The organism is Nonomuraea gerenzanensis, from assembly GCF_020215645.1.
Taxonomy (GTDB): Bacteria; Actinomycetota; Actinomycetes; order Streptosporangiales; family Streptosporangiaceae; genus Nonomuraea; species Nonomuraea gerenzanensis.
Window position 1 is genome coordinate 110089 of the sequence record NZ_CP084058.1, and the last position, 54857, is coordinate 164945.

A 54857-nucleotide genomic window follows, 5' to 3' on the forward strand; every position below is an offset into this window, starting at 1 on the left:
ACCTTGGCCCTGATGGCCGCCACGGGCCCGAGCGCCCGGCCCACCGAGAGCCAGGTCATCCCGGCCACCACGGCCAGCAGGGCGGGCACGCCGGGCAGCAGCGCCTGGTACAGCGTCCGCAGCGCCTGCTGCACGCTGTCCAGCGAGACCCGGGCCAGCACCGTGGCGGGCCCGGTCGCGGTCCTCACCTCGACGCCGGCGACCGCGTACTCGCCGGGGGAGGCCCACTCCGTGGCCGCTGCGGCCTTCTTCTTGGTGATCATGAGGTCGGGGTCGGCGAGCCGGGCCACCCTGCCGTCGCTCAGGTGCACCTCGCCCTCCTTGCCCGCGACGGTCGGGAGGGGCTGGGCGGGCGTCCCCGCCGCCAGCTCCGCGTCGTCGGCCCGCTTGACCTCCAGCGTCTCCGCGTACGGGACCGCCGCCATGGCCTTCTTGGCCGCCTCGGCGTCGGCGAGGCTCACCAGGGAGCCGCGCAGCGACAGCACCAGGATCAGCGTCGCCAGCCCCAGGGCCAGGGCTACCACGAGGGTGGCGGCTGCGGTGGCCCGCAGGCGCACGGAGGACAGCCCGGCCACGGCTCGCTCCCAACCCCTCACACCGCCTCCAGCCACGGCCCGCTCCCCACCGCCTACGGCCCCAGCCCGCTCCTCGCCGCTCGCGCCACCTTCAGCCGCGGCTCGCTCTCCGCCACCCATGGTCATGGCCCGCTCTCCGCCACCTACGGCCACGGCCCGCTCTTCGCCGGTCACGCCGCCTCCAGGCGGTACCCGGCGCCGCGCACGGTCATCAGCGTCGTCCGGCCGAAGGGCACGTCGATCTTGCGGCGCAGCGCGCTGATGTAGACCTCCACGATGTTCGGGTCACCGTCGTAGGAGAAGTCCCACGCCTGAGCCAGCAGCTCGCTCTTGGACACCACCTCCCCGGCCCGCCGCGCCAGCGCGTGCAGCACCGCGAACTCCTTCGGCGTGAGCTGGATCGCCGCCTCCCCCCGGCGGCACCGCAGCCCCGCCGGGTCGATCACCAGGTCGCCCACGGTGATCGACACCGGCCGCTCCCGCCCACCCCGCCGCACCAGCGCGCGCAGCCTGGCCAGCAGCACCACGTACGAGAAGGGCTTGGCCAGGTAGTCGTCGGCCCCGTTGTCCAGCGCCTCGGCCTCGTCGTAGATGCCGTCCTTGGCCGTGAGCATCATGATCGGCGTCCAGTCGCCGGCCTCGCGCAGCCTGGCGCAGACCGCGTACCCGTTGAGCCTGGGCAGCATCACGTCCAGGACGATCACGTCGTAGGCGTTCTCGGTGGCCATCCAGAGCCCGTCGCGCCCGTCGTGGGCCACGTCCACCGCGAAGCCCTCGCCCGCCAGCCCACCCTTGACCAGGTCGGCCAGCCGCTCCTCGTCCTCCACCAGTAACACTCGCACGTCGTCCAGGGTGCCTCAGCGCACCTAAAGCGAACCTGAAGATCATTTAGGTGCTCTTCAGGATCACTTCAGGTACGGGCGGCCATCCTCGGGGCGTCAGGTTGTCCCCGAGTGAGGAGAATCCATGTTCAAGCGTCGTCTCGCGGTCCTCGGCACAGTCGCCGTGCTCGCCGTCACCGGCCTAGCCGGCTCCGCCCTGGCCGACGATCCCTCCCCCACCGCCGGTGCGAAGGTGACCTGCACGACGCCCGACGGCAAGGTCGTCGAGGTGACCCCCGCGCTGCCGGCCGAGCCGGGCAAGAAGGGCGTCGTGGTGGGGCCCGACGGCAAGGTGACGCGCGTCAAGCCGGGCGAGGCGGTGAAGGTCGAGAAGCTGCCCGACGGGAGTGTGGCGGTGAAGGCCGAGCCGCTCTCGCCCGAGGAGCTCGAGAAGTTCGCCAAGGTGAAGGAGTTCGCGGCCGAGGGGAGCGGGAAGCCGGCGGAGGCCGAGGAGCTCTCGCCCGAGGAGGCCGGGAAGCTGGCCAAGGTGAAGGTGCTCTCGCCCGAGGAGGCCGAGAAGCTGGCGAAGGCCGGGGAGCTCACGCCGGCCGACGCCGCGACGGCGGTGCCCGCCGTGCCCGCCCTGCCCGCCGAGGGAGCGGAGGGCGTGACCGCGCCCGAGGGCGACCCGGGCAAGGCCGTCAAGATCATCTGCAAGAAGCCCGAGGAGTAGGCGGGCTCACCCGGGGAACGACGGGTGCGGCCCGAGCGCCCAGTACTCGAAGAGCCCGTGGCCCACGAGCCCGTCGTACTCGAACCGCCCGACGGCGTCCACCAGTCCCCACATCCTGGCGGCGTCGTCGGGCAGCCGGTACGTCACGCCCTGCACGACGGGCCCCGGGCCCTGGTACATCCCGTGCCGCCACTCCTGCTCCAGCCCGTAGCCGGTGCCGACCATGAGATGGACGGGCAGCAGCGGAGTGCAGCGCACCTCGAACGGCTTGCCGCCGGGCGGCGCGAACACGATCACGGCCTCGACCACGTCGCGGGTGCCGGGGGCGTAGACCGGGCGGTACTCCGGTCTGCCGAGGTACTCCTCCTCGCGGCCGTCGGGCCACACCCGCACCGCCTCCTCCAGCAGCCGGCGGCCCCGTTCGTCCTCCTGGACGATGCACAGGATGGCGTGGTCGTCGAAGCGCATCGGCGCGTAGAGCCAGTAGAACGTCCCGGCGTTGTTGGCCATGATCCCGGGCGGCTCCGGCTCGCCGACGGGCCTGATGCCCCACGAGCGGTCCCTGGTGCCCATCCAGCGGTCGGGGGTGACGGGGATCTCCGTCTCCCCGATCGTGATGGTGCCGCTCCACTGGCCCGTCTGCGCCATCCGTACCGAGTCGAAGACCACCCGCTCCTGCCAGCGCAGGAAGTGCCGGGGCTCCAGCACGGCGGGGATCGTGCCCTCCCACAGCAGGTCGAAGGCGAGGCCGTGCTCGTTCGGCTCCAGCACCACCCTGAGCCGCTTGAGCCCTTCGACCACCTCGACCCGGAACGGCCCGACGCGGGTGTCCATCCGGTCGGTGCCCAGCTCGCGCGAGGCGCGCACGACACGGTGCAGGTCGGGGGTGCGCACGCAGGCGAAGGCGTCGGTGACGCCCAGGTTGGGGTACTGGCCGAGGCCGATGATCAGCATCAGCTCGTCGGAGGCGGCGTGGCAGTTGAAGTAGTAGCGGTCGTAGAAGTTGCGGTCTCCGGTGGTCACGTGCCGCATGACCTGGGCGGCCTGGTGCACGGGGTAGTCGTCGAGCGGTGACAGCGCCATGCCCGGTTTCTAACAAGCGCTTGGTCGTACGTCAACGACCATCCGACGCCGCGCGCACGAGCGCGCCCCCGTGACGACGAGCGTCACGGGGGCGCGCTACCGGCGTGCCGGGGCGGTCACGACATCTTGCGTGACGCCTCATCCGCCTTGTCCGACACATTGGCCGCCATGCGGTCCGCGGACTCGGATGCCCTGTCTGCCTTCTCATTGACCCAGCGTGAGGCATCGGAGGCGGAGTCCTTCATGTGCTCTGTCCACTGCTGCGCGTTGCGGCGGTAGAACATGTAACCGATCGTCCCCACCGCGAGGCCGGTCAGCAGTGCGAGCATCGGCCATCGCCGCGATCGCGATGGCGTGGGATCGATTCGCCTGGCCGCGTTGGTCAGCATGGTGCTGACCATGGGTGCGAACTGCTCCTCGAACCCGTGCGCCGCGGATTCCAGCCGCGGCGCCGCCCAGTAGCGGGCGTCTTCGATCCGGTGGGCGGCGGCCACCTTGGCCTGGTCCGCCATGGGTTGCATGCGCTGACCGGTTCGTACGGCCTGCTCCTTCACGCGACCCACCCACGTGGCGGGTACTTCCATGACCACGCGGCGTCTCTTCATTCTCAGGGACACGACAACCTCCCCTGTCGTTGGGGCCCCGCAGCCTGACCTGCCCCGGACAAGGCGGCTCAATCATCGCCGTCCATGGGAGGATGGCTCGGGAGGCCGTACGGCCATAAATCTCAAAACACCACAAAACCAACCCTGTGCATAGAGGGGGGCAGCTGTCTCGTGGCTGAGAAGCTGATCGCGAACCTGCAGACCAACCGCGGCAACATCAAGGTGGAGCTCTTTCCCACCAAGGCGCCGAAGACCGTGCGCAACTTCGTGGAGCTGGCCGAAGGCACCCGGGAGTGGACACACCCGGGCACCGGTGAGAAGAGCACCGCGCGTTACTACGACGGCACAATCTTCCACCGGGTGATCTCCGGTTTCATGATCCAGGGGGGTGACCCGCTCGGCCAGGGCATCGGCGGCCCGGGCTACGAGTTCGACGACGAGATCCACCCGGAGCTCTACTTCAACCGGCCCTACCTGCTCGCCATGGCCAACGCCGGCGTCCGGTTCGGCAAGGGCACCAACGGCTCGCAGTTCTTCATCACGGTCGTGCCGACGCCGCACCTGAACGGCAAGCACACGATCTTCGGTGAGGTCGTCGAGGGTCAGGAGGTCGTGGACGCCATCGCCAAGACCCGCACCGACCGCCGCGACCGCCCGGCGGAGGACGTCATCCTGGAGTCGGTCACCATCGACCGCGTCCAGGCCTGACAAGCCTGCCCGCCGCGCCCCCGCTCACCCGGGGGCGCCGGGCCGGCCCTTCCATCCCGCTCCGCCCTTCCATCCGGCGCTGCACCTCACGCGCCCACGCCTACGCGCTGCGCCCCAGCCCCCACGCGCCCGGCCGTGCGCCCACCCAGGCGCCATGCCTCCCGCCCGCCCCCAGGCGCCCCAACGCGGCATGGTCGCGCAAGCCTTAGGCTTCGGCTATGACCAGCCAGCCGCCGAGCCCGCCCCCGCAGCCCGAGCAGCCCGCTGAGGCGGTGCCCACGTGCTACCGGCACCCCGACAGGGAGACCTGGGTACGCTGCCAGCGTTGCGAGCGTCCGATCTGCCCCGACTGCATGCGTGACGCCGCCGTAGGCTTCCAGTGCCCCGAGTGCGTGGCGGAGGGCAACAGAGGCATCCGCCAGGCCAAGTCCACGTTCGGCGGCAGCGTCGTGCGCACTCCGTACGTCACCTACGCCCTGCTGGTCGCCAACGTGGTGATCTTCGGCGCGCAGTACCTCATCGGCGACCGGATCACCGGCGAGCTGGCCATGTGGCCGGCAGGGGTGGCCGTGTACGGCGAGTACTATCGCCTGATCACGGCGGCCTTCGTGCACGGCGGCATCTTCCACATCCTGTTCAACTGCTGGGCGCTCTACGTGGTGGGCCCGTACCTGGAGCGCGCCTTCGGCCACGTCCGCTTCAGCGCGATCTACCTGATCAGCGCGCTCGGCGGCTCGGTGCTCGGCCTCTGGCTCGACCCGCTCGGCCAGCCCACGGTGGGCGCGTCGGGGGCCATCTTCGGCCTGTTCGGCGCGGTGTTCGTGGTGGGCCGCAAGCTGAACATGGACGTGCGCGGCATCGCCGTGCTGATCGCGCTCAACCTGGCCATCACGTTCCTGGTGCCGGGCATCAGCTGGACAGGCCACATCGGCGGCCTGATCACCGGATCGCTGCTGGCGGGGGCGCTCGCCTACGCCCCCAAGAACAACAGGCCCCTCTGGCAGGTGCTGGCGATCGTGGCCGTGCTGGTGCTCCTGGCCGTGCTCGTGCTGGTCAGGACCTCAGCCATTCTCACCCTGCTCTGACTTCCCCAGGCTGTGGAAAAGGCTGTGGAAAGAACTAACGCCAGCGGGTGGAAAGAACCACACCGAAGATGATGAAAACAAACCCGATCAACAGGTTCCAGTTCTGGAGGTCGCTGAAGAACGGCGCCTGCGGTGCGACGTAGTAGATCGCGATCCACAGGATGCCGATGATCCACGCGGCGACCATCGTGGGGGCCAGCCAGCGCGGGCTGACCTTGACCTGCTGGGACCTCTGCGGCGGGGTGTAAACCGCCTTCTTGCGAGCCTTGGACTTGGGCACTGGATAACTCCTGCTGAGGGCCTGGGCTTCCGGATCGTCCACAGGCTCTTCGTTTAGCGTAGTTGAAGCGTGCCCCAGGATAGTCGCCACGCGCACGACATGGCGATCCCCGGTGTCCGGATCGTGGCCTAATACGCTGATCGCATGCGGGCCACGCTCCGGGCCGTGGGGGAGCTCAGCATCACCGCGGGCCTGATCCTCATGCTGTTCTGCGCGTACCTGCTCTGGGGCACCGGCGCCTACACCCAGAGCCAGCAGTCGCTGCTCAGGAGCGAGCTGGCGGCCAGGAAGCCGCGCCCGGCGCAGGTCAGGCCGGGTCAGGCCGTGGCGATGCTGCGCATCCCGAAGCTGGGCCGCGACTACGAGTACGCCGTCGTGGAGGGCGTCGGAGCCGAGCAGCTCAAGAGGGGCCCCGGCCACTACCCCGACAGCGCCATGCCCGGCCAGGTCGGCAACTTCGTGCTCTCGGGCCACCGCACCACGTACGCGGCCCCGTTCAACGAGCTCGACGAGCTCGAACGCGACGACGAGATCGTGGTCGAGACCCCCGACGCCCGCCACACCTACCGTGTGACCTCCCAGGACATCGTCGAGCCCGACGAGATCGACGTGCTCGCTCCCGTGCCCGGCAAGCCGGACATCCGTCCTATCCGCGCCTTCATCACGCTGTCCACCTGCCATCCCGAGTACTCGGCCGCCGAGCGCCTGATCGTCTACGGGGTGCTGAAGCAGAGCGAACCACGCGAGGAGTGACATGTACGCCTGGCTCTGGCGCAAGCTGCCCGGCCCGCCGCCCGTCCGCGTGCTGACGGCCGTGGCGCTGGTGGCCGTCGCGGGGGCCGTACTCTGGTATGCGGTGTTCCCGCTCCTGGAGCCCGTGGTGACGCTGGACGAGGTGACCGTAAGGAAATGACGCGCGTGCTGGTCGTGGACAACCACGACAGCTTCGTCCACACGATCGTGCAGTACCTGCGCGTGCTCGGTGCCGACTGCGACGTGCGGCCGCGCGACGAGGTCCGCGTGCACGACGCCGACGGCTTCGACGGCGTGCTCATCAGCCCGGGCCCCGGCACCCCCGAGGCGGCCGGCGTGAGCGTCCCCCTGGTCCACCACGCGGCCGAGAGCGACAAGCCGCTGCTCGGCGTCTGCCTCGGCCACCAGGCCATCGCCGTGGCCTACGGCGCCACCGTGACCCGCGCGCCCGACCTCTTCCACGGGCAGACCAGCGCCATCACGCACGACGGCAAGGGCGTGTTCGAGACCCTGCCCTCACCCGTCCGCATGACGCGCTACCACTCGCTGGCCGTGCTGCCCGAGACCGTGCCCGCCGTGCTCGACGTGACCGCCCGCACGCAGGACGGCGTCATCATGGGGCTGCGGCACCGCCGGGCGCCCATCGAGGGCATCCAGTTCCACCCCGAGTCCGTGCTGTCGGAGCATGGTCATCGGCTGCTCGAAAATTGGCTGCGCGAAATCGTGTAACAAACGTCTCGCGTAGAGCGACGTACAAGTGAGCGTCCCCGCCGTTGCCCCCGAGCGGCGGGGGCGTTCTTCGTTGTCCCCGGACATCGAACGGGCTGTCACCGGACATGCGGAAGGGCCGCCCCGGAGGGCGGCCCTTCGCCGTGCTCACCCGACCTCAGCCGCCGAAGCCGCCGCCGAGGCCGTCGTCGCCGATCGGGTTGTCCTCGGTCGGCTCGTCGGACGGGATGTCCTCGGTGGGCTCGTCGGACGGGAAGTCGTCGCTCGGCTGCTCCGTCGGCAACCCGTCGGTCGGCTGCTCCGCCGGGCCGGTGGACACCACGATCGTGATGGTCGTGCCCGCGGTGAACTTCTCGCCCTCGCCGGGGTTCTGCTGCACCACGGTGCCCTCGGGCGCCGGGTCGGCCTGCCGGACCACCTTGGCCTTGAAGCCGGCCCCGGTGAGCGCGGACTTGGCGTCATCCTCGGTGAGGCCGATCACGCTGGGCACCTCGCTGAGCGCCTTCGGCACGAAGAGCGTGACGGAGCCGCCCTCCTCGACCTCCGCGCCGGCCTTGGGATCGGTGGCGACGACCGTGCCCTGCGGCTTGCTGGAGTTACGCGTCTTGATGACGCCGTTGAGGCCCGCCTCGTCCAGCATCTTCTCGGCGTCCTCCTGGGACAGGCCGATGAGACCGTCGGGCACCTTGACCTTCTTGGGGCCGCTGGACACGAACAGCTTGACCGCCGAGTCCTTCTCGACCTTGGTGCCGGCCTTGGGGTCCGTGCGGATGACGGCGTCCTTCTCGACCTCGGTGCTCGCCTCCTGCACCACCTCGACCTTGAGCCCGAGCGTGGTGAGCTGCTCCTCGGCGTAGGAGCTCTCCTGCGAGGCCAGGTCGGGGATCGCCACCTGCGTGTCGGTCGGCGTGCCACCGCCGCCGCTGAACACCACGTAGCCGATGGTGATCATGCCGCCGATGATGAGCAGCGGGATGATGATCCACAGCGCCGTCTTGAGCGCGTTGCCGCCGCCGCCCGAGGCCCTGCGCCGCCCGCCGCGCCCGCCGCCCTCGTCGTACTCGTACGGCGGGACCGCGGTGGTGCGCTGCGTGGTCGGGCCCTGGGCCGCCTGGGTGGCGGTCATCATGCGCGTGCCCTGGTTGAAGCCGCCCGTCATGGCCATCGTCTGGGCGTCGACCGGCATGCCGGACATCGCGCGCTGGATGTCGGCCCGCATCTCGCCGGCGTTCTGGTAGCGGTGCGCCGGGTCCTTCGCCATGGCCTTGAGCACGATGGCGTCGGCCCACTGCGGGATCTCCGGGTCGATCTGGGACGGCGGGATGGGCTCCTCGCGCACGTGCTGGTAGGCGATCGCGACCGGGGAGTCGCCGGTGAACGGCGGCTGGCCGGTGAGCAGCTCGTACAGCACGCAGCCGGTGGAGTAGATGTCGCTGCGGGCGTCGACCCGCTCGCCGCGCGCCTGCTCCGGCGACAGGTACTGGGCCGTGCCGATCACCTGGGCCGTCTGCGTCATCGTGGCCGCGGAGTCGGCCATCGCGCGCGCGATGCCGAAGTCCATCACCTTGACGTCGCCGGCGCGCGTGATCATCACGTTGGCCGGCTTGATGTCGCGGTGCACGATGCCGCCGCGGTGGCTGTAGTCGAGCGCGCGCAGGATGCCGTCGACCAGCTCGGCCGCCCGCTCGGGCATCAGCCGCCGGTCCTGGCGCAGCAGGTCGCGCAGCGTCCGGCCGTCGACGTACTCCATCACGATGTACGGCACGGGGGTGCCGTCGGTGACGTCCTCGCCGGTGTCGTAGACCGCGACGACGGCCGGGTGGTTCAGGGAGGCCGCCGACTGCGCCTCACGGCGGAACCGGGCCTGGAAGGTGTGGTCGCGCGCCAGGTCGGAGCGGAGGGTCTTGATCGCGACTATGCGGTCCAGCCGGATGTCTCGGGCGCGATACACCTCGGCCATGCCGCCGCGCCCGACGACGCCGTCGAGCTCGTAGCGACCTCCGAGTAGCCGAGGCTGAGTCATTTCCTGCACTGTCCCTTACCGTTCATCTTGGGTACCGGCCTGCTCGGGGGGCCGCCGGTGTCCATCATCGACCCCATGGCGCATCACGTCTCCTCCTTGGGCGGGTTCGTATCACCCGGGTCCGGCGAGGCGGTGGGTGTCGGAGTTGTCGGGGTAGTGGTGGGCGTCGGGGTCGTCGGGGTGGGCGTCGGCGTCCGGGTGGCGGTGGTGCGGGTCGGTTTCGGCGTCGGCTTCTTGGTGGGAGTAGCCGACTTGCTTACGGTAGCCGACGGCGAGGGTATAGGGTTCGTCGACTTCACCGGAACCACCGGGGGCCGCCGAGTCTTCGTCTTCGTCTTCGTCGGCCTGGCCCGCGGCTGGGTGGGCGTCGCCGTGACGGGCGGCTGCGACGGCTCCGCCACCTCGGGCGCCGTGCGCGGCTGGTCCCGGCTGGCGAACGTCACCGCCGTGAGCCCCACCGCGGCCACGCAGCCCGCCGTGGCGACCAGCGCCAGCGCCCTGGCTCCCCGGCGCCCGCGCGACGGCCGCTCCTGCACCGTGGTGGTCGTGGCCAGGTCGTCGGTGGCCCGCTCGTCCTCGGGGGCCGGCTCGCGGACGCGGAAGCCGCCGGGGTCGGTGAGCATGCTGAGCTCGGGGACGTGCTCGACGCCCGACAGCGACTCGCGCAGCACGTACGCCCGGTCGGCCACCTCCATCGCCGAGCCGGGCCGCTGCCCGGGCTCCTTGGCCAGCAGCGCCGTGACCAGCTCCCGCACCGGCGCGGGCACGTCCACGCCGAGCGGCGGCGGCTGCTCGTTGAGATGCTGCAGCGCGATCGCCACCTGGCTGTCGCCGCGGAACGGCGTGCGCCCCGTCAGGCACTCGTAGGCCACCACGCCCAGGGAGTACAGGTCCGTCGCGGGCGTGAGCGGGAAGCCCTGCGCCTGCTCGGGGCTGACGTACTGGGCCGTGCCCAGCACCGTGCCGGTCTGCGTCACCGGCGCCGCCTCCAGGGCCCGCGCGATGCCGAAGTCCGTCACCTTGATGGTGCCCTCGGGGGTGACCAGCAGGTTGCCCGGCTTGATGTCGCGGTGGATGATGCCCGCCGAGTGGGCGGCGTGCAGCGCCCTGGCCGTCTGGTGCACCACGTCGAGCGCCACCTCGGGCCCGATGGCGCCGTTGCGCGCCAGGATGGCCGACAGCGGCTCGCCGTGCACCAGCTCCATGACGAGGTAGGCCAGGTCGCTCTGCTCGCCGTAGTCGAAGATCTGCGCCACCCCCGGGTCCGCCAGCGCGGCGGTCAGCCGCGCCTCGTTGCGGAACCGCTCGCGGAAGGTGGGATCGACGTAGATGTGGCTGCGCAGGATCTTCACCGCCACCTCGCGCCCGAGCAACTCATCACGGGCACGCCACACTTCTCCCATACCGCCCGTGGCGATGCGGGAGACCAGTAGGTAGCGGTTACGGAGCCGCATGACCCAGCAGGTTACCGTCACTCACTTGTTCAGCACCGCCTCCAGCACGGCCTTCGCGATCGGCGCGGCGGTGTGCCCACCGGTCGCCTCTGCCCCGACGTTGGCCGCGCCGGACTCGACGATGACCGCGAGGGCCACCTTCGGGTCCTCGGCGGGCGCGAAGGAGATGAACCAGGCGTGCGGCGGCGCGTTGGTGGCGGTCTCCGCGGTGCCTGTCTTACCCGCTACCTGGACGCCCGGGACCTGCGCCAGGTTGGCGGTGCCGTTGCTCACGACGCTCACCATCATCTCGCGCAGCTTGGCCGCCGTCTCGGAACTGACCGCATCCGTCTTCAGCGCTTCGGGGTCGGCTTCCTCGATCGTGTCGTTCTTGGCGTCCGTGATCTTGTTGACGAGGTACGGCTTCATCACCGTGCCGTCGTTGGCGATGCCCGCCGCGATCATGGCCATCTGCAGCGGCGTCATCCGGTTGCTGTTCTGCCCGATCGAGGCCATGGCCAGCGCGGCCTTGTCGTAGTCCTTGCCGAAGTCGCTCTGCGCCGCGGCCATCGGCACCGACACCGGCGTGCCCATGCCGAACTTCTCCGTCTGCTCCTTCATCGCGTCGAAGCCCAGCTCCATGCCCATCGAGGCGAAGGGCGTGTTGCAGGACTTCTCCAGCGCGTAAACCAGCGTCACCCGGCCGCTGCCGCAGGCCGCGCCGCCGTAGTTGGGCAGGCTGATGTTGGTCTGGGGCAGCGGCAGCCGCTGCGGCGCCTCCACGGTCGTCTGCGGGCCGCGCGAGGAGTCGGCCTCCAGGTAGGCCGCCATGGTCACGACCTTGAACGTCGAGCCCGGCGGGTAGGTCTGCGAGATCGTGCGGTTGAGCAGCGGCTGGCTCTTGTCCTGGTCGAGCTCGTCGTACCGCTTGAAGACCTCGCTCTTGCTGGTGCCCGACAGCTCCGCCGGGTCGAACGTGGGCAGCGAGACCATGGCCAGGATCCCCCCGGTCTTCGGGTCCAGCGCGATCACGGCGCCGCGCTTGCCGCTGTTGCGCAGCGCGTCGTAGGCCGCCTTCTGGGCCTTCGGGTTGATCGTGAGGTCGACGCTGGCGCCCCTGGTCGGCTCGCCGGTGAACAGGTCGATGCTGCGCCGCAGCAGCAGGTCGGCGCTGGAGCCGTCGAGCAGGGCGTTCTCGCTGCGCTCGATCGCGCTCTCGCTCTCGGGCGAGAAGTAGCCCGTGACGTGCGCGTACAGCTTGCCGTCGGTGTACTTCCTGACGAACTTGAAGTCGCTGTCCTTGGTCTCGACGGACTGCGCGAGCACCTTGCCGCCGGCCGTGATGCGGCCGCGCTCGATGGCGTAGCGGTCGTAGTAGTTGCGGGTGTTGCGCGCGTCCGTCCGGTACTCCTCCGCCCGTACGGCCTGGAGGAAGTTCACGTTGACCATCAGGAGCGCGAACATGGCCAGGCAGGCCACGGCCACGCGCTTCAGAGTGCCGTTCATCGCTGGAACACCTGCGTCAGTCCTTCGTTCTGGATCGCTTGAGGCGGGGGGCGTCTGGCGGCATCTGACGTTCGTACCAGCAGCGCGATAAGGATCCAGTTAGCCAGGAGGGCCGAGCCGCCCTGGGACATGAAGGGCGTCACCAGACCGGTCAGCGGGATGAGGTTGGTCACGCCTCCGACGATGATGAAGACCTGCCAGGCCAGGATGAACGACAGGCCGCCCGCCAGGAGCTTGGAGAAGGGGTCGCGGGCCGCCAGCGAGGTGCGCAGGCCGCGCTGGACGATCAGCGCGTAGATCATCAGGATCGCCATCAGCCCGGTCAGGCCGAGCTCCTCGCCCGCGGCGTTGAAGATGAAGTCGGAGAAGGCCAGCGGGATCAGCTCGGGGTGGCCCTGGCCGAGCCCGGTGCCCAGGATGCCGCCGGCGCTCAGGCCGAACAGGCCCTGCATGCTCTGGTAGCTCTTGCTGCACATCGGGTCGCCCGGCGGGTCCTGGAGGCAGATGTCCGCGTTGCCGAAGTAGACCTCGTTGGTCGGGTCGAGCCAGGCGTCGAAGCGGGCGCCGACGTGGTCGAACAGCTGCCCGGCCAGGAACGCGCCGCCGACGAACAGCAGGATGCCGATGAGCACCCACGACGTACGCTGGGTGGCGATGTAGAGCATCACCACGAAGCCGCCGAACAGCAGCAGCGACGAGCCCAGGTCCTTCTGCAGCACCAGCACGCCGATGGCGATCGCCCAGGTGATGAGCACCGGGCCGAGGTCGCGCACCCTGGGCAGGTCGATGAACAGCAGCCGGCGCCCGGCCAGCGCCAGCACGTCGCGCTTGGCGACCAGGTAGCCGGCGAAGAAGACGACCAGTGCGATCTTGGCGAACTCGGCCGGCTGGATGGTCGCCGAGCCGAACCCGATCCAGATCTGCGCGCCGTTGATCTCCTTGCCCAGCCCGGGCACCAGCGGCGAGACGAGCAGTACCACGCCGACCAGCCCGGCGGTGTACGTCAGCCGCTGCAACGCCCGGTGGTCACGCAGGACCAGCAGCGTCACGGCGAAGAGCACGACGCCGACCCCGGTCATGACGATCTGGTTGGTCGCGGACGCGCCCTTCATGGGCGCGCTCTCCAGCCGGTAGATCACGACCAGGCCGATGCCGTTGACCAGCGTCACCAGCGGCAGGATCAGCGGGTCGGCCCAGGGGGCGAACTTGGCCAGCACCAGGTAGGCGGCCAGCATCAGGCCGCCCAGGCTCAGGCCGTAGGTCAGCATGCCGGCGGGCACCTGGCCGTCGATCGCCAGACCCACGTTGGCGTACGCGCCCATGACGATCAGGACCGCGAGCGCGAGCATGATCAGCTGAGCCCCGCGCCGCTTGGCCGGCATCGGGACGGGGGAGACCGCGACTTCGCTCATCTACTGCTGTTTCGTCTTGGTGGCGGTGGCCGACGCGGACGGCGTGGGGGTGGGGCTCGCCTCCGCGGTGGTCTCTTGCTCTTCCTTCGGCTCTGAGTCGGCGAACTTCAAGCTGTTGATCCTCGTTATGCCCTCGGCTTCGGTGGTGACGGGGATGCCGCTCCTGATCAGCGCCTGGTCGGCCTCGGACAGCTTGGACAGCTGCTTGCCCGTGGGCTTGGAGACGTGGAAGAGCGGAAACGGCCCCAACTCCCTCTGGATCCCCTGGAACACGACCACTTCGTCGCCCCTAGCACCGACGAAGAACTGGTCCTGAGTCCACTGATATCCAAAGTAACCGCCGACGCCGACGGCGACGACACCGATGCCGAACACGGTGACCAGCACGGGCCACACGCGACGACGCCTGCCCGACCGGCGGGACGCCTGGGGGACGTCCTGCTCGTCGAACTCGTCATCGGTGATCACCGGCTGGGGTGCGGTCACCGCGTTGACTCGCCCCGGCGAGGTGTCCTGTGGACTACCGTGCAGCCGGCTCATGCCCGCGGCGCCGACGACGGCGGCCTCGACGGGCACCTGCTGCCCGTCGGTGATCTCGAGCACGTCGGCCAGCACGCAGGTGATGTTGTCGGGCCCGCCTCCTCTGTTCGCCAGGTCGATGAGCTGGCGGACGACCTCTTCCGGGTCGTCGATGTTGGTGAGCGTGGCGTGCAGCGTCTCGGCGCTCACCACGCCCGACAGGCCGTCGGAGCACAGGAGGTAGCGATCGCCCACCTGCGCCTCGCGCAGCGTGAGGTCGGGATCGACCTCACCGCTGCCGTCGAGTGCGCGCAGCAGGATCGAGCGCTGCGGATGCGTGGCCGCCTCTTCCGGCGTGATGCGCCCGTCGTCGACGAGCTGCTGCACCAGCGTGTGGTCATGCGTGATCTGGTAGAGCTCCCCGCGCCTGAGCAGGTAGGCGCGCGAGTCGCCCACGTGCACCAGGGCGACCTGGGTGCCGTTCCAGAGCATGGCCGTCAGAGTCGTGCCCATGCCCTTGAGGCTGGGATCCCGCCCCACCATTTCGTGCAGCTTGCGGTTGGCGTCGCGTACCGCTGCCTCGATGGCGTTGAGCAGGTCACCCCCCTGTTGGGCCTCTTCCAGAGAGGCCATGGCGGCGATGGCGACTGAGCTCGCCACCTCGCCGTGTGCGTGCCCGCCCATGCCGTCGGCGACAGCGAGCAGGCGGCCGCTAGCGTACGCCGAGTCCTCGTTCCCTTCGCGGAGGAGGCCGACGTCCGAGCGGGCGGCGTAGCGGAGTGCGATGGTCATTTGCGCAATTCAATGACTGTCTTGCCGACGCGGATCGGAACACCGAGCGGCACCGGGGTCGGGCGGGTGACTTTCGAGCGGTCGAGATACGTGCCGTTGGTGGACCCAAGATCTTCCACGATCCATTGACCGTCCTGAGGGAAGAGCCGGGCGTGCCGGCTGGAAGCGTAGTCGTCGGTGACTACCAGCGTGGCGTCATTGGCCCGGCCAATGGTGATGGGCGTCTCCGTGAGGTCGATGGTGGTGCCTTGGAGTGGGCCACCGGTGACGATGAGCTGGCGTGGCTCGCCCTTCTTGCTCTTGGGCTTGGCCACGGGTTTGGCCACTTTCGCGGTCTTACGTGCGCCCGCGGGAGCCGTGCGTGAGCCGAACAAGTCAGTCCGGATCACGCCGACTGCGGCAATGACGAAGAACCACAGCACCGCCAGGAAAGCGAGCCGGATCAGCAGCAGCGTGAGCTCGGACATGGACCGTCTGTCTACCCCTAATCGCGCCGGAACACCAGAGTCGTGCGCCCCAACGTCACTCGCGTGCCGTTCTGGAGCTCGATCCTGCGTACCGGCTGGCCATTGACGAAAGTGCCGTTCGTCGATCCGAGATCCACCAGAACCACGGTCTGGCCCTCGACGCGCAGCTCCGCATGGTGCCGCGAGACGCCTGGATCGACGAGACGAAGATCGCAGTCGGTGCCCCTGCCGAGCAAGGTCACCGGAGTGGTGAGCTCGTAGGAGCGGTCGCCCTGCGGATCATCCTGGGTGGAGACGAGCAGCCGCGGCCGCCCGTTGAACGCGTGCGGCCTCGACGGAGGCAGGTCGCTCGCCGGCTGACGGATCTCGTCCTGCTCGACCGTCGCGCCACGGATGACGCCCGATCGGATGCGGAACAGACCCACAGCCAGGTCGCCTGCGGTCTCGAAGCGGACCCGGACCGGTCCCACAAAGGAGTAGCCCTGTTCCTTGGCGTACTCCCTGGCGAGGTTGGCCAGCTCGTGGCTGATGCTGTCGGCGTAGACCTCAAGCCTCTCGCTGTCGGTCGTGGACAGCTCCACCACGAAGTCGTTGGGCACGAGCGTGCGACCTTGAGCGACGATCGCCGCACGCTCATCCATCTCCCGCTGAACCGCGCTGGCGACCTCGACCGGCTGAAGGTCAGATTTGAACGCCCGCGCAAAGGCTCCCTCCACCAGGCCTTCGAGCCTTCGCTCGAAGCGCTGAAGGACTCCCACCGGGTACCTCCCTTCCTCCGTGCATATGATCGCGGCCCCGAGACGCTATCGGCGCCCGGTCTCCGCTCGTTCCACGTCACGGCCGCCCAGGCGCTCGTCGGCCCTCGCGCCCAGCTCCTCCGCTCCCGTGTCTTATGCGATCGTATCCGGGTTCAGTACCAGTGGCTGTTCCGTGCTAATGTTCTTTCCGCACCCACAAGGGCGGGTGGCGGAACGGCAGACGCGCACGGTTCAGGTCCGTGTGTCCGAAAGGACGTGAGGGTTCAAATCCCTCCTCGCCCACTCGGGGTCACCGATGAAATCGGCAGACCCACATTGACGAAACAAGCCCCGGTTCGCAAGAGCCGGGGCTACTTCTTTGTCTCGACCTTGTCAGTAGGGCTGCACTCCGCATGGAGACCCTAGATGCCCTGACTTGCAGATCACTTTCGAATGGCTTGAGTGATTTAGCTCACACTCTCGCTCCGGGCCGGGCGGGGGGCGTGCCTTCCGCACGCCCCCCGCACACCTGTTCTACGCCGCTCTGGTGTCGAGCAGCTCGCCCACCAGGTCGGTGAGGCTGACCATGCCGATGACGTCCTGCGCCGCGTTCGTCACCAGGGCGAGGTGGGACCGCGCCTCCTGAAGGGCCGTGACGGCCTCGGGGACCTGCGTGGTGCACGCCAGCTTGGGCAGCGGCCTGACGAGGTCGGCGGCCTTGCTCTCCGGCTTCAGCAGGGCCTCGCGGACGTGCAGGGCGCCCTCGACGCCGTTCGGCCCCTCGACCAGGAGCCTGAGGTGGGCGCTGCCCGCCGCCGTGGTCCTGATCTCGGTGGCCGTCGCCGTCGCCCGTACCTTGACCACCCGGTCGATGGGCACCATGAGGCGCTCGATGCCCTCGTCGTCCAGCCGCAGCGCCCGGGTGAGCAGGTCGTGCTCCTCCCGGTCCAGCAGGCCCATCCGGCCGGACTCGCCGACCAGCATGGCGAGCTGGCGAGGGGTCCTGGTCGTGGCCAGCTCGTCGCGCGCCTGGACGCCGAACAGGTGCAGGATCAGGTTCGTCAGCGCGTTCAGCGTCGACAGCAGCGGGCGCATGACCGTGGTGAAGGCCCTGAACGGGAAGGTCAGCACGAGCGCCGCCCGCTCGGGGTGGGTCAGCGCCCAGGACTTCGGGGCCATCTCGCCGATGACCATGTGCAGGAACGTCACCAGCGCCAGCGCGATCACCAGCGCGATGGGCAGCCGCATGGCCTCCGGCACCCCGATGGCCGCGAAGACCGGCTCCAGATAGTGCTCCAGCGCCGGCTCGGTCACCTGACCGAGGCCCAGGGTGCACAGCGTGATGCCGAGCTGGGCGCCCGCCAGCATGAGCGAGAGCTGCCTGCTGCCACCCGCCGCTGACCTGGCGGCGAGCCTGACGAGCCGGTTGCCGCCTACGGCCATCTCCTCCAGGCGGTGGCGCCGGGAGGAGACGAAGGCGAACTCCGCGGCCACGAAGAGCGCGTTGAAGGCCAGCAGCGCCAGGCTCAGAATGATCATGGTCATCGGGACGTCGCCTCCGCGTGCCGCAGGGGCGTCAGGCGCACCCATTCGGGCACTCGCCTGTTGAGCGAGATCACCGTCAGCTCCGCCTGGTGGTCCTCCGCGTCTTCCGCGAAGGGGTCGGTGTTGGCGTCGATCGGTACGGTCACTGTGTCGCCGGGGTTCGGCATCCTGCCCAGCCTGGCCAGCACCAGACCGGCGAGGGTGTCGTAATCGTCGCTCTCCGGCAGCGACACCCCCGTGGCGCGCTCGACCTCGTCGAGGCGCAGGCTGCCCGGGACCTCCCAGACGCCGCCCGGGTGCTCGACGGCGCCCACGGGCTCGGGGTCGTTCTCGTCCACCAGCTCGCCGACCAGCTCCTCGGCCAGGTCCTCGATGGTGATGACGCCCGCCAGGCCGCCGTACTCGTCGATGACGCAGACGATGTCGTCCTTGGCCGCCCGCATCCTGTCGAGGACGGCGGGCAGCGGCACCGAGTCGGGCACCAGCAGGGCGGGGCGGGTGATCGCGGCGATGCTGCCCTCCTCAAGGCCGGAGGCGAGCAGCTCGCGCACGCCGGTGACCCCCGCCACGTCGCCGTCCTGGCCCACGACCGGGTAGCGGGAGTGGCCGCACTCGCGCATGACCGCGAGCAGGTCGCTGATCGGCTGCGAGGTACGCAGGACCATCACCCGGGGGCGGGGGACCATGATCTCCTCCGCTGTGCGGTCGCCGAACTCCAGCGCCCGCTCCAGGAGGTCGGACAGGCGCGGCGGCAGCTCGCCCGCCTGGGTCGACTCCGCGATGATGCGGGACAGCTCCTCGGGCGTGGCGCCGTGCTCCACCTCCTCCACGGGCTCGATGCCGACGCGTCTGAGCAGGCCCGTGGCGGCCGAGTCGAACAGCTTGACCACCGGGCCGACGACCGCCAGGTAGACCAGCGTCGAGCGGGCCAGGAACTTGGCCACCTGCTCCGGCCTGGCGATACCGAGATTCTTGGGCGCCAGCTCGCCGAACACCATCTGGACCACGGTCGCCACGAAGACGCCGATGGCCACGGACAGGCCGGTGATCATGCCGTCGGACAGGCCCGCGTCGGCCAGCCACGGCCGTACGATCGTGGCGATCGCCGGCTCGGCCAGGAAACCGACCAGCAGCGCCGTCACGGTGATGCCGAGCTGGGCGCCGGAGAGCATGAAGGACAAGCGGGAAGTGACTTGGAGTGCCTTGTCGGCGCGGGTGTCGCCGGCGGCGGCCTGCTCGCGCAGCACCCCCCGGTCGGCGGCGACGAAGGCGAACTCCTGGGCGACGAAATAGCCGGTCGCCGCGGTGAGAAGCAACAGGGCCAGCAGCCCGAGATAGGCGCTCACCGCAGTGAGCCCTCAGAGGAACCCGTGCCCGAGCACGGGCGAAGACTCCACGGGTCCGGATCGGACACGATCATCCCTTCGATAGAGGTCGTCCATAACCGTAACGACGCAGGTGGCATCTATGTTTCCGCAGTGACTCTCAGCTTGTTCCGCGTACTTTTCCGTGGAGAAACCTTGGCGGAACGACTTCACTGGCGGGGGGTTGGACGTAGCGTCTATGACAAAGCGAAGGGAAGAAGGCGAAGTGACCGAGGACGACCGGACCCGGGCCATGCGCTCACCAGGCGACGGCCGCCCCCTGCCACCACGGCCCAGTGACGGCCTGCGCTCGGGGGGCGCGCCCGCTCACCGGCTCCCCTCGGCGGAGCCGGGAGCGCCCACGCACAAACTTCCCACCGCCGCCCAGGTGCCCGAGTCGCCCCGGGTGGACGAGCCGCCCCGGTCGAGCTCGCGGGTCTACGGGCGGGCACGCTCGGGCAAGAGCCCGATCAGGCCGTTCAAGTCGCGGGGCGAGGAGCCGCCGAAGGGGCCGGGCGGGCCCGTGTCACGCGGCGGCCCCAGGGGGCCGCGCAGGCGGCTGTCCCTGAAGGCGATCGTGACCATCGTCGCCGGGTTCCTGGTGGTGTTACTGGTCGCGGCTCTCGCGCTGTTCTTCGTGGTCGACTCCCGGCTGGTGGGCATCGACGGGGTGCTCGACGACTACGAGGGCCGGCCCGCCGACACCCCGGGCACCAACTGGCTGCTCGTCGGCTCCGACAGCCGCAAGGGCCTGACCGCCGCCCAGCGCAAGAAGCTGGCCACGGGGCAGGCGGCCGGGCAGCGTACGGACTCGATGATGTTGCTGCACATCCCCGAGGGCAGCGACAAGCCCACGCTGGTCAGCCTGCCGCGCGACTCGGCCGTCACCATCCCGGGCAAGAGCCGTGACAAGCTCAACTCCGCGTACGCCATCGGCGGGCCCAAGCTGCTCGTCCGCACCGTGGAGGCGGCCACCGGGGTGCACGTCGACCATTACATGGAGATCGGCTTCGCCGGGTTCGTGGACATCGTGGACGCCATCGGCGGGGTCGAGATCAACGTCCGGGCGGCCGTGAACGATCCGAAGGCGGGCCTGAAGCTGAAGAAGGGCGTCCAGACGCTCAGCGGCTCGCAGGCGCTCGGTTACGTGCGCACCCGCAAGGGCGGCGCGCTGCCCGACTTCGAGCGGACCAAGCGGCAGCGGCAGTTCCTCGGCGCGGTGGTGAAGAAGGCCGCCAGCCCCGGCGTGCTGCTCAACCCGTTCACCTCGATCCCGCTGGCCTTCAGCGCCACGGACGCGGTCGAGGTCGACTCGGGCACGGGCGCGTTCAACATGCTCTCGCTGGGGCTGGCCATGGGCGACAGCCCGGTGACCACGGTGGTGCCGTTCGGCGGCAACGAGGTGATCCCCGGCGGCGGCACGGCGGTCAAGTGGGACCGGACCAAGGCGCTGGCGCTGTTCGACGCGCTGAAGGAGGACAAGCCGGTGCCGAAGGACGTGGTGGACGCCGGCTGAGGCGGGCGGGCGGCGGGTCAGTCGCCGCCGCCACCACCGCCGTCGCCCCCGTCACCGCCGCCGCCTCCGTCTCCGCCTCCGCTTCCGCTTCCGCTTCCGCTGGAGGACGAGGTGCTGGTCGTCATGACGGCGGTCCCGATGGCGGAGATGGTCTGGGCGACCGCGTCGGCCGCCCACGTGCCCTTGGCGAGCTCCTTGACGCGCCTTCTGCTCGCGCCGGGGAACACCTTGCGGCTCAGCCCGGCCGCGTGCGTGATCGCGATCAGGGCGGCCGTGCGGTCGTCGGGGTGGGCGCCCGCCAGAACGGCGGACACGCGCTCCCTGACGTTCGCCTCCGCCCCGGGGTGCGCCTCCGGCCAGCGGGTGACGGGGAAGAGCCCCAGGACCCTGCCGCGCCGCTCGCTCAGGATGCCCGCCGCCGCCAGCCGGGAGAGCAGGCGGCCGCGCAGCTTCTGCGACTGCAGCTCGTGCACCCACCAGGCCGGGCTCCTGGTGCCCCGCTTGGCGGCGATGGCGGCCAGGGCGGCGTCCAGCTCCTGGTCGCCGAGCGGGGCCGGATCGGTGACCGTCAGCTTCTTGAGCAGCCTGCCCGTCACCTCGATGCGCCGGGCGACGGCCAGCTCCGCCAGGACGGCCCCCGCGACCGCCGGGTCGAGCCGCGTGACGTTGATGAGCGGCGTGCCCTTGTCGTCGCTGTAGGCGAGCAGGAGGAGCTCCTCGGCGATCGTCACCGTCATGCCGTGAACACTAACCTCCCAGCCATGAACGTTTCGGAGAGGTTGCACGCCATCGGCCGCCCGCTGCTCCTGGCGCAGCTCGACCACCCCACGGTGGCCGGGATCGGGCGCGGTGATCTGCCGGAGCCGGTGTTCCGGTCGTGGCTGGAGCAGGACTACCTGTTCCTGCTGGACTACGTGCGGGTCTTCGCCCGGCTGGCCTGGCAGGCGCCCGACGCGCACCTGGGCGACCTGGTGGACCTGGCGCACACCACCTTCCACGACGAGCTGAGCCTGCACCGGACGATGTCGGCGGAGTTCGGGGCCGACCTGGAGAAGGCGGTGAAGGGGCCGGCGTGCGCGGCGTACACGGGGTTCCTGCTGGAGTCGGCGGGCTCGTACGCGGAGGGGCTGGCGGCGCTGTACCCGTGCATGTGGGGCTATTCCCACCTGGGGCGCATCCTGGCGGAGCACCCGCCCGCGGAGCCGCGCTACCGGGCCTGGGTGGACACGTACGCGGACCCGGGGTTCGCGGCCCTCACCACGCGCATCGGGCGGATGATCGACGAGGCCCGGCCGGACCCGGACCGCGCGGAGCGGCTGTTCACCGAGGGGATGCGGCACGAGCTGGCCTTCTGGGACGTGCCCTAGCCGGTGAGTGCGGCACGTACCCTGGTGGCATGCCCGAACTTCCCGAAGTGGAGTCTCTCGCCGGTTTCCTGCGCGAGCGGGCGGTGGGTCGCACGATCCTGGGCGTCGACGTGGTCGCCGTCCAGGCGCTCAAGACGTTCGACCCGCCGGTCACCGCGCTCGGCGGGCTGACCGTCACGGGTGTGGCCAGGCACGGCAAGTTCCTCGACCTCGACTGTGACGGCCTGCACCTGGTCATCCACCTGGCCCGCGCGGGGTGGCTGCGCTGGCGCGAGGACCTGTCCGGAGCCAAGCCGGTCCGGCCAGGCAAGGGGCCGCTGGCCGTACGGGTGCGGTTCGCGCCCGACGACGAGGGCCTGGCGCCGGGCTTCGAGCTGACCGAGGCGGGGACCCAGAAGCGCCTGGCCGTCTATGTCACGAAAAATCCGGACGAGATCCCGAATGTTGCCACGCTCGGCCCCGACCCGCTCGCCGAGTCCTTCACCGTCGAGGCGCTCAAGCGGATCATCGGCGGCAACCGCACGCAGATCAAGGGCCTGCTGCGCGACCAGAAGGTGATCGCGGGCATCGGCAACGCCTACTCCGACGAGGTGCTGCACGCCGCGAAGATGTCCCCGTTCAAGATCGCGGCCACGCTCACCGACGCGCAGATCGCCGACCTGCACGAGGCCATCGTCACCACCCTGCGCGACGCCGTCGAGCGCGCGCACGGGCTGGCGGCCAAGGACCTCAAGGCGGAGAAGAAGTCGGGCCTGCGCGTGCACAACCGGGCGGGGCAGCCCTGCGACGTGTGCGGCGACACGATCAGGGAGGTCTCGTTCGCCGACTCGTCGTTGCAGTATTGCCCCACCTGCCAGACAGGCGGCAAGCCGCTGGCCGACCGCCGCCTGTCCAAGCTGCTCAAGTAGCGCTGAGCACCTCTTCACGCACCCGGGTGCGCAGGCCGGCGACGGCGACGACGGCCGCCAGCAGCGTGGCCGTGACGGGCACCACCAGGGCCGTGCGCATCGCCGCCAGCCCGGCCTCGGCGTCCGTCGCCGCGCCCAGGGCGGCCACGTTCACGGCGGTGACCATCGACAGGCCCAGGGCGGCGCCGAACTGGAACGAGGAGTTGATCAGCCCGCCGGCCAGGCCCTGCTCGTGCTCGGCGATGCCGTCCGTGGCCACGATCGTCAGCGGGCCGTAGACGAAGGCGAACATCAGGCCGATCAGCAGCATCGACGGCAGCATGGCCGCGTACGTCCAGTCCAGGCCCACCCCGAGGAACAGCGAGTAGGCCAGCAGGCCCGACAGCAGGCCGCCCAGCACCACCTTGGCGTTGCCGAACCGGTTGACCAGCCACGGCGTCAGCGTGGGGGCCAGCACCACGTCCGCGGCGGCCGCCAGCAGGGCCAGCCCCGTCTGGATGGTGGACCAGCCGCGCAGCTCCTGGAGGTAGAGCGTGACCAGGAACTGGAAGCCGAAGAACGAGGCCGTCAGCAGCGCGGCCATCACGTTCGCGCGGACCAGCGGGCCCGAGCGCAGGATCCCGAGCCGGACCAGCGGGCTGGCCGCGCGGCGTTCCACGGCGACGAAGATCGCCAGCAGGGCCAGGCCGCCGGCGAAGGACGCCACGGTCAGCAGGGGGCCGTCGGCGGGGTGCTCCAGGCGTACGACGCCGTAGACCAGCAGGATCATCGCGCCGGTGATGCTGATCGCGCCCGCGATGTCGAAGCCGCCCGCCGCCGGCCGCGTCGGCTGGTCCTTGATCAGGGGGATGGCGGCGAGCAGGATGACCAGCGCCAGCAGGACCGGGGCGAAGAACACCCACCGCCAGCCGATCGCGGTCAGCAGCCCGCCGACCACCAGCCCCAGCGCGAAGCCGCCCGCGGCCGTGCCCGCGTAGATCAGCAGGGCCCGGTTGCGCTGCGGGCCCTCGGGGAAGTTCGTGGTGATCAGCGACAGCCCGGCGGGCGTCATGAACGCGGCGGCCACCCCGGTGACGAACCTGGCCACCAGCAGCACCCACCCCTCGTCCGCGAAACCGCCGAGCCCCGAGAAGAGCAGGAACACCACCAGCCAGAACAGGAACATCCGCCGCCGCCCCAGCAGGTCGGCCGCCCGGCCGCCGAGCAGCATGAAGCCGCCGTAGCCGAGCACGTACGCGCTGACGACCCCGCTCAGCATGCCCGTGGACAGCCCCAGGTCGGCCCGGATGGACGGCAGGGCGACGTTCAACATGGCCACGTCGATGCCCTCCAGGAAGATGGCACCACACAAAACGATCAGTACGCCCCAGGTACGGGCGGTGACAGGCACAACGAACCCCCGGTTACGAATAGGCAGGTCGGTTCTCTCTTGTAACCGCCAAAATCATGCGACAGCATGAGATCTCGTGGAAGACGGCACTTTCGAATCACTCGGTTACTGCGAAGGCACCGTGGACGACTACGACGTACGCCAGTGGGACGTGCGCGAGGACTGCGAGGTCCGGCAGATACTCGACCGCATCGCCGACAAGTGGTCGCTGCTGGTCATCGCCCTGCTCGACTGCCAGAGCCTGCGCTTCACCCAGTTGCGCCGCGAGATCGACGGCATCAGCCAGCGCATGCTCAGCGTCACCCTGCGCCAGCTCGAACGCGACGGCCTGGTCAGCCGCACCGTCCATCCGGTGGTGCCGCCCCGCGTGGACTACGCGCTGACGCCGCTCGGCCGTACGCTGCACCAGACCATCAAGTCCCTGGTGACGTGGACCGAGCGGCACCAGGAGGAGATCGCCGCCGCGCGTGCCGCCTACGACCAGCGGCGCGAGATGATGGAGTCATGACCGTTCCTGAGATCGAGGCCACCGCCGTCCCCTCCGACGCCTACCTGCTCGACGTCCGCGAGCAGGACGAATGGCTGGCCGGGCACGCCCCCGAGGCCGTGCACATCCCCATGACCCAGATTCAGGGCCGGGTCGACGAGGTGCCCGCCGACCGCACCGTCTACGTCGTCTGCCGGGTGGGCGGGCGCTCCATGAACGTGGCGGCCTGGCTCAACCAGCTCGGGCGCGACGCGGTCAACGTGGGGGGCGGCATGCAGGCGTGGGAGTCCGCCAGCAAGCCGATGGTCAGCGAGACGGGGCAGCCGCCGTACGTCGCCTGAACCCGCCCACTATGGCGGTTTCGCTGTCATTGAGGCATGATGAGGGCGCAAACTACAGATCGTCGCGGGAGCTCGGGGTGCCGGGCTGAGAGGGCAGCTACCTAGCCGCTGCCGACCGCCTGAACCTGTCCGGGTAATGCCGGCGTAGGGAGTGTGCGATGACGCATGTCGCCGACGAAGTTCCGCTGACACTCGAAGGCCGGCCGCCGAAGACCCTGGGCGTGCTCGACCAGGGCGCGCTCTGGGCGAACCTCGGCGTCAGCCTGCTCGGCTTCTCCGGGGCGATGTTCCTGGTCAACCCGCTCGGCAACGCCCCGCTGAGCCTGGCTGCGGCGCTCGTGGCGACCGTGGTCGGCAGCCTGATCGGCACCGCCATGGTGGGGCTGTCCGCCATCCCCGGCACGCAGACGGGGCAGCCGTCGATGGTGCTGCTGCGCGGGCTGTTCGGGGCGCGGATCTCCTACGCGCCCACAGTGCTGAACATCGTGCAGATGCTCGGCTGGGGCGCCTTCGAGCTCTGGGTGATCGCCACCGGCGCCGGGGCGATCTTCCCCGCGGTGCCGTACGCGGTGTGGGTGATCGTGGCGGGAGTGCTCACCACCGCGCTGTCGATCTGGCCGCTCGGCTCGATCCGGGTGCTGCGCAGGTACGTCACCATCGGCGTGATCATCGCGATGATCTGGTTCGCCTGGTTCTTCCTGCGTGCGGCGCCCGCGCAGGAGGGCGGCTCCTGGACCGCCTTCCCCGCCGCCGTCGACTACGTGATCGCGCTGTCGGTGTCGTGGGTGCCGATGGCCGCCGACTTCGCCCGGCACTCGCGCTCCACCGGCGCCGCCTTCACCGGCGTGGTCGGCGGTTACACGCTGGCCCAGGTGGCCTGCCTCGGGCTGGGCGTGTACGCGGTGGCCATCGCGGGCGACGCGGACGCCGTGTTCGGCACGTTCGTCGCGGTGCCGCTGGGCGCGCTGTTCTTCGCCGTCCTGGTGCTGCGCGAGACCGACCAGTCCTTCGCCAACGTCTACTCCACCACGGTCTCGCTGCAGAACCTGATGCCGCGGGTCGACCGGCGCGTCTTCTCCGTCGCGATCGGGGTGCTGACCGTCGTGATCGCCCTGATCGTGGACGTGACCTCGTACGGCGCGTTCCTGGGCGTGATCGGGGCGGTGTTCGTGCCGATGTTCGCGGTGCTGGCCGTCGACTACTTCCTGCTCGGCGGCGCCCGGCGCTGGAACACCGACGAGCACGCGCCCTCGCGCTGGCCGATGCTGGTGCCGTGGGCGTTGGGCTTCGTGGCCTACTGGCTGACGACCTCGACGCCGACCATCGCCGCCTGGGACGGGATCTGGACGAGCGTGCGCGAGAGCATCGGCTTCACCCGGCAGGTGTGGATGAACGGGGCGCTGGGCGGGGCCTTGGTGGCCGCGCTGGTCACGCTGCTCATCGGCCTGCTGACTCCGAGGCCCGCCGTTCGACGTTGAGCAGGTGCTGCTTGGCGGACTGGCCGCCCGCGTAGTCGCCGAGCGCGCCGTCCTCGCGCACCACCCGGTGGCAGGGCACGATCACGCAGACGGGGTTGGAGGCCAGCGCGTTGCCGATCGCCCGCAGCGCGCGGGGCCGGCCGATGCTCTCGCCGATCTGCTCCAGCGTGGTGGTGGTGCCGTAGGGCACGGCCACCGTCTTCTGCAGCACCGTGCGTGCGAACGGCGTGGCCAGCCGCAGGTCCACCGGCGTGGTGAAGGTACGCAGCCGCCCGGAGAAGTACGCGTCGAGCTCTCTGCGCACCGGGTCGAGCCGCCTGGCCTCGGGCCCGATGAAGCTGCCCACGTGCCGGGTGAGCAGCTCGAAGACGTCGTTCTCCGCCTCGAAGCTGCACGCCGCGATGCCCTTGCCCGTCACGGCCAGCACCAGCCGGCCCACCGCGCCGTCGTAGGTGCCGAAGGCGATGTCGGGCGGGGTCTCACCCCGATAGGTGCTGGAGGTCACCCGCAACAGGGCATCGAGATCGTTGCTCGACATGCCTCGCACCCTCCCACCGCCGGGAATCACCGTGACCGCAGCGTATCGGACGGATCTCCCGACGCACCCACCGCACCGCGTGCACTATGGAGTAGTGGGGGACGAATGGGCCGGTAGTGACGATGAGATCGCTCGCGCGGCGCTCGCCAGCTCGCCCAACGCCGTCGTGGCGCTCGACAGGGACCAGAGTGTGCTGGTCTGGAACGCCGCGGCGGAGCGGGTGTTCGGGTGGCGCGCCGAGGAGGTGCTCGGGCGCCGGGCGCCCATCGTGCCCGACGAGCTGACCACCGAGCACACGGCCGCGCTGGAGCGGGTGCGCACCGGCGAGCCCGTCTCGCTGCGCACCAGGCGCCTGCACAGCAACGGCACCCTGCTCGACCTGCGGGTGGACATCAGCGCCCTGCGCCTGGGCAGCGCCGTGGGCGGCTACGTGTGCGTCTACCACCCGGCGCTGGCCGACCACGTGGCCAGGGAGCGGGTGGCACGCCGGGCCAGGCTGGTGCGCCGGCTCACCGACGTGGTCGGCGACATCAACTCCGAGCTGGAGCTGTCGGCCGTGCTGGACCGGATCTCGGCCAGCCTCACCGAGCTGACCGGCGCGGACGCGGGCGGTTTCGTACTGATCGAGGGGGATCGGCTGCGCTTGGTCAGCACGTACCAGTTGCCCGCCTCGATCAGGGGGACCACCACCGACCTGCGGACGAGTCTCGTGGACAAACTTTTACGCACCGGCAAGACCGTGCTGCTGGAGTCGAACGGGCTCGACGACCTGGTGTGGGCCCGGCTGGGCGGATTGCACACGATCGCGCTGGGGCTGGCCGCCGTGGGCGGGCGGCCGTACGGCGCGCTGTACGCGTTGTTCGCCAACAGCACGCCCGGCCATCTGGAGCTGGAGCTGCTGGAGCTGCTGGCCGGGCACGCGGGCATCGCGGTCGGCAACGCGGTGGCCTACCAGGAGGCGGTGCGGCAGCGGGCGCACGAGCGCGCGGTGTTCGACGCCAGCGCCGACGGCATCGCCGTGCTCGACCACAGCGGCCGCGTCGTGCGCTGGAACCCGGCCGCGGCCGAGCTGACCGCGCTGCCCGACGAGACCGTCATCGGCGGGCCGCCGCCGTTCCCCGTGCCGGGGGCCGGGGAGAAGGGCACCTTCCAGCTCGACAACGGGCGGTGGCTGGACGTGGTCAGCGCGCAGATCGAGGAGACCGGCGAGGTCGTCGTCGACTTCCGCGACGTGACCGCGGCCAAGGAGCTGGAGGAGGCCAAGGACCTGTTCCTGGCCACGACCAGCCACGAGCTGCGCACGCCGATCACGATCGTGCGGGGCTTCGCCAGCACGCTGGACTCGCGCTGGGACAAGATGAGCGATCCCGAGCGGCGCTCGGCCGTGCACACGATCGCCGAGCGGGCCAGGTCGCTGGGCGAGCTGATGGACCACCTGCTGCTGGGCGCCAGGGCGGGGGCCGACGAGCTGAAGGTCCGGATCGAGGAGTTCGACCTGGGTGAGCGGATCCACGGGGCCACTCTGGGGCTGCCCGCGCTGTCGGACAAGCACCGGGTGGAGGTGGACCTGCCGGACGGGCTGCCGTACGTGCTGGGCGACCCGCTGGCCACCGACATCATCCTCGGCCAGCTGCTGGAGAACGCGTTCAAGTACTCGCCGCGGGGCGGGCTGATCAGCGTGGAGGCCTGGCCGGAGGAGGACAACGTGGTCGTCGTCGTCGATGATGAGGGGGTCGGTATCGCCCCGCCTGACCGGGAGCGGATCTTTGAGCGGTTCGTCCAGGTGGACAGCGGCGACCGGAGACGGTTTGGTGGAGTGGGGCTCGGTCTCTACATCGTCCGCAGCCTCGCCAGGGCACAGGGGGGAGATGTCAGCGCGCATCCGAGACCGGAAGGGGGCACCAGAATGCGGCTTGTCCTCAGGTGTGCTTCCCCTATCCGATCCGACACACCGATGCGGTAACGAGGTGGTCACGGTTGAGCTGATCTATCGTCCAATGTGTACAAGCTGTGATCGAGATGCGGTTTCTGGGATCGAGTAACGGGGCATTTCGGTCGTACCGGGGAGTGTTCCCGCGGGGGGCACAGGTAACGGGGAGGTGGGTGTGTCAAGCGTGGTGCTGCTGCCGTACGCGCCGTCCAGCGTTGCCGTCGCCCGCCAGCGTCTGAGCACAGACCTGCAGGACAGCGGGGTCTTTGCCGCCGCGATCGACGATGCCGTGCTGGTGGTGAGCGAGTTGCTGAGCAACGCGCTGCGGCACGCGCATCCGCTGCCGTCGGGCATGGTCAGGGTGGCCTGGCTGCGCAGCGACGACCACATCGAAGTGGCGGTGAGCGACGGGGGAGCGGCCACGGAGCCGCGGGCGGGCCGCCCGACCCTGTCCTCACTCGGGGGCCGGGGGCTGGGCATCGTGGAGTACGTGGCCGAGAGCTGGGGGGTCAGGCACGACGGCGACACGACGACCGTCTGGGCCATCCTGCCCGCTCCCAGTCAGTCGGTGAACGGGCAGGTGGCGGCCCTGCGTGAGGTCAGCTAGCTAGGCGGGCTGGAGCCGCCTGTCGAGTGCCGCCCGCTCGGTGACGGCCCATGCCGTCGAGACGAGCAGGTAGAGCCCGGCGGCCAGCGGCAGCACGAGCGCGGCCAGCACCGAACCGTACGGCAGCAGCCGCATGATCTTCTTCATCAGCTCCGGCTGCTCCTCGGCGATCTTCATCTGCCTGGCGGAGAGCCAGGCCATCGCTGCGACCAGCGCGATGACCAATACAAAGACCAAAACCGGTCCGCTGACCAGACCGTAATTGGAGATCACCCCGGCGACCTGCTGGCCCAGTGGTGCGCCGAAAAGCTGGTGGCCGACGAGCGCCGTCTGGTGCGTGGCGACGTTGTACATCAGCCACATGAACGGCAGTTGCGCCAGCATCGGCAGGAACCCGGCGAACGGCGAGGTGCCTTCCCTGGCGTAGAGCGCGTTCAGCTCCTTCGACAGCCGCTCGGGGTTGCGCTGGTGGCGTTTCTGCAGCTCACGCAGCTTCGGTGCGAGCCTTTCGCGGATCTTCATGGTGCGGGCCTGGCGGATGTTGAGCGGCAGCAGCAGCAGCCGTACGGCCAGCGTGAACAGCACGATCCCGAGCGCGGCGCTGCCGCCGGACATGCTGATGACGAACGTGACAAGAGAATCGATCATGAGCCCTGTCTCCTGGAAGGGGGATGTCCGGGCTCGCTCATGGTCGAGAGAGCCCCGCTTGCGTGTGAGGGAAGCGGGGCACGCCTAAGGCGCTCGTGGACGCGACCGGCCGGCCGCGTCGGGGTCGCGCTGCCGCTGGAAGGCCGTGCGGCGCGCGTAGGACAGCGGGAAGCTCGGCGGCTCTCCGCTGAGGGCGGGCAACAAGGTGGCCGCCCACGTGGCCAGCAGCAGGATCGCCAGCATGGTGATCCCCACCAGCCACGGGTCGAACAGAAGCTGCATCGAGATCAGTGCGAGCGGGAGGACTTGCCCACCACGGCGACCGCCACGAAGACGAGGACCGCGATGACGCCGATGATCAGAGCGAGCTTGATCAGGCCTGCCAGCATCGGCAGCAGGAAGTTGAACAGCACGAAGAGACCCAGCAAGGTCCCTATGACGAGCATCACGACTCTACCCATGCAGCCACCGTACGTCCTCGGCCCATGATCGCGCGAGCCTTACGAAGCGATGACGTGCACATCACTTCCCGGCGCCGGGGCCGTACCGTGAAGGCGTGAACACACGCATCCTGGTGGTGGACGACGACCCGACCGTGTCCGAGGTCGTGGCGCGCTATCTGGAGCGTGACGGGCACGAGGTCGAGTGCGTCGGCGACGGCGCCGAGGCGCTGCGCAGGGCGCTGGCCCGGCCGCCCGACCTCATGGTGCTCGACCTGATGCTGCCCAAGCTCGACGGCCTGCAGGTGTGCAGGAAGCTCAGGGAGCGCTGGCCGGTCCCGGTGATCATGCTGACCGCGCTCGGCGAGGAGATCGACCGCGTGGTCGGGCTGGAGACCGGCGCCGACGACTACGTGACCAAGCCGTTCAGCCCCCGCGAGCTGGCGCTGCGCGTGCAGTCGGTGCTGCGGCGGGCGCGCGGCGCCTCCGTTACCGGCGGCACCGGCGTGCTGCGCGACGGTGACCTGGTGGTGGACGTGGGAGCCCACGAGGTACGGCTGCGGGGCGAGGAGGTGCTGCTGACGGCCCGCGAGTTCGACCTGCTGGCCCACCTCATGCGCAACCCGCGCCAGGCGTTCAGCCGGTCGGCGCTGCTCAACCAGGTGTGGGGGTGGTCGTTCGGCGACTCCTCCACCGTGACCGTGCACGTGCGGCGGCTGCGGGAGAAGATCGAGCCTGATCCGACGGATCCGCGGAGAATCGTCACCGTCTGGGGGGTCGGCTACCGGTACGAGCCCATGGACGGCTCCTGATGCCCCGTCCGGGCGACCTGCCCATGATCGTGGCCGTCACGGCCGGGCTGGGGCTGCTCATCGCGCTGTCGGGCATCTGGCTGATGTGGCGGCTGCGTACCAGGTCCATCGGAGTGATGCTGGCCGTGGTCGTGGTGGTCGCCGTGACCGCCACGCTGGCCGGCGTGGTGGCGATCATCAACAAGATGATCATCGAGGGGGCGACCAAGGACTTCGTGCTGAGCGTGGTGGCGGTCGGCGGGCTGGTGGGCCTGGGCGTGGCGTTCGTGCTGGCCAGACGGGTGGTCGGGGAGAGCAGGCGGCTGGTGGAGGCGGTGCGGCACGCGCCGTTCGTGGCGCCGCGCGGGCTGCCTGCCGAGTTGCAGACGATCGCGAACACGCTGGAGGAGGCGTACGCGCGGGAGCGGGCCCTGGAGGGGGCGCGGCGCGAGCTGGTGGCCTGGGTCAGCCACGACCTGCGGACCCCGCTGGCCGGGATGCGCGCCATGGCCGAGGCGCTGGAGGACGGGGTGGTGTCCGACCCCGAGACGGTCGCGCGCTACCACGGGCAGATCAAGCTGGAGGTCGAGCGGCTGTCAGGGATGGTGGACGACCTGTTCGAGCTGTCACGGATCCACGCGGGGGCGCTGCGGCTGTCGCGGGCCAGGGTCGGGCTCGCGGACCTGGTCGCCGACACGCTGGCCGGCGCGGAGCCGCTGGCCAGGGCCAAGGGCGTGGTGCTCACGGCCGAGGCGGCCGCCGCGGTGCCCGTGGAGGCCGACGCGGGAGCTCTCGGCCGGGCCCTGGGAAACCTGGTGGTCAACGCCATCAGGCACACGCCGTCCGACCAGAGCGTGGTGCTCAGGGCCGGGGTCGACTCCTCGGGCATGGCCTGCCTGTCGGTCACCGACTGCTGCGGGGGGATACCGGAGGAGGATCTGCCCCGGGTCTTCGAGGTGGCCTTCCGGGGGGAGACGGCTCGTACCCCTACCGCTGACGGAGGGGCCGGGCTCGGGCTGGCCATCGCGCAGGGGATCGTGGAGGCCCACGACGGGGTGATCGAGGTGGTCAACGACGGGCCGGGGTGCCGGTTCGAGATCCGGCTGCCCCTGGTCGGCGGCTGACCCTTCGCCATCCCCGTTCAGGCGCTCTCCGGGAGGTCCCTGGGCTCGCCGAACGACTCCGCCATCGCCCGGAACGTCGGGCACGGCCAGCGCCACATGCAACTGCGGCACCGCAGGATCGGATGGGCGGTGTCACTCGTGATGCCCCCCGCGTCGCGCGGCTGGTGCAGATCGAGCAACCGGAGCCCCAGCTCCGAGAACCTGAGCAGCTCGGTGCGTGCCCCGGCGAGGAACTCGAGGTCCTCGATCGCGAGTTTGGTGCGGATGGGGACGTAGCCTTCGTGGTTCACCAGGCCGCGCAGGCGCCCTGCTTGGTCATGCCATGACGTCGCCTTGTCTGTGCTGATGAGGATGGTCTCCAGGCGTTCTCGGAGGCCCTGGCGCTGAGCGTCTTCTGGTTTGTCTGCTTTCATCGATGCGGGGCCCGTCGGTCGTGCCCCAGCCCCTCCTTCTCCACGAAGCGGTGGCGGTTCCCGTGTCACGCTGTCAAGCTTCGCGTACTCTCCGTTTTCATGGAGCCCAAACGGAGGACAAAAACCTGTGGTTCCCCCATCGGCGTGACAACGTGACCGGAAGCGCTCGCGCCGCTAGCCTGCCCATGTGGAGCTCAAGGTCTCGACTCGATCACACGCCGGGTGCGCACTCGTTGCCATCACCGGAGAAATCGACCTCTATACGGCGCCCCACCTGCAGTCCGAGTTCACTCGGCTGCTGCAGGACGGGCCTAGCCGGGTGGTCATCGACATGTCCGCCGTGGATTTCTGCGACTCCACGGGGATGAACGTGCTGCTCTCGGCGCTGAAGCGGATGAAAGAGCAGGGCGGGACGCTGGAAGTGGCGGCCCCGCGTCCGGCCGTACGCAAGATCCTGCAGGTCACCGGGCTCGACTCGGTGTTCACCGTCCATGATGAGGTGCCGCAGGAGTTCCTCATCGCAGAGGGCTCATGACGAGGTTCTCCCGTCGCCGCGGAGGCGATGACCGGTGAGTGGCGACACGGCTGTCATCATTCCCGCCGCCAACGAGGCCGACCGCATCGCGGCCACCGTCAAGGCCGCCGCGGCCCTGCCCGGCGTCGACCTCGTGGTGGTCGTGGACGACGGCTCGGCCGACCAGACCGGCAGGGTGGCCAGGGCGGCCGGAGCCAGGGTGGTGCGTCACAGCCGCAACCGCGGCAAGGCCGCCGCCATGGAGACGGGCGCCGAGGCCGTGCGCCTGCTCGACGAGGACGCCGCGCCGCGCCACCTCCTCTTCCTCGACGCCGACCTCGGCGACACGGCCGCCGCCGCCGCGCCCCTCATCGAGCCCGTACGCGCGGGCGAGGCGGACATGACGATCGCCGTGTTCAGCACCCGGGTGCGGCTCGGCGGGCACGGCTTAGTCGTACGGCTGTCCAAGGAGGGCATCCGCCGGGCCACCGGCTTCGACCCCGCCCAGCCGCTCAACGGGCAACGCTGCCTGACCAGGGCCGCGTTCGAGGCCGCGCGGCCACTCGCGCACGGGTTCGGGGTGGAGACCGCGCTGACCATCGACCTGCTGCGCAAGCGCTACCGCGTGGTCGAGGTCGAGGTCGACATGGCCCACAGGGCCACGGGCACCGACTGGCGGGCGCAGCTGCACCGGGCACGGCAGCTGCGTGACGTGGCCAGGGCGTTGGCGGTGCGGGAGCCGGTGGTCGTTCAGAACCTCGACAAGCTGCGGCATCGGCGGTGATCGGTCCTAGACTTCCGGCATGCCGGACATAGACGAGCAGGGCCGCCCCGAACCTCCCCTCGACGGTGACGAACTCGCCACCCTCGTGGGTTACCTGGAGTTCCACCGCGCCACCTTCGCGTGGAAGTGCGCCGGGCTGGACGCGGCCGGGCTCAAGGCCACCGTGGGGGTCTCGTCGATGACGCTGGGCGGGATGCTCAAGCACCTGGCCTACGTCGAGGACCACTGGTTCTCCCGCCACCTGCACGACCGCGAGGGCCAGCCCCTGTGGGCCACGGTGGATTGGAAGAGCGACCCCGACTGGGACTGGCACTCGGCCGCCGCCGACACTCCCGAGGAACTGCGCGACCTCTGGCAGGACGCCGTGTCCCGCTCCCGCCTCCTGCTCGACGAGGCGGTCGCGGACGGCGGCCTCGGCCGTCTGTCCCGGCGCGCCTGGCCCGACGGGCGTCGGGTGAGTGTGCGGTGGATCCTGGTGCACATGATCGAGGAGTACGCGCGGCACAACGGGCACGCCGACCTGATCCGCGAGTCGGTGGACGGGCTGACGGGCGAGTGATGCTGCCTGTGGGCACGGGCGCGGGCGGGTGATGCTGCCCGTGAGCGTGGCCGTCCACAGGCCCGGCCGTGCTCGACGCGGCCTGCGGGGGCGGTTGTCCACAGGTGGCCGTGCTCGACGCGGCCTGCGGAGGCGATCGTCCACAGGCGGCCGTGCTCGACGCGGCCTGCAGTGTGCGGCTGTCCACAGGCGGCCGTGTTTCTCGATGCCCGTAGGCGCAGTCGTCCACAGGCGGCCGTGCTTGACGCCGTCCGCGCTCACGGTCGTCCACAAGTAGCCGTGCTTCGGCCGGACGCGCCCCGCGAGTGTGCTGGAATTTCCCGGTGACTTCGCAGACGCAGCGCCCACGGGCCCGGAGCCGATCGGCAGGGGCCGCCACGGTGGCGATCGGCGTCTCGATCCTGCTCACCATCGCCCTCGGCGTGCTCGGCCCGTCGGCGATGGTCCCCGCGCTGGGCGGCCCGCCCTGGCAGCCCCCGTTCTCCCTGGGCGTCGAGCCCGATCCGCACCTGGTGATCGCACTGGCGGCGGCGGCCATCCTGCTCGGCGGCCTCGGCCTGCTGGCCGCCCTGCTCGCCCTCAGGAGTCCCGGCACGCACCGGCTGCCCGACCCACGGCGGCTCGTCGCGGCCGGCTGCCTAGCCGCCGGCATCCTGGCGTTCCTGCCGCCGTCGGGCTCCGGCGACCACCTCAACTACGCCGCGTACGGCCGCATGGTGACCCTCGGCCTCAGCCCGTACACGCACGGCGCCGTTGACCTGCCCGGCGACCCCATCGCCGACGCCGTGGAGAAGCCCTGGCGCGAGGAGCCGAGCGTCTACGGCCCCGTGGCCACGGCGGTGCAGGCGCTGGCGAGCTGGATCGGCGGCGACTCGCTCCGGCTGACGATCTTCGTCCTGGCCCTCGTCAACGCCGCCGCGTTCATCGCCACAGCCCTGCTCCTCGACCGCTTCACCAGGCACGACCCGGCCAGACGCCTGCGCGCCGCGCTGCTCTGGACGGCCAACCCCCTCCTGCTCTACCAGCTTGTCGCGGGCATGCACGTCGACACCCTCGCCATCGCCTGCATGGTCGCCGCGCTCCTGGCCAGGGGCCGCCCCGTCGGCGCGGGCGCGCTGCTGGGCCTCGGGGTGGCGATCAAGGTCAACGCCGGGCTGGTGGCCCTGGGGCCGGCCTGGGAGCTGCGGCGGCGCCCCGCCCGCCTGGCTCTCATGGCGGGCTGCGCGGTCGCGGTGGTGATCGTGGGGTACGCGATCGTCGGGCCCGAGGCGATCGGCCCCATGACCAGGACGAGCAAATCGATCTCGCACGCGTCACCGTGGAAGCTCGTCCAGGGCGGGCTGCAGACGGTGGTGGGCACCGGCAGCGCGTACCGGGGCGAGATCCAGATCGGCTCGCTCCTGCTGCTGGCGCTCGTCGCCTGGGCGCTGCTCCGGTGGGCCGCACGCAGACAGCCCCTGGCCGGCGAGCTGGACGCCCCGATGGTGGCGGTGGGGCTGATGGTGGCCTACCTCTTCGCCACGCCGTACATCCTGCCGTGGTACGACGGGCTGGCGTTCGGGCTGCTGGCGCTGGTGGCGGCTGCCACCCTGGACCTGTTCGTGGTGGTGCACCTGACGGTCCTGTCGCTGGCGTACCTGCCTGCCAGGGTGGAGGGGGTGCCGGCCGAGCTCGGCTGGCTCAGCGGGGAGCTCAGGCCCCGGCTCGCCTGGGTGCTGCTGGCTCTGACCGTGGCGCTGGTGGTGTGGGCGTGGCGAGCTGCAGGGCCCGCACGCAGGCCGCGAGCGTCAGCGGCACCGCCACCGTGAGGGCCATGGCGGGAATGGCGATGCCGGAGTCGTTCATGAGGAAGCCGACGAACGCACACGTCAGTGCACCGAACAACCCCGCCCTGAACACCGGCGCCTGCCGATAGGCCAGGCCCAGCCCGGCGGCCCCCCAGCGCGACGGCCGCGCCAGCACCAGGAACAGGAAGGCCAGCGCGACCAGCGAGAGGAGAGTTAGCGACCAGTTCCCCACCGTCACACCCACCATGGCACTGAATTTCCGGCCGACGACCGTCCACGCCTGGCCGTCGATGATCTGCTGCACGAAGTTCCCCAGGTGCGTCCGCTGCGTTTCGGGCCGCAACCAGTCCACGACCGACAGCACCCCCACGATCGCGGCCCCCGCCAACCCCACGACCACCAGCCTGAGCACCGACACCCGCTTACCCGACAGCAGCAACAGGAACACGGCCAGCCCGACCACGAACGCCGGCACCCCGCCGAAGTCCGCCCCCCAGGCGGGCCACCCGTCCGCGAAGATCGCGAACCCTCCGTACACCGCGCACACCCCGACGACCACCGCCCTCGGCACCTTCTTGCCGAGCAGCCACTGAGCCACCCCGGCCAGGCCGAGGATGGTGCCGGTGGCGTAGATGGCGAAGGCGATGTTGCTGAACCCGTAGAACCGGCCGCCGGTCACGGGCTCGTAGCCGGTTACGGCGTTGACCTGGAGTTTCGAGCCCGTCATGACGTCGATCAGGAGGGCCAGGGAGGTGATGGCGGCGACGGTGGTGAGGGGGCCCAGTACGTGGGAGCGCCAGGGGCCGGCGAAGGCGATGGCGGTGATGAGGGCGGCTATGGCGAGGATCGTGATGATCACGGAGAGCATGGGAGTGGGGAGGGTCCACCAGGGGATCAGCTGGGCCAGGAAGGTGGAGATGGCGATGGCGCCGCTGATCACGGCTACTACTTGCACGGATTTGAGCAGCTTGGAGGTGCTCGCGTCCCCGACACCCACCCCCTCCGCTCGGGCACCGGCGCCTACGCGTTCGCTCGTGCCCGCGCCCGCGCCCGCGCCCGCGCCCGTGCTCGTGCTCGCGCCTGCACCCGCGCTTGCACTCAGGCCCGCGCCTGCACTCGCGCCTGTGCTTGCACCACCGTCCGCGCCTGCGCCTGCGCTTGCATCGGTGCTCGTGCCCTGGCGAGCGCCGAGGCCAGCCTCCGCACCGCCGCGCACGCCAGCACCCGCGTCCGCGGATCCCACGCTTCCTGCACCTTCGGCGTTCCGTGGTGTGGCGGCGTTCGGGGAGCGGCGGCGGCGCAGGCGGAGGGCGAGGGCGGCGAAGGCGTAGAAGAGCAGCTGGACCGTGACCAGGACGGCGAAGAACGGGCCGCGCACCTCGCGCAGCACCTGGCTGGCGAGGTCCGCGTCCGCCAGCTCCGTCACCGTGCCGGACGGGGTGGCGGGGGCGGCGCCGCCGGGCTGCCAGGGGCGGCCGACGACCTCGCGGGCGGCGGGGAGGCCCAGGAGCTGGATGGTGGTGGCGGTGAGGTCGGTGATCGCGACCAGGGCGTCCTGGCGGGTGGAGGTCGCGGTGAGGTGACCGTGCGGGTAGGGCTTGCCGCCCGGGGAGGGGCCGGTGGCGAGGGCGAGGTGGAGGTGGGCGTTCGGGGTGACGTCCGAGATGCCCGCGACCAGGATCGTGGTGTCGGCGGGGAGCCGGCTGATCAGGGTGCCGATGTGCTGGTCCAGCTCCGTGACCGCCGCCTGGCGGGCTGCGGTGGGGAGGGGGGTGGGGACGCCGTACTCGTCGAGGGGCTGTTTGGCCCAGGCGGTGGCGAGGGCGTCGGCGTCGAAGACGATCAGGTGGTAGGGGCTGGGGTCGCCCAGGGAGTCGAGATTGGTGGCGTATTTGGCGATATTTCCTGACTTGTCGGCCGCCGCCAGCGCGGCGCCCGCGCCGATCGCGGCCACCTTGCCGCCGCCGTCCACGACGAGCTGGCCTAGGGTGCCGAGCTTGGCGTCGTAGCCGGTCTCCGCCTGGTATGCGCTCAAGGCGCGCCAGTTCGGGATCGTGGCACCGTCGCCGTTCTGCTGGGGTGTGGGCGGGGGTGGGCAGCCCTTGCCTTCGGTGCCGGCCCGCTGGCCCGCCGAGACGGTCAGCCAGCCGGCTATGGGGCAGGTGATGCCGCGGTCCGGGGGTGGGACGGCTCGGGTGGAGAGCGAGGCCGACGCTCCCTGGGCCGCCAGGCGCCACAGGTTCGGGGTTCTGGTCTCGTCCAGGTCGCTCCACTCCAGGCCGGGGACGCCGATGAGGGCCACCCGGCGCTGGGGCGTGGTCTGGGGCGTGGCCTGGAGCGCGGTCTGGGGCGCGGCCTGGACGGGTGTCTTGGTGGGCGTCTGGGCTGTGGCGTCGCTCGTTGCTGTGGTGGTGCCTCCACGCACGCTTGTGGTGGCGCGGCTGCCCGAGCCCGAGCCCGAGCCCGCGACGGTGCGGTTGTGCGCGTCAAGGTCTGTGGTGTTGCTGGTGTGCGGGTGCACGCCTGTAGTTGTGCTGTTGCGCGCGTCCAGATCGGCGGTGGCCGAGGCGGTGCTCGGGCTCCAGCCCGTATGAGTCGGGGCGGTGGCGCTCAGGGCTGGGGTGGTGAGGAAGGGGGTGAGGGTCAGAGCGAGGAGGGTGGCGGCGAGGGGGCGGGTGGCTAGACGGCCGAGGCGGTGGCGCGCCCCGTACCGGCCCCGGGGCGGGCACGGCGTGGCGTTCGGCATGTACGGACCCCCAGTAGTCTGCCCCTCGATCAACAACAGCCACGGTAACGTGCCACACCGTGACAAGTGGCGAGGTGCGGGTGATCCGGCGGCAGTGGTGGGCGTGGGCGATCGTGGTGCTCATGGTCGCGGCGGCCGTGGCGCCGCTGGTGCAGCAGTGGCTGACGAACCCCGACGACCAGCGGCTCGTTGACCTGGACGTTTACCGTACCGGCGGCCAGATGTTGCTGGACGGACGGCCGGTGTACGACTACGTCACGCCCGCCCCGCAGCTGCTGCCGTTCACGTACCCGCCCATCGCCGCGATGCTGGCCGTTCTGCTGGCCGCGATGTCGTGGGAGACGGCGCAGTGGGTGTGGACGGCCGGGGTCTTCGTGGCGCTGGCGGTGACCGTGTGGCTCTCCTTCCGGCAGGCGCTGGAGCGGGAGTCGCTGCGGAGGTACGCGCCGTGGGCGTTCGCGCTGCTCATGGTGATGTGCACGTACCTGATGCCGATCAGGGACCAGGTCAGGTTCGGGCAGGTGGACATCCTGCTGGTCGCCCTCTGCCTGGCCGACTGCGTGGTCAGGCGGCCGTGGTGGCCGAGGGGGTTCCTGATCGGGCTGGCGACCGCGGTCAAGCTGACGCCCGGGGTCTTCCTGATCTATCTGCTGGTCACGCGGCAGTGGCGGACGCTCTTCATGGCGTCGTTCGTGGCGGCGGTGCTGACGCTGCTGCCGTTCGCGGTGATGCCGCAGGACGCGGCGGACTTCTGGTTCAGGGCGCTGCTCGATCCCGAACGGCTCGGCGCGAACGCGGCGACCACCAACCAGTCGATCAGGGGCATGCTGATCCGGCTGTACCTGCCGCAGGAGTGGCTGACCTCGCTGATCTGGCTGGTGGCCGTGGGCGTGGTGGGGTGGTTCGGTTTCCGGGGGGCGCGGGACGCGTACCGGGCGGGTGACACGTTCGCGGCGGTCGCGCTGGTGGGGTTGATGGCGGTGTTGCTGTCGCCGGTGGCCTGGATCCACCACCTGGCGTGGGTGGTCGTGGTGCTCGGGGCCATCGTGGGCGACGGGCGGGATCCCGTCCGGGTGCGGGTGGCCGTCGGGGTGTGGTTGTACTACGTGGTGCCGGTGCCGTGGTGGGGGGTGTCGCTGATCAGACTCGACATTCCCGGGGTCAGCCTGGTGTTGGGCAAGATCGTGCAGAACGGGTTCGGGCTGGGCGCGGTGGCACTGGTGTGGTTGTTGGTGTCCTGGCTGCCGAAACGCCGACAGATCGCTTGACTCAGCCATTACTGTCTGTGCCGTGCTCGTTACCACATGGGTGATCGTGGGTGTCGTCGCCGGCATCAGTGGCGTGATGATCGGCCACCTGGCGCTGCGGCAGGCCAGGGCGACGGTGGAGGACTGCCAGCGGCTGCTGTCCTTGCAGATCAGCCAGGGGCGGGGCGATCTCAAGGCGGTGCGCGACGTCGCCGTGTGCCAGTACGACGCGCTCGCGGAGATGACCGGGAGGATGTCGTTCTCGGTGGCGATGATCAACGGGCTGGGTGACGGGATCGTGCTGACGTCCATCAACGGGCGCAGCGAGACCCGCACCTACGTGCGGACCGTGGTGGGCGGCAAGGGGCAGCAGCCGCTGTCGCCGGAGGAGGAAGAGGCGGTGCGGGCGGCGCGGCTCGGGCTCGGGCCCGTGGTGGCCTGCCGGGCCTCGCAGCTGCTCTGAGCGGCGTGAAGCTTCTGAGGGGCGTGAAGCTGCTCCGAGCGGCTTCGAGCGTGCCTTGAGCGGCGTGAAGCTGCTCTGCGCGGCTCTTGCCGGAGTCGGTGGGTGAAATGGCCGCGGGTGCTGTCCACCTGCGGATAGCCTGTAAGTATGCCCAGACTCGCCTATCTCGGACCCGAAGGCACCTTCACCGAAGAGGCCCTGCGGCTCCTCGACCCCACCGCCGAGCGGCTGCCGTGCGCGACCGTGAGCGCCGCGCTCAACGCCGCCCGCTCCGGTGACGCCGACGGCGCCGTGGTCCCGCTGGAGAACTCGATCGAGGGTGCGATCACCACCACGCTCGACGAGTTCGCCTGGGGCGAGCCGTTGCTGATCAACGCCGAGCTGCTGCTGCCGGTGCAGTTCTCGCTGCTGGCCCGGCCCGACACCGAGATTCCGCACATCAAGCGGGTCTACACGCACCCCGCCGCCATCACGCAGTGCCGCGCCTTCATCGCGCGTGAGCTGCCCGACGCCGTCGTGGTGGCCGCCCCCTCGACCGCGGCCGCCGCGCAGGAGGTGTCGCTGCCCGGCTCGCCGTACGACGCCGCGATCGCCGCGCGCATCGCCGGGGAGCACTACGGGCTGGTGGAGCTGGCCACCGACATCGGCGACAGGTCCGACACCGTGACCAGGTTCGTCAAGGTGAGCCGGCCGGGGCCGCTGCCGGAGGCGACCGGCTCCGACCGCACCACGCTGGTGGTCTTCCTGGCCGACGACCACCCGGGCGCGCTGCTGGAGATGCTGACCGAGTTCTCCGTGCGCGGGGTCAACCTGACGCGCATCGAGTCGCGGCCGACCGGTGACGGGATCGGGCGGTACTTCTTCCACTTCGACTTCGAGGGGCACGTGGCCGACGCCCGGGTGGGCGAGGCGATCGCCGGGCTGCACCGGATCTGTGGTGAGGTGCGGTTCCTGGGGAGCTACCCGCGGGCCGACGGCATGACGCCGCAGATCAAGCGCGGGACGTCCGACCCGGAGTTCGCGGAGGCCGGTGACTGGCTGGCCAGGATCAGGGCCGGTCAGGTCTGAGCCGGAAGCCGAGGGTTCGGGCCGATCAGGTCTGAGGAGGCCGGGGTCCGGGCCGGTCAGGTCTGAGACGCGAGCCGGGGTGCGGGGAAAGCAGGGGCGCGGTGCCTCCGTCCGCCGGTAGCCTTTCCTTGTGATTGACCTGCGTACCCTTCGTGAGGACCCCGACCGGCTACGGGCGTCGCAGCGTGCCCGCGGCGAGGACGACTCGGTCGTCGACACGCTGCTCGACCTCGACGAGCGCCGCCGATCCGCGCTGACCTCGTTCGAGTCCATGCGCGCCGAGCAGAAGAGCATGGGCAAGTCGGTCTCCAAGGCGCAGGGCGAGGAGAAGGCCGCGCTGCTCCAGCGCGCCAAGGACCTCGCGGGCCAGGTCAAGACCGCCGAGTCGGAGGCCGAGAAGCTGGGCGCCGAGCTCGACGAGCTGCTCCAGTCGGTGCCCAACATCGTGGAGGAGGGCGCGCCGCCCGGCGGCGAGGACGACTACGTGGTGCTGGAGACGCACGGCGAGCCCCGCGCGTTCGACTTCGAGCCGAAGGACCACCTGGAGCTGGGTGAGGCCCTCGGCGCCATCGACATGGAGCGCGGCGCCAAGGTCTCGGGCTCGCGCTTCTTCTTCCTCAAGGGCGTCGGCGCGCGGCTGCAACTCGGCCTGCTCAACATGGCCATGCAGCAGGCGATCGAGGCCGGGTTCACGCCGATGATCACGCCCGTGCTCGTCAAGCCGGAGACCATGCAGGGCACCGGCTTCCACGTGGCCCACGACAAGGAGATCTACCGGCTCCCCGAGGACGACCTCTACCTCGTCGGCACCTCCGAGGTGGCGCTGGCCGGCTACCACGCCCAGGAGATCATCAGCGCCGACGAGCTGCCGCTGCGTTACGCGGGCTGGTCGTCGTGCTTCCGCCGCGAGGCGGGCTCGTACGGCAAGGACACCAGGGGCATCATCCGGGTCCACCAGTTCGACAAGGTGGAGATGTTCTCGTACGTGCGGCCTGAGGACGCCCACGAGGAGCACCAGCGGCTGCTCGCCTGGGAGAAGGAGATGCTGGCCAAGATCGAGGTGCCGTACCGGATCATCGACACGGCGGCGGGCGATCTCGGCATGTCGGCGGCCCGCAAGTTCGACTGCGAGGCGTGGATCCCCACGCAGGGCCGCTACCGCGAGCTGACCTCGACGTCCAACTGCACGGAGTTCCAGGCCCGCAGGCTCGCCGTCCGCTACCGCGACAAGGACGGCAAGCCGCAGCACCTGGCCACGCTCAACGGCACGCTCGCCACGACCCGCTGGATCGTGGCGATCCTGGAGAACCACCAGCAGGCCGACGGGTCCGTGGTGGTCCCGCAGGCGTTGCGTCCCTACGTGGGGCTCGACGTGCTGACGCCGGTGAAGTAGAGCCTCACGCCCCGGTGAGGTGGTCGGAGCTCGCCCTGCGGGCGTCGATCCTGATGGTGACACTCGCCACCACCACGACGACGACGCCCATCAGCACGGCGAGCCTGACCGCCCCGTCGTAGGTGTCCACCACCCCGCGTGCCCACCACGTGAACGGCAGGTGGACGGCCCCGTACATGAGCATCGAGGCCATCGCCCCGAGGACGGCAGGGACCGGCCGCGCCCGGCCCGCGAAGGCCAGCACGACGCAGCCCACGGCTCCCGACAGGCCCACGAGCAGGCCGAGGAGAGGGATGGGCACTCCCAGGGCGTAGTACGAGTCCGGGAGGGAGTCGAGGCTGACCAGGAGCAGCAGGCCCAGGCAGGAGGCGAGCGCGGAGCCCGTGTAGGCGAGGGCGAACTGGCGCAGCCCGGCCCCGACGCCGGCGAACAACATGCAGGCGGCCAGGAAGATCGCCACGTTCCGCTCGGGGTCCAGGTTCAGCTCGTGCGGCTCGGCGCCGGGCCAGCCGACCCGCCGCCACGTGCCCGACGTGTCGCGGACCGCGATGCCGTCCAGGCCGTTCGCCACGACGACGACGTGCCCGCCCTGGTACGCCTGCACGGCCAGCGACCGCGAACGCAGCCCGGACGGGTCGTCGTACTGCCTGGTCAGGCGCTCCAGCTCGGCGGCGGAGGGCGCCCACGAGGTACGCCACGTGTCGCCGCCGTCGTCCGACTGCTCCACGCCCAGCCGGTCCTTGAGCACCTGGTAGCACCGGGTGGCCTGCCCGGGCACGCACTGGGCGCTCTGCGCGTGCTCGATCACGGGGCGGTGGCCCGGACTCCAGGTACGGCCGCCGTCCTCGGACGTCAGCGTGCCCGCGAGGGTCGTGTGCACGTGGATCCGGTCCCCGTCCTGCTCGACGGCGTGGGCCGACGGCGGCGGATGCACGGCCCCGGTGGCGGTGACGGCGAGCACGGCCAGGGGCATCGTGACGACGATCCGCCAGCGGGCCGAGGCGGGGCGGCGCAGGGTGCGCCGGCGCACCCACCACGCCAGAGCGAGGGCAGGCAGGGCCAGAAGGTCCGTGGGATCCGCCAGGACGCGCGACGGGCCCGCGACGAGGGTCCAAGCATGGGAGGCGACCTCCGCGCCCGTCTCCGTCGATTTCACGAGCGTGTAGAGCGCCCCGGTGAGCACGGTCGCCACCAGGTCGGCCCGCCGCCAGAACAGCAGCGCCAGCAGCGCGGGCGCCACGACCAGGCCGGCGACGTCGCTGAGCTTGCCCGTGAGGAGACCGGGCCAGGCCTGCTTGAGCAGGTGGTCGTTGACCAGCAGCACGAGCACCCCGGCAACGGTCACGGGGTGACACAACCACGCGTACCTCATACCCAAGTTGATGGATCAGCGTGGCCGGCGGTTCAAGGGGTGTGTGAGTCGAGTCACAGCCGTGACCGATCCGACATCAGGTCCGTGATCTTTGTCACGTTTCGGCTGTCCCGGACCGCCGTTAGGGACGGCCCGGGACAGCAAAAGACCGGAGCCCGCTGGAAGCGAACCCCGGTCTATCTCGCTGCTACAGGTTCGTTAGAGGGCACGGACCTGAGAGGCCTGCGGCCCCTTCTGTCCCTGCGTGATCTCGAACTCGACCCGCTGGCCGTCTTCAAGGCTGCGGTAGCCGTTGCCGACGATCTCGGAGAAGTGAACGAACACGTCCGGCGCACCGCCGTCCGGGGCGATGAAGCCGAAGCCCTTCTCGGCGTTGAACCACTTGACGGTTCCCTGAGCCATAAAAGCTCTCCCTCAGGATGTGAATCTATGGGACCCACACCTCGTGGGTCCCGGTGTGTCGTACAGCAAGCACCCGGGGTGGCTCAGACAAAGTCATGCTGGTTTTCACTACGGGATCAGCTAATACAACGCCATCACATCTAACACCATTCTGGAGCGTTGGTGTTCCCGTCCTCAGGAAGATTTCTGTCGGGCGGCATCACCGGGCAAACTGGAACCTGTTATGCAGAGTCTTCCCGCGCCGCGTCTAGTGGCCACCGACCTCGACGGAACCGCCTTGCGGACCGACGGAACCGTGTCTCCCCGAACGGTCGCCGCCTTCGGCAAGGTCGAGGAATCAGGGGCCGTGCTGGCCTTCGTGACGGGGCGTCCGCCCCGGTGGATGGGCGGGGTGGCCGCCGCCGTGCGCCACCGTGGCCTGGCCATCTGTGCGAACGGGGCGCTGATCTACGATCTCCATACCGAACGGATAGTGGAATCTCACCTCATCGCCGTGGAGGTACTCGAGGAAGTCGTCGCTCAGCTAAGAGCGAACGTGTCCGAACTCGTATTTTCGGTCGAGTATGAAGCCGGTTTTGCGCATGAGTCCGATTTCCTGCTGGGCGGCTTGGACCGCCACCAGGGCAGGGTGCTGCTCGACTCGGTGACCGCCCAGCCGTGCGCCAAGCTGCTGGCCCTGCACCCGGCCATGGGCGCGGACGAGCTGCAGGCCGTCGTGGAGGAGCTGGTGGGGCACCTGGTGACCGCCACGCACTCCAGCCGGAGGGGCCTGATCGAGATGAGCGCCCAGGGCGTGACGAAGGCGAGCGCCCTCGCGGCGTTCGCGGCGGAGCACGGGATCAAGGACACCCAGACGGTCGCCTTCGGCGACATGCCGAACGACCTGCCCATGCTGAGCTGGGCAGGTACGTCGTACGCGGTCGCCAACGCGCACCCCGACGTGCTGGCAGCGGTCGATCACGTGACCGCGACCAACGACGAGGACGGGGTGGCCCGGGTGATCGAGGAGCTCTACCGGTAGCCGGCGGCTCCGCCGTGGCGCGGGCGCCGGCCCTCGGCTACAGGTACGGCCCTGAACTTCCGTGCGGGCGCCGGCCCTCGGTTACAGGTACGGCCCTGAACCTCCGTGCGGCCGCTGGCCCTCGTCGCCGGGCACGCCGGGCACGCCGGGCAGCGCCCTGCGCATCTGCTCCAGCTGGGCGCGAGCGGCCATCTGCTGGGCGAACAGCGTGGTCTGGATGCCGTGGAACAACCCTTCGAGCCAACCCACGAGCTGGGCGTGCGCGATGCGCAGCTCCGCCTCGCTCGGCGGCGTGCCGTTGTCGTCGGTGAACGGCAGCGACAGCCGCTCCAGCTCGTCGACCAGCTCCGGTGCCAACCCGTCCTCGAGCTCCTTGATGGAGGACTCGTGGATCTCCTTCAGCCGCTTGCGGCTGGCCTCGTCGAGAGGAGCCGCGCGAACCTCCTCGAGCAGCTGGCGGATCATGCTGCCGATGCGCATCACCTTGGCGGGCTGCTCGACCAGGTTGGTGACCGAGCGATCCTCTTCGCCGCTATCGCCCTGACCTTGGAAGTCGGGGCCCACCACCACGATGTGGGGGGTGTTGTTGTCCTCAGCATTCATAACACTCACCGTACTAGCAGGATCTTGCCGACGTGCTCTCCCGAATCCAACATTCGGTGAGCTTCCGCCGCCTCGGACATGGGGACCTCCGCGTACACGACGGGACGCACGGCACCCGCTCCGACCAGGGGCCAGACGTTGTCGACGACGCTGCGGACGATGACGCCCTTCTCGTCGACAGGACGGGCACGCAGCGTCGTGGCGTGCACCGACAGGCGCTTGGCGAGCATGGCGCCGAGGTCGATCTCGCCCTTGCGGCCGCCCTGCAGCCCGATGATCACCAGCCGGCCGCCGGCGCGCAGCGCCCGGACGTTCCCGGCCAGGTACTTCGCGCCCATGATGTCGAGGATGACGTCGGCGCGCACCTTGTCGGCGAAGTCCTCCTCGCGGTAGTTGATGACCTCGTCGGCGCCCAGCTCCCTGACCCGCTCGCCCTTGGCCGCCGAACCGACGGTGGTGACGACGTGCGAGCCGAGCGCCTTGGCCAGCTGCACCGCGAACGTGCCGATGCCGCTGGCCCCGCCGTGCACCAGCAGCGTCTCGCCCCTGCGCAGCCGGCCGACCATGAACACGTTCGACCAGACGGTGCACGCCACCTCGGGCAGCCCGGCGGCCTCACGCAGCGACACCCCCTCGGGCACGGGCATGACCTGCTGCCAGGGCACCGCTACGCGCTCGGCGTAACCCCCGCCCCCGAGCAGCGCGCACACCTCGTCCCCCGGCTTGAACTGCTCCACGTCCGCGCCGACCTCCGCCACCACACCGGAGACCTCCAGCCCCGGGTACGGCGGGGAGCCCGGAGGCGGGTCGTAGAATCCCTGCCGTTGCAGGACGTCGGCGCGGTTCACCGCCGAGGCGGTCACGTCGATGAGCACGTCACCGCGCTCCACCGGCGGCTCCGGCACCTCGCGCCACTCCAGCACCTCTGGTCCGCCCGGCCTGGCGATCTCAATGGCTCGCATGTGAACCACGGTAGCCGGGCAAAGAAGTTGTGGGTTGCCGGGCTGCGCGGTTACCCAGGGCGTTAATCTGCAAGGTATTTGCTGCCCCTTTAGACCCACCCGAGGGGGAACACGGTGGCAAGACACGATCGAGAGGAATCTCTCGAGGAACAGCTGGCCTGGCTGGATGCGATCAAGGAGACGGAGGAGGCCCCCGTCTCTGTCAGCGCCTCGGCCGCTGCCGCCGACGAGCCGATCGCCTCGCCGTACCCCAAGGACCCGTGGGCGCTGGTGCCCCAGCACCACGACACCCCGACGCCGCCGCTGTTCCGCGCGGCCGTCGACTCCGTGTACGGCGCCGAGGCGGCCGAGGAGGTGCCCGAGCGGGAGAGCGAGGCCGGAGAGTGGCTCGGCAGGGCCGCCGTCAAGGAGGAGCCGCCCGCGCCCGCCGACGACCCCTTCCACGCGCCGCTGAAGCCCCTGCCGCGGCCGGACGACACCGATGCCTATCCGTCGCTGTCGTTCACGCCGCCCGAGCAGGTCACCTCCCGGCCTGAGGAGACCGCGTGGCCGCCCGCCGGCGAGGAGACGGCCTGGGTGACGCCGCCCGACTGGCCCCGGCCTGCCGCCGACGAGTCCGGCTCCGGCTCCGGTCCCGTGGAGGAGACTGCCGCTCCCGCCGACAGGGCTGCCCGTACGGAGGAGGAGCCCGCGCGGGGCGACGGGCCGGTGGAGGAGAAGGTCGCCTGGGCCGACACCCAGCCGGGCAACGAGCGCCCCTTCTGGGAGACGCAGACGGGCCAGGCCGAGGAGGAAGCCGCGCCGCCGCAGACGCTGCCGCGCGTGGACCTCCCGTCCGCCGATCTGCCACGTGGCGATGCGTCGCGCACCGACGGACCCCACGGCGAGGCGACCTACGGCGATACGCGCCGCGTCGATGCGCGCCGTCCAGAGGCGAGCTTCACGGATGCGGGCCACACGGATGCGGGCCACACGGATGCGGGCCACACGGATGCGGGCCACACGGATGCGGGCCACACGGACGAGGGCCACACGGAGGGCCGTGCGGACGAGGGCCGTGCGGATGCCGCCCATGGCGATGCGCACCGCGCCGAGCCACCCCACACGGATGCGGGCCGCGCCGACGCACAACGCGCCGACGCACAACGCGCCGACTCACCCCCCTGGGCAGAGTCGTCGGAGACCCTGCCCAGAAGCGACCGCCCCCAGTGGAACGACCCGGACGCCCGAGCCGGCCAGGATCACCGCCTCACCTGGTCCGAGCAGCAGGACCGGTCCCACTGGACCGAGCGCTCCCCGGACCGCACCGGCTGGGCCGACCAGCCGGAGGACCGCCCCCAGTGGGCCGACCACGGCGACGACCGCCCGCAGTGGACCGAGCAGCCCGAATGGCGCCCCGCCGAGCGCGACATCCCGCCCGCACCGCGCCGCCGCCCGGCCCCGACCCCGGTCTTCACCGCCCCCGCCAGGCCCCCGGTCACCGGCCGCCCGACCGCAGAGAGTCTCGACCCGGAGTCCCTGCTGCGCGGCAGGCGGAACGCCCCCTCCAAGGGCTGGCGCCGCCTGATCTACAAGGCGTCCGGCGGCTGGATCAAGCCCGGCGAGTCACCGGAGGTGCGCCGCCGCCGCGAGCTGGTCACCAGGGCTCGCACCCCGGTCACGGCCGGCCACCACCGTGTGGCCGTGCTGAGCCTGAAGGGCGGGGTGGGCAAGACCACGACGACGGTCGGCCTCGGCGCCACCCTGGCCCAGATGCGCGGCGACCGCGTCATCGCCGTGGACGCCAACCCCGACAGGGGCACGCTGTCCGACAAGCTCGTCCTGGAGACCTCGGCCACTGTGCGCGACCTGCTCAACGAGCGTGACCAGGTCAAGCGGTACGTCGACATCAGGGCGTTCACCTCGCAGGCGCCGTCGCGGCTGGAGGTGCTGGCCTCCGACCGGGACCCGTCGGTCTCGGAGGCGTTCAGCGGCGCCGACTACCAGGCCGTCTCGCAGGTGCTGGAGAACTTCTACTCCATCTGCATCACCGACTGCGGCACGGGCCTGCTGCACTCCGCCATGGGCGGCGTGCTCGGGCTGGCCGACCAGATCGTGCTGGTCAGCTCCCCGTCCGTGGACGGCGCCAGGGCCGCCTCCGCGACACTCGACTGGCTGGAGGCGCACCACTACGCCGACCTGGTCAAGAACGCGACCGTGGTGCTGTGCAGCGTCAGGCCCCGCTCGAAGTCCGCAGTGGACATCAAGAAGCTGGAGGCCCACTTCGCCGCCAGGTGCCGCGCGGTGATCCGGGTGCCGTACGACCCGCACCTTGAGGAGGGCGCGGAGATCGACCTCGACCGGCTCCAGGAGCCCACGAGGGACGCGTACCTGCAGCTCGCCGCCTGCGTGGGCGACGGCTTCGCGGGCGTCATGGAATGACGGCCGCCGCGCGCTGCCGGTGCCGGTCACCGGCGGCGCGCGGCACGGCCGGGGGTCACGGCGCGGGCAGCTCCCTGACCAGCCGGGAGGTCCACGGGCAGAAGACGAGCCCGGGCAGGAACGCGCCGCCCGCCTCGTCCAGATGGTCCTCGACGTACGGGATCGTGGCGTCGCACACCTCGATGGCCGCGTCGAAGAAGTCCACGGTGTCGGAGTTGTAGTGGTAGCTCCAGCGGGGGTTGTACGGCGCCGGCCGCTTCAGGATCCTGCCGACGACGTGCGGCCGGTCCAGCGTCTCGCCGTTGACCAGGTCACGGGCGTGCCGGATCTTGGCGGGGTCGGTGAGCTGGACGACGAACTCCTCGCGGGTGATGTCCGTCATCACGAAGTAGGCCGCCGGCGCGGCCTGCACGGCCGTGGCGGGGGCGGCCGCGCTCAGGACGGCGAGCGCGGCGGCCAGCGGAACGGCGAGCTTACGGGTGATGCGTCGCATGCGGTACCTCCGGTACGGGGGGTTGAGATCCACAACCCTTCGACACGGAAGGTAGCGACATGACTACTGTGCGTGACACTAGCGATGTCGCCACACAGTTCTGGCTTGACTCGGGCGGCTCAGGGCATGTCGGGAGCCCCAGGAAATCTGGCGGAGGGTGTGGGATTCGAACCCACGAGGCCATCGCTGACCTGGCCGCTTTCAAGGCGGCTGCACTCGTCCACTATGCGAACCCTCCTGTGCGGAAACCACGATAGCGGCTGTGATGACAGGGGTGTACGTTCAGGAGGTGGCGGATCTCAACGTCGAGGTGCAGCGCGGCGGCTGCGACGCGCGTGTGCGCCTCACCGGCGACCTCGACAAGCTCACGGCGCCACTGCTGAAGGACGCTCTGGTGCAGCTGTTCACCGAGGGCCGCGTGGAGATCGTGATCGACGCAGGAAAGCTGGACTTCTGTGACTCCAGCGGCTTATGGGTGCTGGTGGAGCACCAGCGCAGGGTCTCTGCGCACGCCGGCTCCCTGGGCCTCGTCGGCGTCCACGGCGTGCTGCAGCGGGTGCTCGACGTGACGGGGCTCAAGGCCGCCTTCGACCGCGTGGTCCCCGCCGAGCTGTGAGCACCGCTACCCGCCGAGCTGGGCCAGCAGCCACTTGGGGCCCACGGTCTCGGCGCCCAGCCTGGCCACCCGCTCCTTCAGCGCCCGGTCGGCGGTGACGACGAGCATCCGCTCCCAGGGCTTGGCCCGGCGCACGACGTCCACGATCGCGTCGTCGCCGCTGCCGGTGGCCGCGACCACCTGCACCCCCTCCACGGCCGGCGCGCTTCTGGCGGCGCCCTCCACGACCGCCACCATCCGCGGATACCACTGCGCCAGCACGGGATGCGCCAGCCGCAGCCCGGAGACCTCCCGCAGCAGCCGGGTGGCGGCCCCGAGCCGGTCGTTCCACCAGCCGCGCTCGGCCCGCGCGCCGACGATGTTGGCCACGTCCAGCACGACCGTCTCCGGCCTGATCGCGCTCTGGATTTCGCTCCAGGTCGCCGCGAAGCCGGGGTGCAGCTTGCGCGTGGTGACCTCGGGCAGCGCCAGCCAGCGCAGCTCGGTGCTCTCGCGGTTGGCGGGCGCCGCGGCCAGCAGCTCGGCCGACTCGGCGATCACCGTCTCGAACGCCCACCCGCCGTGGTCGTCGAGGTAGACGCCCTGCACCCGCAGGCCGTCGCCGGCCAGCGCCGCCTCCTCGTGGGCCTCGCGCAGCGCGCTGGCGACCGCGTCCTCGTGGCTGTCACGGGCGCCGCCGGGCAGCCCCCAGGTGCCGCCGTGGTGGCTCCACCAGGACCGCTTCTGCATCAGCACGTACGGCACCCCGGCGTCGTCGTGATGGACCACCAGGAGCCCTGAGGCGCCGTGGACCCCCCAGTGCCGGTGACCCTGGGCGCACGCGGTCCACCCATCGCCGTCCTTAGCCGCCATGGGGCAATTCTCTCAGCCTCCACCCTTGGAGAAATGCTGGTAGTCCTTGGTCCCCGACCAGTAGCCGCCCCACTCCCAGCCCACGGCGGCGAAGGCCTTGACGACCTTGTCACCAGGATTAATCACACCTTTACCCTTCATTGGGCGTTCGGTGAACTTCTTGGCATTTTGGTGTGCGGTGCTGCCACTTGCGGTGACATATGGGTTCTGCTGGGGATTGATGTCTATTGCTTCCCCGTACGCGTGATTCGACCAGTTGCCCGACCCGGTGGCCTGGCGGCAGTTGAAGGCCGAGGTGTTGTTGGCGTCGATGGAGTCGAAGTCATCGGCCTTGAAGGCGTCGACCAGCTTCATCTGCTTGATCGGCCAGCGCCAGTCGTACAGCTTCTCGAAGACCGTCTCGATGTCGTCGGTGACCGTCTTGCGCACGACCAGCTCGCCGGTGTGCGGCTTGTCGTCGAAGCCCCAGAACGTCAGCGTCACCAGCCGCAGGTCCCGGTAGTGGACCGGGCAGCCAGGGCGCCAGGAGTAGGGGAGCTGCTCGCGGGAGACCCGCGAGACCTTCGAGCTGAACGCGGGCGGCCCGGTGGAAGTGGGGGCCGGTGTGGGCGACTCCGGCGTTGCCTGACCGGGATCGGACGTTGCGGGAGCGGGAGTGGTCGCGGGCGGGGGCGCGGTGGCCTGTTGTCCCGCGCCGCACGCGACGGTCCCGAGCACCACGAGCGCCAAGGCTGCAGCACGTCTCATCTGGCCACCATATGCGACGTCTGGCCAGGTCAGCGGGCTATCGGCGCCGTCCTGCGCGTGCCGCGCCACGGGGCCGCGCCGGGTCAGGGCACGACCAGCACCGTACGGTGGGCCCGTTTCGCCAGGTGGGCCGCGACCGACCCGCGCCACGGGGAGCGGGAGCGGCCCACCACGATGCCGTCGGCCATGTAGGTGCCCGCGAGCGCCTCCAGCGCCCTGGCGGGGTCGCCGCGCAGGCTGACGAACTGCCACGGCACCCCGGCGCCGCGCAGCTCGTCGCGCAGGTCCTCGGCCAGGTCCGCGCCCGAGTCGGGGATGATCGGCGACCCGGCGAAGAACCAGAGCGAGGCGGTGGTCAGCGACTCCACGAACGCGACGAGCAGCGCCGCGCCGTCCCGCCGGGCGAGCCCGGCCGCGTACGCGAGCGCGTTGCGGCTCGGGCCCGATCCGTCGAAGCCCACGACGAGCAGGCCGGCGCCGTCCTTGCCGATCTCGAACCGCCCTGCGGGGAGCCGGCCTGCCACGGGCTCCCACTGGGGGTCAGCGCCACTGCCGAACATGGCATGACTCGCGTCAGGAGTCCGCGTGCTTGCCGCGGCTGGCCAGGTCGCGCAGGGCGTCGGCCGCGTAGACCACGAGGGCCACGAACGAGAGGGCGGCGAGCCCGCCGCCGACCCACAGGTCGTTGACCGTCGCGTCCGCGTACTGCGCGCCGCGCGGCTGGTAGCCGATCGCGAACGGGGCCGCGACCAGCCAGAGGCCGGCCAGGAACAGCACGATCAGGGCGGCTACGCCCAGTCTCGCCTTCATCGGTTCTCCTCCACTCCGACCAGGGAAGTCTTGCCGTTCTGACGGTGCTCGCCGGTGCGCGAGGTGGGGTGCAGGTCCTCGCGCAGCGCCTCGACCAGCGGCGCGAGCAGGGTGGCCAGCTCGGCGGACGAGGCCTGCTGCGCGGCGGCCACCGGCACGGGCTCCGGCTCGGGCTCGGGGCGCTGCTTCGGCACGACCAGGCCGCGCACGATCAGCTCCTCGCGGATGGCCAGCACGAAGGCGATCGCGCCGGCGAGCCCCACGACGGCCACCCCGAGGCCGGCGAAGAACTCGGACTGGGTGGCGTTCGTCCAGTCGGCGTCCTCGGGCTGGGTGCCGAGGGCGAAGGGCGCGATCATCAGCCACAGCCCGGCCAGCACGGCCAGGGCTGCCGCGACAGCGCCCACGAACTTGCGAATCATTGGGAGATTCCTCCTGTTACGAGGTCTTTCTGTGGGGGCGTGGCCTGCGCGATCAGAGCGCGCGAGGTGGGCCGCAGCACGTTCTGCACGACCGATCTCGCCCGCTCACGCTCTGAGCGGTCGTCAGGCGGCGCCATCTTGGCGACGGCGGTCAGGAGCGCGGAGCGTTCGCCGTTCACGCGCTCGATGCGCTGGGCGATGAGCTCCAGCAGCAGGCCGGCCAGCACCAGGTCGTCCTTGCTGAGCGGCTTGGGCTCGGGGGCCGCGGGGACGCTGGACCCGCGCAGCGGCAGCTCCTTGAGGAAGAGCGTGGCCAGGAAGCCGAGCAGCGCGATGGGCACGCCCACGAGGAACACCGTCTCCAGGCCCCGGGTGAACGCCTCCAGCACGATGTTCTTGATCGGCGTGGGCAGCATCTGGATGGCGT

General features: G+C 70.6%; 60 protein-coding genes, 2 tRNA genes and 1 riboswitch (2 of these 63 only partly in view). Of the genes, 28 read left to right on the forward strand and 34 right to left on the reverse strand.

From position 1 onward, the window contains the following. Positions 1–596 carry the 5' portion of a sensor histidine kinase gene (locus tag LCN96_RS00595; RefSeq protein ID WP_225270630.1) on the reverse strand. It extends 742 nt beyond the left edge of the window, so the window shows 596 of its 1338 coding nt (coding positions 1–596); its start codon is at positions 594–596; its stop codon lies off the left edge, out of view. A gap of 149 nt (positions 597–745) precedes the next feature. Continuing rightward, entirely contained in the window at positions 746–1417 is a 672-nt protein-coding gene (locus LCN96_RS00600; RefSeq protein WP_225270631.1) for a response regulator transcription factor, read from the reverse strand. Positions 1418–1541: 124 nt separating this feature from the next. Between LCN96_RS00600 and LCN96_RS00605 the strand changes: the two genes are divergently transcribed. Continuing rightward, entirely contained in the window at positions 1542–2129 is a 588-nt protein-coding gene (locus LCN96_RS00605; protein WP_225270632.1) for a hypothetical protein, read from the forward strand. Between the two features lie 6 nt (positions 2130–2135). On the opposite strand, the gene LCN96_RS00610 is transcribed toward LCN96_RS00605, so the two are convergent. Together LCN96_RS00610 and LCN96_RS00615 are read right to left on the reverse strand one after the other, a co-directional pair. After that, positions 2136–3212, reverse strand: coding sequence for a hypothetical protein (locus tag LCN96_RS00610; RefSeq protein ID WP_225270633.1), 1077 nt, complete (start codon positions 3210–3212; stop codon positions 2136–2138). Between the two features lie 116 nt (positions 3213–3328). Further along, on the reverse strand, positions 3329–3766 hold the full coding sequence (locus tag LCN96_RS00615) for a YtxH domain-containing protein (protein ID WP_225270634.1): 438 nt from the start codon (positions 3764–3766) through the stop codon (positions 3329–3331). Positions 3767–3988: 222 nt separating this feature from the next. On the opposite strand from LCN96_RS00615, the gene LCN96_RS00620 reads away from it, so the two are divergent. Both LCN96_RS00620 and LCN96_RS00625 read left to right on the forward strand, forming a co-directional pair. Then, a complete protein-coding gene (locus tag LCN96_RS00620; RefSeq protein ID WP_225270635.1) occupies positions 3989–4525 on the forward strand; it encodes a peptidylprolyl isomerase in 537 nt (178 codons plus the stop codon). A 218-nt stretch (positions 4526–4743) separates the two neighbouring features. Beyond that, complete coding sequence (locus LCN96_RS00625) at positions 4744–5610, forward strand: rhomboid family intramembrane serine protease (RefSeq protein ID WP_225270636.1); 867 nt, start codon at positions 4744–4746, stop codon at positions 5608–5610. A gap of 34 nt (positions 5611–5644) precedes the next feature. Here the strand turns inward: LCN96_RS00625 and LCN96_RS00630 are convergent, their stop codons facing one another. Continuing rightward, positions 5645–5890, reverse strand: coding sequence for a cell division protein CrgA (locus tag LCN96_RS00630; protein ID WP_148442372.1), 246 nt, complete (start codon positions 5888–5890; stop codon positions 5645–5647). A 144-nt stretch (positions 5891–6034) separates the two neighbouring features. On the opposite strand from LCN96_RS00630, the gene LCN96_RS00635 reads away from it, so the two are divergent. From LCN96_RS00635 to LCN96_RS00645, 3 genes are read left to right on the forward strand one after another with little or no spacing between them, the layout of a single operon-like run. After that, positions 6035–6643, forward strand: a complete 609-nt coding sequence (locus LCN96_RS00635; RefSeq protein ID WP_225270637.1) for a class E sortase — start codon at positions 6035–6037, stop codon at positions 6641–6643. A gap of 1 nt (position 6644) precedes the next feature. Then, a complete protein-coding gene (locus LCN96_RS00640; protein WP_225270638.1) occupies positions 6645–6803 on the forward strand; it encodes a hypothetical protein in 159 nt (52 codons plus the stop codon). Beyond that, a complete protein-coding gene (locus tag LCN96_RS00645) occupies positions 6800–7372 on the forward strand; it encodes an anthranilate synthase component II (protein ID WP_225270639.1) in 573 nt (190 codons plus the stop codon). Before LCN96_RS00640 ends, LCN96_RS00645 begins: the two co-directional genes overlap by 4 nt. 157 nt (positions 7373–7529) lie before the next feature. Here LCN96_RS00645 and pknB read toward each other — a convergent pair whose 3' ends face one another. From pknB to LCN96_RS00680, 7 genes are all read right to left on the reverse strand, one after another. Beyond that, positions 7530–9395, reverse strand: coding sequence for a Stk1 family PASTA domain-containing Ser/Thr kinase (gene pknB / locus LCN96_RS00650; RefSeq protein ID WP_225270640.1), 1866 nt, complete (start codon positions 9393–9395; stop codon positions 7530–7532). Positions 9396–9478: 83 nt separating this feature from the next. Next, the gene (locus LCN96_RS00655) at positions 9479–10849 is read right to left on the reverse strand and encodes a serine/threonine-protein kinase (RefSeq protein WP_225270641.1); all 1371 of its coding nucleotides are present in this window, start codon (positions 10847–10849) and stop codon (positions 9479–9481) included. A gap of 21 nt (positions 10850–10870) precedes the next feature. After that, complete coding sequence (locus LCN96_RS00660) at positions 10871–12334, reverse strand: peptidoglycan D,D-transpeptidase FtsI family protein (RefSeq protein WP_225270642.1); 1464 nt, start codon at positions 12332–12334, stop codon at positions 10871–10873. Further along, positions 12331–13746 carry an FtsW/RodA/SpoVE family cell cycle protein gene (locus tag LCN96_RS00665; protein ID WP_225270643.1) on the reverse strand — a complete coding sequence of 472 codons (1416 nt, stop codon included), beginning with the start codon at positions 13744–13746 and terminating at the stop codon, positions 12331–12333. Before LCN96_RS00665 ends, LCN96_RS00660 begins: the two co-directional genes overlap by 4 nt. Beyond that, a complete protein-coding gene (locus LCN96_RS00670) occupies positions 13747–15057 on the reverse strand; it encodes a Stp1/IreP family PP2C-type Ser/Thr phosphatase (RefSeq protein ID WP_225270644.1) in 1311 nt (436 codons plus the stop codon). After that, positions 15054–15524, reverse strand: a complete 471-nt coding sequence (locus LCN96_RS00675; protein ID WP_225270645.1) for an FHA domain-containing protein FhaB/FipA — start codon at positions 15522–15524, stop codon at positions 15054–15056. Before LCN96_RS00675 ends, LCN96_RS00670 begins: the two co-directional genes overlap by 4 nt. 17 nt (positions 15525–15541) lie before the next feature. Beyond that, positions 15542–16282, reverse strand: coding sequence for an FhaA domain-containing protein (locus LCN96_RS00680; RefSeq protein ID WP_080044004.1), 741 nt, complete (start codon positions 16280–16282; stop codon positions 15542–15544). 199 nt (positions 16283–16481) lie between these two features. On the opposite strand from LCN96_RS00680, the gene LCN96_RS00685 reads away from it, so the two are divergent. Beyond that, positions 16482–16564, forward strand: a tRNA-Leu gene (locus LCN96_RS00685). Positions 16565–16795: 231 nt separating this feature from the next. Here the strand turns inward: LCN96_RS00685 and LCN96_RS00690 are convergent. Together LCN96_RS00690 and LCN96_RS00695 are read right to left on the reverse strand one after the other, a co-directional pair. Continuing rightward, the gene (locus LCN96_RS00690) at positions 16796–17806 is read right to left on the reverse strand and encodes a hemolysin family protein (protein ID WP_225270646.1); all 1011 of its coding nucleotides are present in this window, start codon (positions 17804–17806) and stop codon (positions 16796–16798) included. Then, positions 17803–19152, reverse strand: a complete 1350-nt coding sequence (locus tag LCN96_RS00695; RefSeq protein WP_225270647.1) for a hemolysin family protein — start codon at positions 19150–19152, stop codon at positions 17803–17805. The genes LCN96_RS00690 and LCN96_RS00695 overlap by 4 nt, the downstream gene beginning before the upstream one ends. A gap of 244 nt (positions 19153–19396) precedes the next feature. Here LCN96_RS00695 and LCN96_RS00700 point away from each other — a divergent pair, with 244 nt between their 5' ends. After that, positions 19397–20686, forward strand: a complete 1290-nt coding sequence (locus LCN96_RS00700; protein ID WP_225270648.1) for an LCP family protein — start codon at positions 19397–19399, stop codon at positions 20684–20686. A gap of 17 nt (positions 20687–20703) precedes the next feature. On the opposite strand, the gene LCN96_RS00705 is transcribed toward LCN96_RS00700, so the two are convergent. After that, the gene (locus tag LCN96_RS00705; RefSeq protein WP_225270649.1) at positions 20704–21423 is read right to left on the reverse strand and encodes a GOLPH3/VPS74 family protein; all 720 of its coding nucleotides are present in this window, start codon (positions 21421–21423) and stop codon (positions 20704–20706) included. A 24-nt stretch (positions 21424–21447) separates the two neighbouring features. On the opposite strand from LCN96_RS00705, the gene LCN96_RS00710 reads away from it, so the two are divergent. Both LCN96_RS00710 and LCN96_RS00715 read left to right on the forward strand, forming a co-directional pair. Beyond that, complete coding sequence (locus tag LCN96_RS00710; RefSeq protein WP_225270650.1) at positions 21448–22053, forward strand: TenA family protein; 606 nt, start codon at positions 21448–21450, stop codon at positions 22051–22053. Between the two features lie 29 nt (positions 22054–22082). Beyond that, positions 22083–22961, forward strand: a complete 879-nt coding sequence (locus LCN96_RS00715) for an Fpg/Nei family DNA glycosylase (RefSeq protein WP_225270651.1) — start codon at positions 22083–22085, stop codon at positions 22959–22961. Here the strand turns inward: LCN96_RS00715 and LCN96_RS00720 are convergent. Beyond that, on the reverse strand, positions 22954–24312 hold the full coding sequence (locus LCN96_RS00720) for an MFS transporter (RefSeq protein WP_225270652.1): 1359 nt from the start codon (positions 24310–24312) through the stop codon (positions 22954–22956). The genes LCN96_RS00715 and LCN96_RS00720 overlap by 8 nt on opposite strands. Positions 24313–24427: 115 nt before the next feature. On the opposite strand from LCN96_RS00720, the gene LCN96_RS00725 reads away from it, so the two are divergent. The 3 genes from LCN96_RS00725 (at position 24428) to LCN96_RS00735 (ending at position 26657) form a co-directional block, all read left to right on the forward strand. Beyond that, the gene (locus LCN96_RS00725) at positions 24428–24859 is read left to right on the forward strand and encodes a winged helix-turn-helix transcriptional regulator (RefSeq protein WP_225270653.1); all 432 of its coding nucleotides are present in this window, start codon (positions 24428–24430) and stop codon (positions 24857–24859) included. Beyond that, positions 24856–25179 carry a rhodanese-like domain-containing protein gene (locus LCN96_RS00730; RefSeq protein ID WP_225270654.1) on the forward strand — a complete coding sequence of 108 codons (324 nt, stop codon included), beginning with the start codon at positions 24856–24858 and terminating at the stop codon, positions 25177–25179. The genes LCN96_RS00725 and LCN96_RS00730 overlap by 4 nt, the downstream gene beginning before the upstream one ends. A 54-nt stretch (positions 25180–25233) precedes the next feature. Further along, a riboswitch (TPP riboswitch) is annotated at positions 25234–25347 on the forward strand. Then, positions 25338–26657, forward strand: a complete 1320-nt coding sequence (locus tag LCN96_RS00735; RefSeq protein WP_225270655.1) for a purine-cytosine permease family protein — start codon at positions 25338–25340, stop codon at positions 26655–26657. (Overlaps the previous riboswitch by 10 nt.) Here the strand turns inward: LCN96_RS00735 and LCN96_RS00740 are convergent. Next, a complete protein-coding gene (locus LCN96_RS00740; protein WP_225270656.1) occupies positions 26617–27195 on the reverse strand; it encodes a methylated-DNA--[protein]-cysteine S-methyltransferase in 579 nt (192 codons plus the stop codon). The two genes, LCN96_RS00735 and LCN96_RS00740, sit on opposite strands and share 41 nt — an antisense overlap. Before the next feature lie 94 nt (positions 27196–27289). Here LCN96_RS00740 and LCN96_RS00745 point away from each other — a divergent pair, with 94 nt between their 5' ends. Next, positions 27290–29158, forward strand: a complete 1869-nt coding sequence (locus LCN96_RS00745; protein ID WP_225270657.1) for an ATP-binding protein — start codon at positions 27290–27292, stop codon at positions 29156–29158. Between the two features lie 142 nt (positions 29159–29300). Then, entirely contained in the window at positions 29301–29732 is a 432-nt protein-coding gene (locus LCN96_RS00750; protein ID WP_225270658.1) for an ATP-binding protein, read from the forward strand. Here the strand turns inward: LCN96_RS00750 and LCN96_RS00755 are convergent, their stop codons facing one another. From LCN96_RS00755 to LCN96_RS00765, 3 genes are all read right to left on the reverse strand, one after another. Next, entirely contained in the window at positions 29733–30380 is a 648-nt protein-coding gene (locus LCN96_RS00755) for a YidC/Oxa1 family membrane protein insertase (protein ID WP_225270659.1), read from the reverse strand. 84 nt (positions 30381–30464) lie between these two features. Continuing rightward, positions 30465–30662: a DUF6412 domain-containing protein gene (locus LCN96_RS00760; protein ID WP_225270660.1), complete on the reverse strand. Its 198-nt coding sequence runs from the start codon at positions 30660–30662 to the stop codon at positions 30465–30467. Positions 30663–30667: 5 nt separating this feature from the next. Beyond that, on the reverse strand, positions 30668–30841 hold the full coding sequence (locus LCN96_RS00765; RefSeq protein WP_155128785.1) for a hypothetical protein: 174 nt from the start codon (positions 30839–30841) through the stop codon (positions 30668–30670). Between the two features lie 95 nt (positions 30842–30936). Between LCN96_RS00765 and LCN96_RS00770 the strand changes: the two genes are divergently transcribed. Next, on the forward strand, positions 30937–31632 hold the full coding sequence (locus LCN96_RS00770) for a response regulator transcription factor (RefSeq protein ID WP_225270661.1): 696 nt from the start codon (positions 30937–30939) through the stop codon (positions 31630–31632). After that, a complete protein-coding gene (locus LCN96_RS00775) occupies positions 31632–32735 on the forward strand; it encodes a sensor histidine kinase (RefSeq protein WP_225270662.1) in 1104 nt (367 codons plus the stop codon). Before LCN96_RS00770 ends, LCN96_RS00775 begins: the two co-directional genes overlap by 1 nt. Positions 32736–32752: 17 nt before the next feature. On the opposite strand, the gene LCN96_RS00780 is transcribed toward LCN96_RS00775, so the two are convergent. Next, on the reverse strand, positions 32753–33025 hold the full coding sequence (locus LCN96_RS00780) for a hypothetical protein (RefSeq protein ID WP_225270663.1): 273 nt from the start codon (positions 33023–33025) through the stop codon (positions 32753–32755). A gap of 310 nt (positions 33026–33335) precedes the next feature. On the opposite strand from LCN96_RS00780, the gene LCN96_RS00785 reads away from it, so the two are divergent. From LCN96_RS00785 to mptB, 4 genes are all read left to right on the forward strand, one after another. After that, complete coding sequence (locus LCN96_RS00785) at positions 33336–33683, forward strand: STAS domain-containing protein (protein ID WP_225270664.1); 348 nt, start codon at positions 33336–33338, stop codon at positions 33681–33683. Between the two features lie 34 nt (positions 33684–33717). Then, positions 33718–34446 carry a glycosyltransferase family 2 protein gene (locus LCN96_RS00790; protein ID WP_225270665.1) on the forward strand — a complete coding sequence of 243 codons (729 nt, stop codon included), beginning with the start codon at positions 33718–33720 and terminating at the stop codon, positions 34444–34446. Between the two features lie 19 nt (positions 34447–34465). Further along, on the forward strand, positions 34466–35005 hold the full coding sequence (locus tag LCN96_RS00795; protein WP_225270666.1) for a DinB family protein: 540 nt from the start codon (positions 34466–34468) through the stop codon (positions 35003–35005). 380 nt (positions 35006–35385) lie between these two features. Then, on the forward strand, positions 35386–36813 hold the full coding sequence (mptB, locus tag LCN96_RS00800) for a polyprenol phosphomannose-dependent alpha 1,6 mannosyltransferase MptB (protein ID WP_225270667.1): 1428 nt from the start codon (positions 35386–35388) through the stop codon (positions 36811–36813). On the opposite strand, the gene LCN96_RS00805 is transcribed toward mptB, so the two are convergent. Beyond that, on the reverse strand, positions 36698–39313 hold the full coding sequence (locus tag LCN96_RS00805) for a hypothetical protein (RefSeq protein ID WP_225270668.1): 2616 nt from the start codon (positions 39311–39313) through the stop codon (positions 36698–36700). The genes mptB and LCN96_RS00805 overlap by 116 nt on opposite strands. Before the next feature lie 284 nt (positions 39314–39597). On the opposite strand from LCN96_RS00805, the gene LCN96_RS00810 reads away from it, so the two are divergent. The 4 genes from LCN96_RS00810 to serS all read left to right on the forward strand — a co-directional run bounded on the left by LCN96_RS00810 (position 39598) and on the right by serS (position 43709). Continuing rightward, a complete protein-coding gene (locus tag LCN96_RS00810; protein WP_225270669.1) occupies positions 39598–40806 on the forward strand; it encodes a glycosyltransferase 87 family protein in 1209 nt (402 codons plus the stop codon). Between the two features lie 22 nt (positions 40807–40828). Further along, positions 40829–41248 carry a DUF4446 family protein gene (locus LCN96_RS00815; RefSeq protein WP_225270670.1) on the forward strand — a complete coding sequence of 140 codons (420 nt, stop codon included), beginning with the start codon at positions 40829–40831 and terminating at the stop codon, positions 41246–41248. Positions 41249–41395: 147 nt separating this feature from the next. Next, positions 41396–42316: a prephenate dehydratase gene (gene pheA, locus LCN96_RS00820; RefSeq protein WP_225270671.1), complete on the forward strand. Its 921-nt coding sequence runs from the start codon at positions 41396–41398 to the stop codon at positions 42314–42316. Between the two features lie 130 nt (positions 42317–42446). Further along, entirely contained in the window at positions 42447–43709 is a 1263-nt protein-coding gene (gene serS / locus LCN96_RS00825; RefSeq protein ID WP_225270672.1) for a serine--tRNA ligase, read from the forward strand. A 4-nt stretch (positions 43710–43713) separates the two neighbouring features. Here the strand turns inward: serS and LCN96_RS00830 are convergent, their stop codons facing one another. Beyond that, a complete protein-coding gene (locus LCN96_RS00830) occupies positions 43714–45054 on the reverse strand; it encodes a hypothetical protein (RefSeq protein ID WP_225270673.1) in 1341 nt (446 codons plus the stop codon). 225 nt (positions 45055–45279) lie between these two features. Beyond that, positions 45280–45483 (reverse strand): cold-shock protein, encoded by a 204-nt coding sequence (locus LCN96_RS00835; protein ID WP_080043977.1) that lies wholly within the window; start codon positions 45481–45483, stop codon positions 45280–45282. Positions 45484–45733: 250 nt separating this feature from the next. Between LCN96_RS00835 and LCN96_RS00840 the strand changes: the two genes are divergently transcribed. Continuing rightward, the gene (locus LCN96_RS00840; RefSeq protein ID WP_318528343.1) at positions 45734–46504 is read left to right on the forward strand and encodes an HAD family hydrolase; all 771 of its coding nucleotides are present in this window, start codon (positions 45734–45736) and stop codon (positions 46502–46504) included. Between the two features lie 81 nt (positions 46505–46585). Here LCN96_RS00840 and LCN96_RS00845 read toward each other — a convergent pair whose 3' ends face one another. Both LCN96_RS00845 and LCN96_RS00850 read right to left on the reverse strand, forming a co-directional pair. Continuing rightward, a complete protein-coding gene (locus LCN96_RS00845) occupies positions 46586–47107 on the reverse strand; it encodes a bacterial proteasome activator family protein (protein ID WP_225270675.1) in 522 nt (173 codons plus the stop codon). Positions 47108–47112: 5 nt separating this feature from the next. Then, positions 47113–48069 (reverse strand): NAD(P)H-quinone oxidoreductase, encoded by a 957-nt coding sequence (locus LCN96_RS00850; protein WP_225270676.1) that lies wholly within the window; start codon positions 48067–48069, stop codon positions 47113–47115. A gap of 114 nt (positions 48070–48183) precedes the next feature. Here LCN96_RS00850 and LCN96_RS00855 point away from each other — a divergent pair, with 114 nt between their 5' ends. Next, positions 48184–50490, forward strand: a complete 2307-nt coding sequence (locus tag LCN96_RS00855; RefSeq protein ID WP_225270677.1) for a MinD/ParA family ATP-binding protein — start codon at positions 48184–48186, stop codon at positions 50488–50490. Positions 50491–50545: 55 nt separating this feature from the next. Here the strand turns inward: LCN96_RS00855 and LCN96_RS00860 are convergent, their stop codons facing one another. Beyond that, positions 50546–50983, reverse strand: a complete 438-nt coding sequence (locus tag LCN96_RS00860; protein ID WP_225270678.1) for a BP74-related protein — start codon at positions 50981–50983, stop codon at positions 50546–50548. Positions 50984–51131: 148 nt separating this feature from the next. Beyond that, a tRNA-Ser gene (locus LCN96_RS00865) sits at positions 51132–51221 on the reverse strand. A gap of 27 nt (positions 51222–51248) precedes the next feature. On the opposite strand from LCN96_RS00865, the gene LCN96_RS00870 reads away from it, so the two are divergent. After that, a complete protein-coding gene (locus LCN96_RS00870; protein WP_225275891.1) occupies positions 51249–51599 on the forward strand; it encodes an STAS domain-containing protein in 351 nt (116 codons plus the stop codon). A 6-nt stretch (positions 51600–51605) separates the two neighbouring features. Here LCN96_RS00870 and LCN96_RS00875 read toward each other — a convergent pair whose 3' ends face one another. The 6 genes from LCN96_RS00875 to LCN96_RS00900 all read right to left on the reverse strand — a co-directional run. Beyond that, positions 51606–52451 carry an NUDIX hydrolase gene (locus tag LCN96_RS00875; protein ID WP_225270679.1) on the reverse strand — a complete coding sequence of 282 codons (846 nt, stop codon included), beginning with the start codon at positions 52449–52451 and terminating at the stop codon, positions 51606–51608. A gap of 12 nt (positions 52452–52463) precedes the next feature. Continuing rightward, entirely contained in the window at positions 52464–53198 is a 735-nt protein-coding gene (locus tag LCN96_RS00880; RefSeq protein ID WP_225270680.1) for a M15 family metallopeptidase, read from the reverse strand. An 83-nt stretch (positions 53199–53281) separates the two neighbouring features. Then, positions 53282–53722: a universal stress protein gene (locus LCN96_RS00885; protein WP_225270681.1), complete on the reverse strand. Its 441-nt coding sequence runs from the start codon at positions 53720–53722 to the stop codon at positions 53282–53284. A gap of 49 nt (positions 53723–53771) precedes the next feature. Next, positions 53772–54008 carry a hypothetical protein gene (locus LCN96_RS00890; RefSeq protein ID WP_225270682.1) on the reverse strand — a complete coding sequence of 79 codons (237 nt, stop codon included), beginning with the start codon at positions 54006–54008 and terminating at the stop codon, positions 53772–53774. Continuing rightward, on the reverse strand, positions 54005–54430 hold the full coding sequence (locus tag LCN96_RS00895; protein WP_225270683.1) for a hypothetical protein: 426 nt from the start codon (positions 54428–54430) through the stop codon (positions 54005–54007). Before LCN96_RS00895 ends, LCN96_RS00890 begins: the two co-directional genes overlap by 4 nt. Beyond that, a protein-coding gene (locus LCN96_RS00900; protein ID WP_225270684.1) for an MDR family MFS transporter crosses the window boundary here: on the reverse strand, positions 54427–54857 show its final stretch. 1381 nt of this gene lie beyond the right edge of the window; the window shows 431 of its 1812 coding nt (coding positions 1382–1812); its start codon lies beyond the right edge, outside the window; the stop codon is at positions 54427–54429. Before LCN96_RS00900 ends, LCN96_RS00895 begins: the two co-directional genes overlap by 4 nt.

Coding starts and splice junctions, on each gene's coding strand:
- LCN96_RS00795 (WP_225270666.1), top strand. CDS start 34,466: ATGCCGGACATAGACGAGCAGGGCCGCCCCGAACCTCCCCTCGACGGT.
- LCN96_RS00670 (WP_225270644.1), bottom strand. CDS start 15,057: ATGACCATCGCACTCCGCTACGCCGCCCGCTCGGACGTCGGCCTCCTC.
- LCN96_RS00710 (WP_225270650.1), top strand. CDS start 21,448: ATGAACGTTTCGGAGAGGTTGCACGCCATCGGCCGCCCGCTGCTCCTG.
- LCN96_RS00735 (WP_225270655.1), top strand. CDS start 25,338: ATGACGCATGTCGCCGACGAAGTTCCGCTGACACTCGAAGGCCGGCCG.
- LCN96_RS00880 (WP_225270680.1), bottom strand. CDS start 53,198: ATGAGACGTGCTGCAGCCTTGGCGCTCGTGGTGCTCGGGACCGTCGCG.
- LCN96_RS00875 (WP_225270679.1), bottom strand. CDS start 52,451: ATGGCGGCTAAGGACGGCGATGGGTGGACCGCGTGCGCCCAGGGTCAC.
- LCN96_RS00845 (WP_225270675.1), bottom strand. CDS start 47,107: ATGAATGCTGAGGACAACAACACCCCCCACATCGTGGTGGTGGGCCCC.
- LCN96_RS00730 (WP_225270654.1), top strand. CDS start 24,856: ATGACCGTTCCTGAGATCGAGGCCACCGCCGTCCCCTCCGACGCCTAC.
- LCN96_RS00605 (WP_225270632.1), top strand. CDS start 1,542: ATGTTCAAGCGTCGTCTCGCGGTCCTCGGCACAGTCGCCGTGCTCGCC.
- LCN96_RS00655 (WP_225270641.1), bottom strand. CDS start 10,849: ATGCGGCTCCGTAACCGCTACCTACTGGTCTCCCGCATCGCCACGGGC.
- LCN96_RS00850 (WP_225270676.1), bottom strand. CDS start 48,069: ATGCGAGCCATTGAGATCGCCAGGCCGGGCGGACCAGAGGTGCTGGAG.
- LCN96_RS00890 (WP_225270682.1), bottom strand. CDS start 54,008: ATGAAGGCGAGACTGGGCGTAGCCGCCCTGATCGTGCTGTTCCTGGCC.
- LCN96_RS00895 (WP_225270683.1), bottom strand. CDS start 54,430: ATGATTCGCAAGTTCGTGGGCGCTGTCGCGGCAGCCCTGGCCGTGCTG.
- LCN96_RS00640 (WP_225270638.1), top strand. CDS start 6,645: ATGTACGCCTGGCTCTGGCGCAAGCTGCCCGGCCCGCCGCCCGTCCGC.
- LCN96_RS00870 (WP_225275891.1), top strand. CDS start 51,249: ATGACAGGGGTGTACGTTCAGGAGGTGGCGGATCTCAACGTCGAGGTG.
- LCN96_RS00645 (WP_225270639.1), top strand. CDS start 6,800: ATGACGCGCGTGCTGGTCGTGGACAACCACGACAGCTTCGTCCACACG.
- LCN96_RS00665 (WP_225270643.1), bottom strand. CDS start 13,746: ATGAGCGAAGTCGCGGTCTCCCCCGTCCCGATGCCGGCCAAGCGGCGC.
- pheA (WP_225270671.1), top strand. CDS start 41,396: ATGCCCAGACTCGCCTATCTCGGACCCGAAGGCACCTTCACCGAAGAG.
- LCN96_RS00760 (WP_225270660.1), bottom strand. CDS start 30,662: ATGCAGCTTCTGTTCGACCCGTGGCTGGTGGGGATCACCATGCTGGCG.
- LCN96_RS00765 (WP_155128785.1), bottom strand. CDS start 30,841: ATGGGTAGAGTCGTGATGCTCGTCATAGGGACCTTGCTGGGTCTCTTC.
- LCN96_RS00715 (WP_225270651.1), top strand. CDS start 22,083: ATGCCCGAACTTCCCGAAGTGGAGTCTCTCGCCGGTTTCCTGCGCGAG.
- LCN96_RS00835 (WP_080043977.1), bottom strand. CDS start 45,483: ATGGCTCAGGGAACCGTCAAGTGGTTCAACGCCGAGAAGGGCTTCGGC.
- LCN96_RS00775 (WP_225270662.1), top strand. CDS start 31,632: ATGCCCCGTCCGGGCGACCTGCCCATGATCGTGGCCGTCACGGCCGGG.
- LCN96_RS00860 (WP_225270678.1), bottom strand. CDS start 50,983: ATGCGACGCATCACCCGTAAGCTCGCCGTTCCGCTGGCCGCCGCGCTC.
- LCN96_RS00690 (WP_225270646.1), bottom strand. CDS start 17,806: ATGACCATGATCATTCTGAGCCTGGCGCTGCTGGCCTTCAACGCGCTC.
- LCN96_RS00660 (WP_225270642.1), bottom strand. CDS start 12,334: ATGAACGGCACTCTGAAGCGCGTGGCCGTGGCCTGCCTGGCCATGTTC.
- LCN96_RS00625 (WP_225270636.1), top strand. CDS start 4,744: ATGACCAGCCAGCCGCCGAGCCCGCCCCCGCAGCCCGAGCAGCCCGCT.
- LCN96_RS00705 (WP_225270649.1), bottom strand. CDS start 21,423: ATGACGGTGACGATCGCCGAGGAGCTCCTCCTGCTCGCCTACAGCGAC.
- LCN96_RS00610 (WP_225270633.1), bottom strand. CDS start 3,212: ATGGCGCTGTCACCGCTCGACGACTACCCCGTGCACCAGGCCGCCCAG.
- pknB (WP_225270640.1), bottom strand. CDS start 9,395: ATGACTCAGCCTCGGCTACTCGGAGGTCGCTACGAGCTCGACGGCGTC.
- LCN96_RS00740 (WP_225270656.1), bottom strand. CDS start 27,195: ATGTCGAGCAACGATCTCGATGCCCTGTTGCGGGTGACCTCCAGCACC.
- LCN96_RS00635 (WP_225270637.1), top strand. CDS start 6,035: ATGCGGGCCACGCTCCGGGCCGTGGGGGAGCTCAGCATCACCGCGGGC.
- LCN96_RS00675 (WP_225270645.1), bottom strand. CDS start 15,524: ATGTCCGAGCTCACGCTGCTGCTGATCCGGCTCGCTTTCCTGGCGGTG.
- LCN96_RS00755 (WP_225270659.1), bottom strand. CDS start 30,380: ATGATCGATTCTCTTGTCACGTTCGTCATCAGCATGTCCGGCGGCAGC.